At 56.7% G+C, this 48801-nt stretch carries 48 protein-coding genes and 3 pseudogenes (1 of these 51 running past the window's edge); 18 read left to right on the forward strand and 33 right to left on the reverse strand.

Annotated features, from left to right (window positions below):
- From MK208_RS03675 to MK208_RS03685, 3 genes are all read right to left on the reverse strand, one after another.
- On the reverse strand, positions 1 to 179 hold the beginning of the coding sequence (locus MK208_RS03675) for a DMT family transporter (RefSeq protein WP_294113992.1). It extends 715 nt beyond the left edge of the window; the window shows 179 of its 894 coding nt (coding positions 1–179); its start codon is at positions 177 to 179; its stop codon lies beyond the left edge, outside the window.
- Positions 180 to 244: 65 nt separating this feature from the next.
- Positions 245 to 1348, reverse strand: a complete 1104-nt coding sequence (locus MK208_RS03680; protein WP_294113994.1) for a serine hydrolase domain-containing protein — start codon at positions 1346 to 1348, stop codon at positions 245 to 247.
- A gap of 59 nt (positions 1349 to 1407) precedes the next feature.
- A complete protein-coding gene (locus MK208_RS03685) occupies positions 1408 to 1794 on the reverse strand; it encodes a RidA family protein (protein WP_294113995.1) in 387 nt (128 codons plus the stop codon).
- Between the two features lie 199 nt (positions 1795 to 1993).
- Between MK208_RS03685 and MK208_RS03690 the strand changes: the two genes are divergently transcribed.
- Positions 1994 to 2728 carry a GIY-YIG nuclease family protein gene (locus MK208_RS03690; RefSeq protein ID WP_294113998.1) on the forward strand — a complete coding sequence of 245 codons (735 nt, stop codon included), beginning with the start codon at positions 1994 to 1996 and terminating at the stop codon, positions 2726 to 2728.
- 146 nt (positions 2729 to 2874) lie between these two features.
- On the opposite strand, the gene clpX is transcribed toward MK208_RS03690, so the two are convergent.
- Together clpX and MK208_RS03700 are read right to left on the reverse strand one after the other, a co-directional pair.
- A complete protein-coding gene (clpX, locus tag MK208_RS03695) occupies positions 2875 to 4140 on the reverse strand; it encodes an ATP-dependent Clp protease ATP-binding subunit ClpX (RefSeq protein ID WP_294113999.1) in 1266 nt (421 codons plus the stop codon).
- A 135-nt stretch (positions 4141 to 4275) separates the two neighbouring features.
- On the reverse strand, positions 4276 to 4908 hold the full coding sequence (locus MK208_RS03700; RefSeq protein WP_294114001.1) for an ATP-dependent Clp protease proteolytic subunit: 633 nt from the start codon (positions 4906 to 4908) through the stop codon (positions 4276 to 4278).
- Between the two features lie 260 nt (positions 4909 to 5168).
- Here MK208_RS03700 and MK208_RS03705 point away from each other — a divergent pair, with 260 nt between their 5' ends.
- Both MK208_RS03705 and MK208_RS03710 read left to right on the forward strand, forming a co-directional pair.
- Positions 5169 to 5735 (forward strand): hypothetical protein, encoded by a 567-nt coding sequence (locus tag MK208_RS03705; RefSeq protein WP_294114002.1) that lies wholly within the window; start codon positions 5169 to 5171, stop codon positions 5733 to 5735.
- Between the two features lie 527 nt (positions 5736 to 6262).
- On the forward strand, positions 6263 to 6925 hold the full coding sequence (locus MK208_RS03710; RefSeq protein WP_294114003.1) for a DNA-3-methyladenine glycosylase I: 663 nt from the start codon (positions 6263 to 6265) through the stop codon (positions 6923 to 6925).
- A gap of 3 nt (positions 6926 to 6928) precedes the next feature.
- Here the strand turns inward: MK208_RS03710 and MK208_RS03715 are convergent, their stop codons facing one another.
- Complete coding sequence (locus MK208_RS03715; RefSeq protein ID WP_366010421.1) at positions 6929 to 7426, reverse strand: c-type cytochrome; 498 nt, start codon at positions 7424 to 7426, stop codon at positions 6929 to 6931.
- Positions 7427 to 7468: 42 nt separating this feature from the next.
- Between MK208_RS03715 and MK208_RS03720 the strand changes: the two genes are divergently transcribed.
- From MK208_RS03720 to MK208_RS03730, 3 genes are all read left to right on the forward strand, one after another.
- Positions 7469 to 8008: an N-acetyltransferase gene (locus tag MK208_RS03720; protein ID WP_294114006.1), complete on the forward strand. Its 540-nt coding sequence runs from the start codon at positions 7469 to 7471 to the stop codon at positions 8006 to 8008.
- A gap of 102 nt (positions 8009 to 8110) precedes the next feature.
- Positions 8111 to 8737, forward strand: a complete 627-nt coding sequence (locus MK208_RS03725) for a C39 family peptidase (RefSeq protein ID WP_294114007.1) — start codon at positions 8111 to 8113, stop codon at positions 8735 to 8737.
- 10 nt (positions 8738 to 8747) lie between these two features.
- Positions 8748 to 9158, forward strand: a complete 411-nt coding sequence (locus MK208_RS03730; RefSeq protein ID WP_294114009.1) for a PaaI family thioesterase — start codon at positions 8748 to 8750, stop codon at positions 9156 to 9158.
- Here the strand turns inward: MK208_RS03730 and MK208_RS03735 are convergent.
- The 4 genes from MK208_RS03735 to MK208_RS03750 form a co-directional block, all read right to left on the reverse strand.
- Entirely contained in the window at positions 9146 to 10177 is a 1032-nt protein-coding gene (locus MK208_RS03735; RefSeq protein ID WP_294114011.1) for a glutathione S-transferase C-terminal domain-containing protein, read from the reverse strand. The genes MK208_RS03730 and MK208_RS03735 overlap by 13 nt on opposite strands.
- A 189-nt stretch (positions 10178 to 10366) precedes the next feature.
- On the reverse strand, positions 10367 to 11050 hold the full coding sequence (locus MK208_RS03740) for an ABC transporter ATP-binding protein (protein ID WP_294114013.1): 684 nt from the start codon (positions 11048 to 11050) through the stop codon (positions 10367 to 10369).
- A complete protein-coding gene (locus MK208_RS03745; RefSeq protein ID WP_294114015.1) occupies positions 11043 to 12329 on the reverse strand; it encodes a lipoprotein-releasing ABC transporter permease subunit in 1287 nt (428 codons plus the stop codon). Before MK208_RS03745 ends, MK208_RS03740 begins: the two co-directional genes overlap by 8 nt.
- Before the next feature lie 29 nt (positions 12330 to 12358).
- A complete protein-coding gene (locus tag MK208_RS03750) occupies positions 12359 to 12745 on the reverse strand; it encodes a MerR family transcriptional regulator (protein WP_294114017.1) in 387 nt (128 codons plus the stop codon).
- Positions 12746 to 12823: 78 nt separating this feature from the next.
- Between MK208_RS03750 and MK208_RS03755 the strand changes: the two genes are divergently transcribed.
- Positions 12824 to 13234: a hypothetical protein gene (locus MK208_RS03755; protein WP_294114019.1), complete on the forward strand. Its 411-nt coding sequence runs from the start codon at positions 12824 to 12826 to the stop codon at positions 13232 to 13234.
- 61 nt (positions 13235 to 13295) lie between these two features.
- Here MK208_RS03755 and proS read toward each other — a convergent pair whose 3' ends face one another.
- The gene (gene proS / locus MK208_RS03760) at positions 13296 to 14648 is read right to left on the reverse strand and encodes a proline--tRNA ligase (protein WP_294114116.1); all 1353 of its coding nucleotides are present in this window, start codon (positions 14646 to 14648) and stop codon (positions 13296 to 13298) included.
- 371 nt (positions 14649 to 15019) lie between these two features.
- Between proS and MK208_RS03765 the strand changes: the two genes are divergently transcribed.
- The 3 genes and pseudogenes from MK208_RS03765 (at position 15020) to MK208_RS03775 (ending at position 18526) form a co-directional block, all read left to right on the forward strand.
- Positions 15020 to 16681 (forward strand): ATP-binding protein, encoded by a 1662-nt coding sequence (locus tag MK208_RS03765; RefSeq protein ID WP_294114021.1) that lies wholly within the window; start codon positions 15020 to 15022, stop codon positions 16679 to 16681.
- Positions 16682 to 16765: 84 nt separating this feature from the next.
- A pseudogene (locus tag MK208_RS03770) lies at positions 16766 to 17809 on the forward strand (AI-2E family transporter); the annotation flags it as partial.
- A 129-nt stretch (positions 17810 to 17938) separates the two neighbouring features.
- Positions 17939 to 18526 carry a DnaA/Hda family protein gene (locus MK208_RS03775; RefSeq protein ID WP_294114118.1) on the forward strand — a complete coding sequence of 196 codons (588 nt, stop codon included), beginning with the start codon at positions 17939 to 17941 and terminating at the stop codon, positions 18524 to 18526.
- A gap of 29 nt (positions 18527 to 18555) precedes the next feature.
- Here the strand turns inward: MK208_RS03775 and MK208_RS03780 are convergent, their stop codons facing one another.
- Complete coding sequence (locus MK208_RS03780; RefSeq protein ID WP_294114024.1) at positions 18556 to 18948, reverse strand: hypothetical protein; 393 nt, start codon at positions 18946 to 18948, stop codon at positions 18556 to 18558.
- A gap of 248 nt (positions 18949 to 19196) precedes the next feature.
- Here MK208_RS03780 and MK208_RS03785 point away from each other — a divergent pair, with 248 nt between their 5' ends.
- Together MK208_RS03785 and MK208_RS03790 are read left to right on the forward strand one after the other, a co-directional pair.
- Positions 19197 to 21371 carry an RNA degradosome polyphosphate kinase gene (locus MK208_RS03785; protein WP_294114027.1) on the forward strand — a complete coding sequence of 725 codons (2175 nt, stop codon included), beginning with the start codon at positions 19197 to 19199 and terminating at the stop codon, positions 21369 to 21371.
- Between the two features lie 66 nt (positions 21372 to 21437).
- Positions 21438 to 22973 (forward strand): Ppx/GppA family phosphatase, encoded by a 1536-nt coding sequence (locus MK208_RS03790; protein ID WP_294114030.1) that lies wholly within the window; start codon positions 21438 to 21440, stop codon positions 22971 to 22973.
- Positions 22974 to 23067: 94 nt separating this feature from the next.
- Here the strand turns inward: MK208_RS03790 and MK208_RS03795 are convergent, their stop codons facing one another.
- From MK208_RS03795 to MK208_RS03815, 5 genes are read right to left on the reverse strand one after another with little or no spacing between them, the layout of a single operon-like run.
- Positions 23068 to 23439: a hypothetical protein gene (locus tag MK208_RS03795; protein WP_294114033.1), complete on the reverse strand. Its 372-nt coding sequence runs from the start codon at positions 23437 to 23439 to the stop codon at positions 23068 to 23070.
- Between the two features lie 20 nt (positions 23440 to 23459).
- A complete protein-coding gene (locus tag MK208_RS03800; RefSeq protein WP_294114036.1) occupies positions 23460 to 24485 on the reverse strand; it encodes an endonuclease/exonuclease/phosphatase family protein in 1026 nt (341 codons plus the stop codon).
- Positions 24485 to 25162, reverse strand: coding sequence for a molecular chaperone DjiA (locus MK208_RS03805; protein WP_294114037.1), 678 nt, complete (start codon positions 25160 to 25162; stop codon positions 24485 to 24487). Before MK208_RS03805 ends, MK208_RS03800 begins: the two co-directional genes overlap by 1 nt.
- Before the next feature lie 42 nt (positions 25163 to 25204).
- A complete protein-coding gene (locus tag MK208_RS03810; protein ID WP_294114039.1) occupies positions 25205 to 25681 on the reverse strand; it encodes a GNAT family N-acetyltransferase in 477 nt (158 codons plus the stop codon).
- Positions 25678 to 26283, reverse strand: coding sequence for a VOC family protein (locus tag MK208_RS03815; protein WP_294114120.1), 606 nt, complete (start codon positions 26281 to 26283; stop codon positions 25678 to 25680). The genes MK208_RS03810 and MK208_RS03815 overlap by 4 nt, the downstream gene beginning before the upstream one ends.
- A gap of 237 nt (positions 26284 to 26520) precedes the next feature.
- Between MK208_RS03815 and MK208_RS03820 the strand changes: the two genes are divergently transcribed.
- From MK208_RS03820 to MK208_RS03840, 5 genes are read left to right on the forward strand one after another with little or no spacing between them, the layout of a single operon-like run.
- Entirely contained in the window at positions 26521 to 26925 is a 405-nt protein-coding gene (locus tag MK208_RS03820) for a hypothetical protein (protein WP_294114041.1), read from the forward strand.
- A 4-nt stretch (positions 26926 to 26929) separates the two neighbouring features.
- Positions 26930 to 27571: a MotA/TolQ/ExbB proton channel family protein gene (locus tag MK208_RS03825; protein ID WP_294114044.1), complete on the forward strand. Its 642-nt coding sequence runs from the start codon at positions 26930 to 26932 to the stop codon at positions 27569 to 27571.
- Positions 27564 to 27929 (forward strand): biopolymer transporter ExbD, encoded by a 366-nt coding sequence (locus MK208_RS03830; RefSeq protein WP_294114045.1) that lies wholly within the window; start codon positions 27564 to 27566, stop codon positions 27927 to 27929. The genes MK208_RS03825 and MK208_RS03830 overlap by 8 nt, the downstream gene beginning before the upstream one ends.
- Positions 27930 to 27933: 4 nt before the next feature.
- Positions 27934 to 28311 (forward strand): biopolymer transporter ExbD, encoded by a 378-nt coding sequence (locus MK208_RS03835; protein ID WP_294114047.1) that lies wholly within the window; start codon positions 27934 to 27936, stop codon positions 28309 to 28311.
- Positions 28308 to 29393, forward strand: a complete 1086-nt coding sequence (locus MK208_RS03840) for a TonB family protein (RefSeq protein ID WP_294114049.1) — start codon at positions 28308 to 28310, stop codon at positions 29391 to 29393. The genes MK208_RS03835 and MK208_RS03840 overlap by 4 nt, the downstream gene beginning before the upstream one ends.
- 555 nt (positions 29394 to 29948) lie before the next feature.
- On the opposite strand, the gene MK208_RS03845 is transcribed toward MK208_RS03840, so the two are convergent.
- The 16 genes and pseudogenes from MK208_RS03845 to MK208_RS03920 all read right to left on the reverse strand — a co-directional run bounded on the left by MK208_RS03845 (position 29949) and on the right by MK208_RS03920 (position 47642).
- Complete coding sequence (locus tag MK208_RS03845) at positions 29949 to 31253, reverse strand: hypothetical protein (protein ID WP_294114051.1); 1305 nt, start codon at positions 31251 to 31253, stop codon at positions 29949 to 29951.
- A complete protein-coding gene (locus MK208_RS03850; RefSeq protein WP_294114054.1) occupies positions 31250 to 32263 on the reverse strand; it encodes a hypothetical protein in 1014 nt (337 codons plus the stop codon). The genes MK208_RS03845 and MK208_RS03850 overlap by 4 nt, the downstream gene beginning before the upstream one ends.
- Positions 32264 to 32274: 11 nt before the next feature.
- Positions 32275 to 33651, reverse strand: coding sequence for an MBOAT family protein (locus MK208_RS03855; protein WP_294114058.1), 1377 nt, complete (start codon positions 33649 to 33651; stop codon positions 32275 to 32277).
- A gap of 4 nt (positions 33652 to 33655) precedes the next feature.
- On the reverse strand, positions 33656 to 34240 hold the full coding sequence (locus MK208_RS03860; RefSeq protein ID WP_294114059.1) for an alginate O-acetyltransferase AlgF: 585 nt from the start codon (positions 34238 to 34240) through the stop codon (positions 33656 to 33658).
- A 481-nt stretch (positions 34241 to 34721) separates the two neighbouring features.
- Positions 34722 to 35425, reverse strand: a pseudogene (locus MK208_RS03865) (IS6 family transposase).
- Positions 35426 to 35456: 31 nt separating this feature from the next.
- Positions 35457 to 36574: pseudogene (locus tag MK208_RS03870) on the reverse strand (alpha-hydroxy acid oxidase).
- Positions 36574 to 37128 (reverse strand): sulfopyruvate decarboxylase subunit beta, encoded by a 555-nt coding sequence (gene comE / locus MK208_RS03875; protein WP_294114061.1) that lies wholly within the window; start codon positions 37126 to 37128, stop codon positions 36574 to 36576. The pseudogene MK208_RS03870 and the gene comE overlap by 1 nt, the downstream one beginning before the upstream one ends.
- A complete protein-coding gene (locus MK208_RS03880; RefSeq protein ID WP_294114063.1) occupies positions 37125 to 37631 on the reverse strand; it encodes a sulfopyruvate decarboxylase subunit alpha in 507 nt (168 codons plus the stop codon). The genes comE and MK208_RS03880 overlap by 4 nt, the downstream gene beginning before the upstream one ends.
- Positions 37632 to 37658: 27 nt before the next feature.
- Positions 37659 to 38069, reverse strand: a complete 411-nt coding sequence (locus MK208_RS03885; protein ID WP_294114065.1) for a universal stress protein — start codon at positions 38067 to 38069, stop codon at positions 37659 to 37661.
- 27 nt (positions 38070 to 38096) lie between these two features.
- Entirely contained in the window at positions 38097 to 39077 is a 981-nt protein-coding gene (locus tag MK208_RS03890; protein ID WP_294114067.1) for an alcohol dehydrogenase catalytic domain-containing protein, read from the reverse strand.
- A complete protein-coding gene (locus tag MK208_RS03895) occupies positions 39074 to 39838 on the reverse strand; it encodes an SDR family oxidoreductase (RefSeq protein ID WP_294114075.1) in 765 nt (254 codons plus the stop codon). Before MK208_RS03895 ends, MK208_RS03890 begins: the two co-directional genes overlap by 4 nt.
- A complete protein-coding gene (gene hisD / locus MK208_RS03900) occupies positions 39831 to 41138 on the reverse strand; it encodes a histidinol dehydrogenase (RefSeq protein WP_294114077.1) in 1308 nt (435 codons plus the stop codon). Before hisD ends, MK208_RS03895 begins: the two co-directional genes overlap by 8 nt.
- 27 nt (positions 41139 to 41165) lie before the next feature.
- The gene (locus MK208_RS03905; protein ID WP_294114079.1) at positions 41166 to 42212 is read right to left on the reverse strand and encodes a DUF475 domain-containing protein; all 1047 of its coding nucleotides are present in this window, start codon (positions 42210 to 42212) and stop codon (positions 41166 to 41168) included.
- 3 nt (positions 42213 to 42215) lie between these two features.
- Positions 42216 to 44690, reverse strand: a complete 2475-nt coding sequence (locus MK208_RS03910) for a TRAP transporter large permease subunit (RefSeq protein ID WP_294114081.1) — start codon at positions 44688 to 44690, stop codon at positions 42216 to 42218.
- Between the two features lie 117 nt (positions 44691 to 44807).
- The gene (locus tag MK208_RS03915; RefSeq protein ID WP_294114083.1) at positions 44808 to 45902 is read right to left on the reverse strand and encodes a TRAP transporter substrate-binding protein; all 1095 of its coding nucleotides are present in this window, start codon (positions 45900 to 45902) and stop codon (positions 44808 to 44810) included.
- 141 nt (positions 45903 to 46043) lie between these two features.
- On the reverse strand, positions 46044 to 47642 hold the full coding sequence (locus MK208_RS03920; protein WP_294114084.1) for a GMC family oxidoreductase N-terminal domain-containing protein: 1599 nt from the start codon (positions 47640 to 47642) through the stop codon (positions 46044 to 46046).
- Positions 47643 to 47747: 105 nt separating this feature from the next.
- On the opposite strand from MK208_RS03920, the gene MK208_RS03925 reads away from it, so the two are divergent.
- A complete protein-coding gene (locus tag MK208_RS03925) occupies positions 47748 to 48515 on the forward strand; it encodes an IclR family transcriptional regulator (RefSeq protein WP_294114086.1) in 768 nt (255 codons plus the stop codon).
- The last annotated feature ends 286 nt before the right edge of the window (positions 48516 to 48801 follow it).

Genomic DNA, 48801 nt, shown 5'->3' on the forward strand with positions numbered 1-48801 from the left:
CACAGAGCAAACACCATTGCACCGCCGGCCCCAAACAGAACCATCACCTGCGCAATTGGCAAGCTCTGCGCCGCCGCCTTGAGGAAGGCATCCTCCACGGCAAACCCCGCCATGGCCGCAACCATGAACACAGCGCCCAGCCGATTGGCCGCGCGGTCGGTGGCAATATGGGACGTCATGAGGCCCGCTCTCCTGTCGCAAAATCAACCGCAGGTATGGGCGAGCCCCCTGCCGGACACAAGCGCTAGCGTGGTGCTGCGACCAAGGCACGCGCCAGTTTATCTTCCAGCTTGGTTACACGCTGGCCAGTGGCATGATTTGACGCTGTGGCGACCACAAGATTGTGCTTGGGATAGACTGCGAGGACCGCAAACCACCGATTGTTGGACCCATTGTGCCACCGTTTTGGAACCAGCCCCTTCGGCTGTTCAACAATCCAACCCAACCCGTACATCTTGGACACCGGAGCCCAGAGCCGCTGGCAATTTTCCGCCCTCAAAAACTGCGGCGCGTTCCCCTTGCACGCCTGCAAGTGGACCTGCCCCCACCGCGCCAAATCCGCCATGTTGAGGTGGATTGTGCCCGCAGGCCCCATCCAGGCCGGATTGTCTGCCTCGCGTGCCTCAGGGGCCAGCGGCTTTTTTACCCCCATAAGCCCAACATGCCCCAAAGGTGCGTTTGCCGCATCCGGCGCCCCAAAGCCCAACGAGCGCAAGCCCAGTTTGCGGCCAAAGCGCGCTTGAATTTGGTCTTCCCAGGCCTGCCCCGTGACCTCTTCGGCAACCATCCCGGCCAGCACATAACCCAGATTTGAATACCGCATCTTGCCGGCCCGATGTGGCACAGGGTCTTGCCACAGCGCCGACAACACCCGCAGCCGACCCGCAGACGGGGTCTCGGCATGGCGCTGCATCATCTCGCGCAGTGAGGCATTGGCCTTCAGGCCCGCGGTGTGGCTCAACAACTGCTCCAGCGTCAGCGCCGCCCATGTCGGATGCAATGCATACTTGGGCCCGGTCAGATACGTGCCAATGGGCGCAGAAAGCGACACACGCCCCTCTTGCGCCAACTGCATCAGCAACGCGGCCGTGAAACTCTTGCTGATGGAGCCAATATGAAACGGTGCATCTGGCGTCACTGCGCCGGCACCGTTTCGACTGCGCGGCCCTGCAACCATCATGGTCGGCCTGTCATTGTCAAACGCGTATGCTGCCCCAAACGCTTGCTTCGGGGCCGCCTGCGCCGTTCGCGCAAACACATCAGACGCGGAAGCGTCCTGCGCCATGCCCCAATGCGGCCAAATTCCCAGCAAAGCTGCCCCAATCACGGAAGTCCATCGATATACCATAGCGTGTACTTGGGGACAGCTGACAATGGCGTCAAGCCCTGGCCGGGGCTTTCTCCAGTTTAAGACGAAGACACCCGCGCGGTGACTTCGATCTCGATCTTCATCGCCTCTTCCATCAGCTTGGCAATAATCATCGTCGCTGCTGGTTTGGCCTTGGCAAAGACCTCGCTGGTCACCGGCCAGCATTTCTCAAAATCCGCACCATTGGGCAGAATGTAATTCACCCGCACCACGTCATCGAGCGAGCTGCCCGCTTCCTCCAGTGCCTTGCCAATGGTGTTGAGCGTGTTGCGGCATTGATCCGCCACGCTTTCCGGCATGGTCATGGTCTCGTAATCATAGCCAGTGGTGCCCGCCACAAAGACCCAGCCATCGGCCACAACCGCGCGGGAATACCCGATTTTTTCTTCAAACGGCGATCCGGTGGAAATGTGACGGACAGACATACGCAGGCTCCTTGTATTGCATTGCCCAAGACATCCTCCGGTGGTGCCGCGGTGTCAATGGCCGGGATCTCACATCTTCTTAAGCCCCACTTGATTTCGGCGAGCTCTAAGGTTTCCACGTACTCCGAAAACGAGCGGCATTTCTTTACTTACTACATAACGCATTTTAAACGCTCACAAAAATAGGAAAGGTTCGATTGTGGCAACAGAGATTTTGACAGGGCGCTCCCATATTCTCAGAGAGATGAGACCGCTACAACGACAGGTTTCACAGGCCATTGTCTCGGATGTTCTTAACGACAACCCGCCATCGAGCAGGCGCGAGGCTATCGACCGGTACAAGACCCAGCTCGGAGCAGCCGTCTTCTTTGATGATGGCAAAGGGTGGACGGGCGACCTGCGAGAAGCAGCTATTATCTGCTTGATTCATTATGGTTTCAAAAAGGCAAAGGTTGTCCACTTCGACGAGGAAACTGACACCTTAAGCAATTGGAGCAAGAGCAAGGATAAACTGCAAAATGCAGCCGCGCTTGAATACGAGTTCGGCAGCAACGCGCGCCGCGCGAAAATGCTCGACGAACTTTTGGATCAGTGCTCAGTTTTGGGCGAAGGCCGCGAAGCAGTCTATGTCTATACAGACAGCTTGCTAGACACTTTGGACATTCCCTACACAAAAATTGGTAAACACTTGAGCAGTGAGCTTGGGTCAGTCGCCAGTCGAGTACTTGACCAATATGGCACCGCCAATCCAGGCAGACCTGTTTTACGCAACGTGTTTAAGACCGCCGACTCTTCCGCGCTTGAAACTCTTCTTCACAGAGCATTCCAAGAACACCGCGTAAAAGACGGCATTGGTACGGAGTGGTTTTTGGTTGTCCACCACGCGGTTGAAAATGAGTTTTTGTCGCACGTGGCCATGGAAGAAAACCGATAACCGAAACGGCGCGGCTCATAAAGGTTGAGATGCGCCAAAGCTGGCGGCGAAAGCGTATTAGATCAATCTTGGTGCAGCGGCCCCCAAAACAAAAAAGGCGCCCCACCGGGACGCCTTCCTAATCTCTCTCAGCCTGTCACCAGACCTCAACCCGCCTCAGCTGGCTCTTTCTCGCCTTCGCCGTGGATCATCAGCGGAGCAGACTGACTGGTCGCCGCTTCCTCGTTCACAACGACTTCGGTCACGCTCTCCTGACCCGGCAGCTCAAACATCGTGTCGAGCAGGATCTCTTCCAGAATGGACCGCAGGCCACGCGCACCAGTCTTGCGCTCGATCGCCCGGTTGGCAATCGCCTTCAGCGCATCGTCGGTAAAGGTCAGCTGCACATCTTCCAGCTCAAACAAACGCTGATACTGTTTCACCAGCGCGTTTTTCGGCTCGGTCAGAATGATCACCAACGCATCCGCGTCCAGATCTTCCAGCGTCGCCAAAACCGGCAGACGGCCGACAAATTCCGGGATCAGGCCAAATTTCAGCAGGTCTTCCGGCTCCAGGTCCTGGAAGATCTCGCCGACGCCGCGCTCGTCATTGTCGCGCACATCCGCGCCAAAGCCCATCGCCGAGCCTTTGCCACGCTGCGCAATGATCCGGTCCAGCCCCGCAAAGGCGCCACCACAGACAAACAGGATGTTGGTGGTGTCGACCTGCAGGAATTCCTGCTGCGGATGTTTCCGGCCACCTTGCGGCGGCACAGAGGCCACGGTGCCTTCCATCAGCTTGAGCAGCGCTTGCTGCACACCCTCACCGGACACGTCGCGGGTGATGGACGGGTTCTCAGACTTACGGGTGATTTTATCAACTTCGTCGATATAGACGATGCCACGCTGCGCGCGTTCCACGTTATACTCGGACGCCTGCAACAGCTTGAGGATGATGTTTTCCACATCCTCCCCCACATAACCGGCCTCGGTCAGTGTGGTCGCATCCGCCATGGTGAACGGCACATCCAGAATCCGGGCCAGCGTCTGCGCCAGCAAGGTCTTACCGCAACCTGTTGGGCCGATCAGCAGAATGTTTGATTTCGCCAGCTCAATGTCGCCGGTTTTGGCCGCGTGGTTCAGGCGTTTGTAGTGGTTGTGTACCGCCACAGACAGCACGCGTTTCGCGGTGGCCTGGCCAATCACATAGTCGTCCAGCACGTCGCAAATCTCACGCGGTGTTGGCACGCCTTCGGAAGATTTCAGGCCGCTGGCCTTGGTCTCTTCGCGGATGATGTCCATGCACAGCTCAACGCATTCATCACAGATGAACACCGTTGGACCCGCAATAAGCTTGCGCACCTCGTGCTGGCTCTTACCACAGAAGCTGCAGTAAAGCGTGTTCTTGCTGTCACCACCGGACGTGTTCGACATGTCTTACCTTTCAGGCCAAATCTTGCCCCCATTTGGAGAGGGCCACCCATGATCTCAGCCAGCTTAGGCCAGCGTCAAAGTGGGCACAATGCGAAAGTGCCCAGCGGCGTCTTTGTGCCGCCGGGCACTTAATACTTAGCTCTCTTCGTCATCACCTTTGGCGCGGTTTTCGACGATCTCATCGATGAGACCCCACTCCTTGGCCTCTTCCGGGCTCATGAAGTTGTCGCGCTCAAGACCGGCTTCCACCTCTTCATAGGTGCGGCCGGTATGCTTGACATAGATTTCGTTCAGACGCTTTTTCAGCTTCAGCGTCTCTTCGGCGTGGATCATGATGTCCGTCGCCTGACCCTGATAGCCACCGGACGGCTGGTGCACCATCACGCGGCTGTTTGGCAGGGAGAAGCGCATACCGGCCTCACCGGCGGTCAGCAGCAGCGATCCCATAGAGGCCGCCTGACCAATCACCAGCGTGCTCACCTTCGGCTTGATGTACTGCATGGTGTCATAGATCGACAAACCAGAGGTCACCACGCCACCGGGGCTGTTGATGTACATGCTGATCTCTTTGGACGGGTTTTCCGCCTCAAGGTGCAAAAGCTGCGCCACGATCAGGCTGGACATGCCGTCATGCACCGGGCCGTTGAGGAAAATGATGCGCTCTTTGAGCAGGCGCGAGAAAATGTCATACGCGCGCTCGCCCCGGCTGGTCTGTTCGACAACCATGGGCACAAGGGTGTTCATATACGTTTCATAAGGGTCGTTCATATCGCCTGCCTGTTGATCGCGTTGCGGCCCGCCCGTCGGACCCTACCAAGAGAGTCTTAGTATTGGGTCACAGGGGCTGCAAGGGCACCTAATGATTTTTGGGTTAAGGCGAGGTAAAGGCGCAGGGTTTGAGGGGGAGCAAATCTGCGATGTTGCGCCAACAATTGCTTTACTTGACCGACGGAGCGAAAACTTGACGGCTCGCGCCAAAAGGGTAATTCCGAACTGCAAAACATGCTTTGCAACTACAATCAAAGGACATGCCCAAAATGAGACGAACTTTGAAAGTGATTGGATATGGGGCCGGACTGTATCTCGTTTTTCTTGTGCTCGCCTCCGGTTTCTCTGCTCTGTCGACGAATAACAAGAGTTTGGCGTCTCTTGAACGCCGCCTAAATCCTGCTCAGTTCGTGTTCTGGCAACGTGGCGAGTTTTTTAGAAACCCACCGCTATTTAAGTCCGTTATGTCTGATCCCAAAGGCCAACTCTCACAAGATGGCCCAAAGGATGCACCTGACGTAGACATATGGGTTGTTCTTCTTGAAGGTCCGAAAGACATCGCAAATTTCGCCATGGCCAGTCAGCTCGGGCTAAAACCTCAAAAGATAGCTCAGCTTGAGCCAGGCGAAAGTGTCTATTCTCAATCGGTCGCACTGCACGGGAGGCTTCATCCGATACCATTTTTTTTAGTGCGAAAGAGTGTACTGGTGATGGATGCGAAGTACTTGCGGGAAACCTACAAAACTGAGTGCCTTGATGAAATTGTGTATCGGGCCATGATTGATCAAAGAGACAAGGAATTGGATAACCACTGCGAACTATCCTAACACATAGCCAAATCACAGATTTGGCAGCGCCCGAACCGCCCCCACGGGGCGGGCGCTTCGCTTCCCGCCCCTCGGTTCGTGCGCGGTGCCGGCATACACTAGTCTAGGAATAATCGTCGGCAAGCGCCGTTAGTGCTTTCGAAACGCTCGGATCAAGCCAACAATTGCCAAACCTATTGGGATCCAAAGGAGCGCGTACAACAAGTAGAAACCCAAGCCCCACAACGGATAGAGCGCTGCCCCCAAATCAAGGCCCAAGACCTCGCAAGGTTGAGGCCCCTGAGCGGAGATCTTACACCCACCCAAATTTGCCAAAAGCGCGATTAGCAGCCCAAGAAGACATGCAAAAATCGGCCAACAGACTATCGCGATCATAGCTTTTGAGGAGATGTTGCTATCCTCACTAAAACTCATTTCCTTCTCCAAAAAGCATGGGCTATCTCCAGAAAACTAGCTTCCCCAACCCTGTGTTCCTTGCATCTTACGATTGCTTGGCTAACTTTCAACGTAACTGAAAAGGACCCACCATGCGCTGCTTTGACGACCTCTTCGCCATCTCCGCCGAGCGCAAAGGCGGTGCCGACGCGCTCGAAGCCCAACTGACCAAACCCAAATCCGCCGCAGAACTCGCGCAAATCCCGGAGGACCGTTGGCTGGCACAATTCACCAAAGGCGTCTTTCAGGCCGGTTTCAACTGGCAGGTCATCGAAAACAAATGGGACGGCTTTGAGGCCGCCTTCCACGGCTTTGACGTAGACCGCTGCGCCTTCATGCATGACGAAGATATGGACCGCCTGATGTCCAACACCGACATCGTGCGCAACGGTCCCAAAATTCGCACAGTGCTGGAGAACGCCCACTTTATCCAATCCCTGCGCGAGGACGGCGGCGCGGGCAAAGTGCTCGGCGGCTGGGCGTCCACCGACTATGTGAGCCAGCTGGAATTCATGAAAAAAGGCGGCTCCCGCATTGGCGGCGCCACCGGGCAATATGCCCTCCGGTTCTTGGGCAAAGACAGCTTCATCCTGAGCCGCGACGTGGTTGCCCGTCTGATCGCCGAAGGCATCATCGACAAGCACCCCACCTCCAAAGGCGCGATGAAGAAAGTCCAGGAGGCCTTCAACATCTGGATGGACCAATCCGGCCGCAGCCTGACCGAGATCAGCCGCGTTCTGGCGATGAGCCTCTAGGCGCTACTGCTGCACGCTCTGCAAAAAGGCCACCAACTCCACCACCGGCTGCGAGGTCATGATCGGCTGACCTGTGGGCGTCTTGAGCGCCACATCCACACCTTCAAAGAAATCGCCATACACCGGCATCGGGCTGCCATGGCTCACCAGCGGGTCGCGCCCATCAATGCGCTTGATCACCCGCACCAAAGGAAACTGCCCGTCATTTCCTTGACTTAAGGTCAAAAGGTTGTCCGGCTTGATCAGCAAAACTCCCGCCATCGGCCCATTGCCATCCATATCAATGCCATGACAAGTGGCGCAATGCGTCAAGTACAGCGCCGCCCCCTCCTCCACATTGTCCGCAAAACTGGCACCCGCCATCACCGTGATTGCCAGCGCACATAGACCCGTTTTCATCGCAACGTCCTCCTTTGCTACAGCGGACACATGGCCCGCGTTGCTGTCCCCACACCGCCCAGTCTGCCACAGCCGCGCGCCGCCAACCTTGATCCGGATCATAGCGCGTGACACAACCAAGCCACGTGCCAAGGAGCGCCCGCCATGATCTACGCCGAAGACCTCTCGCCCAACGACACCGCCCCAACCCAGCTGTTTGCCGACACTTTCACGGCGTCCGAAGGCGAGGCCGAAGGCGCGCTGATCGGTGATCTCGTCACAAACCTCCTGCAAGACCGCACCACCGACGGCACTCAAGTCTTCACCGCCGCCGACGGCGGCACCCTCGTGGCCGCCGTGCTGTTCTCCCCGATGCCCTATTCCGACGACCCACGTCGCGTGGTGCTGCTCTCCCCGATGGCGGTCACCACCGCGCGCCACGGCGAAGGCATCGGCCAAGCGCTGATCACCCACGCGCTCACCACCCTGCGCGCGCAAGGCGCAGAGGTGGCGATCACCTACGGCAGCCCGGTGTTCTACGGCAAAACCGGCTTTGCGCCCCTGACCGAGGCCATCGCCCCTGCTCCACAGCCGCTCAGCTTCCCGCACGGCTGGATCGGCCAATCCCTCACCGACGCCCCGCTCACGCCCCTGAAAGGCACCCCAAGCTGCGTCGCCGCCCTTAACGACCCTCAATACTGGTAGCCTAACCCAAAGACCTTTCCGCGCCGCATCCCGACAACTCCAATTGACCCAACCACGGTTTCGCGCCACCCTAACCGAGTAGTGTTACAGGGGAGACCGCACATGGGCTGCCGAATAGTTTTCGCCGTCCTTTTGGCACTCAGCGCAAGCTGGGCCAACGCGGAGCTTGGCGCACGCACGGGCGAAATCCTCAAACGAAAACTCCCGCCGCCGACGATCTCTCAATCACTGGTTCTCTTGGACGTCCCACATGTGCGCCAAAAACCATATTACTGTGTTCCCAGTTCCGCGAGCATGATCCTCGGGTACTACGGACGCCCAACATCCCAGACAGAAATCAAGAACCGTGCGGAATCCCACAAGCCAAAAGACAAACAAAATTGGACTTTCACCTATTTTGTGGACTTACAAAAAGGACTGCGCACCTTGGGCCACCGCTGGGATATTCGCAGCTTTCCCAAAACAAACGCAGGCTTCAACAAGGGGCTCGCAGAGATCCAGCGCAGACTAAAAAAGGGCCGCCCCGTTATGATCGACGTCCACCAAGGACCAGGCCATACCTTTGTTTTGATTGGATTTGACGACGCCAAACAGGTTGTATTTATCAGAGACCCGAATATGCCGTCCTCTCGCGCTCGCCAATTGACGTATGATCAAATGCGCAGCAATTGGCACAATCACAGGTTTGGCCCGCACCGGACTGCAGTCTTCTCAAAACCCCCAAAATAAACATCACAACATGCCCCTCACACCAACAGACTCCCAAGCCATGCTTGCCAAAGGCTTCGCGCCTTGGGTGCAGGCGCTGGACCTCACCATCACCGACATCTCGCCAACCGCTGCCACGCTCACTATGCCAATCACCGCGGAGCTCACCCGCATTGGCGACATCATCTCCGGCCAAGCGCTCGCGGCGATGGCGGACACCGCCATGGTGTTTGCCTGCTTCGGCCACCTGGACGCCTTCACGCCGGTCGCCACCACCAATCTCGACACGCAATTTCTGCGCCCAGGCACCGGCGATCTAATCCGCTGTGACGCAGAGATCGTGCGCGCCGGCAAAGCGTTGATCTTCGCCCGTGCCACCATGATCGCCCTGCCCGCGGACAAGGCCGTCGCCACAGCCACGGCAACCTTTTACGCGCCCTGATCCGCCAACTCCGGATGCCGATAGGCCTCCGGGTAAGCCATCGGCTTCACCGGCCCCAAGGGCACAACCCCATTCCAGGACCGACCAAAATAACCCTGACGGCAATGCACCAACGATCCCGCCGCCGCCACGCCATCCATCGCATAGACCCGACACAGCCATCGCCACAGATGTGGATACTCCAAAATCCGCGCGCCGTTCAGCTTCATGCGCACATAATACACCGGGTCATGCCGATAGAGCGTTGGGAACAACCGCAGGTCCGCCTCGGTGAACGCATCCCCTGCCAAAAACGGCCGCCCATCTGACAACAAAACCTCCAACGCCTCTAAAGCCGCAAAGTAGGCTTCAAACGCCTGCGCATAGACGTTTTGGTCAGACGAGAACCCCGCCTTATAGGCACCATTGTTGATCGCCACATAAATCTGCGCGTTGAGCGCATCCACGGTCGCCACCATCTCGGCATCCTCCGGCACCAACCGCACCCGCGCGTCGTCCGCTATGGTACTGTCCAATGCCGCCGCATGGCGGTCCAACATGCGTAAAATCTCCGCGCTTTCGTTGTTCACAATCCGCCCCGAAACCTTGTCATAGAGGATCGGCACCGACTGCTCTTCAGAGCCTTCGCGCTGATAAATCTCCTTGGCCAGCCGCAGCCCCAATCCGGTCCCGGTCTCAACCGTACATTCCGGCAACGTGTCCCCGGTCAGCGTCGCCACCCGACAGGGATCAAACTCCCAGAGATTTGGCCCAACCACATCGTCCTCCCCGGTGCGATTGGGAAAGGCCACATCCATGCTGATACTGCTTTCCAAACCAAGCACAGCCCGCGCCAGCGTCACCCGATGGCACCACGGACAGTTCAACGCCACAAACAGATGGTACCGCCCCGGCTCGGGCGGAAATGCTGAGTCCCCAATCGCATGGCGAAACCCGCTCACCCCGCGCACAAATTCACCTTTGGCACGGCGCTCCGCTGCCCGCGTCTGATCTTCCTGAACCGATGTCTCTTTTGTCATGGGGTCAGCTTGCGCGTCCCACGCGCAGATGCAAGCGCTTTGCCGTTCAGGCAACACCTACGCACCTTGTGGTTACCTTTGATGGCACCACAAAAAACCCACCATCGCGAAACAGTCGCGATACCGACAGAATACCGACGTGACTTTGGCGCGCATTACGGCATTAACACCTTGCGCAACAGGACAGCTTTAGCCGTCCACCAAGACCCCGTTTTCCAGCCGCACCACGCGGTCCATCCGCGCCGCCAGCTCCATATTGTGGGTCGCCACCAAGGCCGCCAATCCGGTCTCTCGCACGAGCGTCATCAGCGCGTCAAACACCTGATCGCTGGTCGCCGGATCAAGGTTGCCCGTCGGCTCATCTGCCAACAAAATCCGTGGCTTATTGGCCAAAGCCCGACAAAACGCCACCCGCTGCTGCTCCCCGCCAGACAGCTCCGCGGGCCGGTGTTTCGCCCGGTGCGCTACGCCCACGGATTCCAGAAGCTCTTCGCCGCGTTTTTCCGCGTCCGGCTTGCTCACCCCATTGGCCATCTGCGGCAACGCGATGTTCTCTAAGGCACTGAATTCCGGCAACAAATGGTGAAACTGGTAAACAAAACCAATGTCCTCCCGCCGCGCTCTGGTGCGCCGCCGATCCGACTTTCCGCTCAGGATTTGCCCGCCAATTTCCACCGCACCGGTGTCGGCTTCATCCAGCAATCCCGCAATGTGCAAAAGCGTCGATTTCCCCGCGCCAGATGGCGCTACAAGCGCCACCATTTCCCCGGCTTTCAGCGCTAATTCCGCCCCACGCAAAACGTGGATCTCGCCCGCTAAGCCTTTGTTATATAACTTCTCTACCCCCTCTAGCTTCAGCACAACTTCATTCATAGCGCAGCGCCTCCACAGGGTTCATCCGCGCCGCTCGACGCGCCGGAAAGATCGTCACCACAAAGGCCAGCCCCAGCGACAGGCTCATGGCCGACATCACATCGCCAAACTCCAACTTCGCTGGCAAACGATAGATGCCCCGGATCGACGGATCCCAAGCCTCGCCACCTAAAAGCACGTTTACAAAGGAAAAAATCGGATCGATGTAGAGCGCAAACAGGCATCCCAGCACCACGCCGAACACCGTGCCCAACACGCCGGTAAAGGCGCCACAGATGAAGAACACCCGCAGCACCGAGCCTTCGGTCAGCCCCATGGTACGCAGAATACCAATGTCACGCCCCTTGTTTTTAACCAACATAATCAGGCCACTAACGATGTTCATTGTGGCGATCAGCACAAGAATGGAGAGGATCACAAACATCACGTTGTCCTCCACTTCCAGCGCATTGAGAAACCCGCCTGACGCCTGTTTCCAAGTCCACACCAGCGCGCGATCCCCGGCGGCCATCATCAAGGGGACAGCCAGCGCCTCAACCTTCTCAGGCTCCGCCACCATGACCTCAATTTCGTCTGCCACACCATCGCGATCAAAGAACAGCTGCGCCTCGGTGAAAGGCAGATAAACCCGTGTGCGATCAATGTCATAGCGCCCAGCAGAGAAGATGTAGACCACCTCGTAACTGCTGATCCGGGGCGAGGTGCCAAAGGCGGTTTTCACCCCATTGGGCGAGATCAACTTGATGCGATCCCCCACCCGCGCCCCCAGCTCCCGCGCCACGCCAGAGCCAATCGCGATACCCTCGTTATAGCGCCCGATGTCGCCATCGCTGGTGCTCGGGTCCGCAATCCGCGGTAGCTCAGCCAAATCCTCCGCCCGCATGCCAAAGACCTCGACACCTGCATTGCGACTGCGCAGGTTGCCCATGACCTGCCCTTTGACCAACGGCGCCGCCCGCGTCACGCCGGGCACATCGCGCAGCTTTGCCGCCATCACGTCAAAGTCCTTGATGGTGCGATCAATCACGCCAGTCTCGGAAATTTCTCCGCTCTGATAGACGGTTACATGCGCGTTGGCCCCCAGAATGGTCCCAACAAATTCAGACCGAAACCCGGCCCGCACCGCCAATGTGGCAATCAGTGCAAACACCGCCAAGGTGATGCCAATGAGGCTGATCCAGGTCATCGTGCTGACCCCGCCCTCAGCTTTGCGCGCGCGCAAATACCGCCAGGCGATCATCCATTCAAAACGGGAAAAAGGGGCTGTGCGACCTGCCATAACTGCTCCGGTTCTTGGTTGGCGCGACCCTATGAGGCCACCCGCTTAGGGTCAAGCGATCCCGGCGCATCCAGTCCCAACGGGCACGCCTTTGCCAGCCGCCGCGCCACCACCGCTCGCAGGTCGCTAAGCTCTTGCATCCGCGCATCAATCTCCGCCAGCTTGCCGCGCAGCAGGGTCTCCACTTCGGCCTGCGACAGCCCACCGCCAAGCCCCTGCACCAAAGCGCCGATCTCCTTAAGCGAAAACCCCAACGCTTGCCCCTGCCGGATCAGCCGCACCATCTCGACCATGCCTTCAGGATAGTCGCGATAGCCGTTTGGCCACCGGTCCGCGTGGATAAGCCCTTGTTTTTCATAATATCGCAGTGTGTCACGGCTCACGCCACTCGCCTCGGCCAACGCCCCGATCCGCATCATTTTTCCCCTTGACCTTGGACTTAACTCCAAGGTTTACAACTCCCCGCATCCAACGCAACTGACAAAGGATGCACCATGTCACCCTCCGCTTTTCACCGCCTGTACCGGATTTCGTCTTGGTATGATCTGCTGATCACCTGGCCCTATATGACACCGATCACGCTGGGCTTGTTCTGGAGCGCCATGAACGGCGCCCATGCCGCCGCCGGTCTTGCGCCGCTGCCGGAACTCAACACCTACGCCATTCTCTTTGCCAACTTCACGGGGTCCGTGGTGATCGTCTGGTCCATTGTGCGTATACGCCTCAATAATCCAAAGCTCGCGCGGTATGATGCCATTGGCCGCTGGCTCTTTTCAGCGTGGATGCTGAACGCACTGCTCAACGGTGCCAGCCCATTGATCTGGGGCTTCCTCGTGATCGAGCTAACCTTTGCCGTGCTCCAATCCCTGCCAGTGCGTAAGCCAGCCCACCCCGTTGCTGCATAATTAAAAAAGGCCCTCGCATAGCGCGGGGCCTTTCCATTTTCACTTAATCTGCCTGCTTGGATCAGAGACCAGTCACACGGTGATCCGCATAGATCTCAATCAGCTTGGCCACAGCCGCTTCTGGCGCCAACTCTTCGCTCTCGCCAGTGCGGCGACAGGTCAGCTCGACCACACCGTTTTTCAACCCACGCGGGCCAACGGTGATGCGCCACGGCAGACCAATCAGATCCATGGTGGCAAACTTGCCGCCCGCACGCTCTTTGCGGTCGTCATACAGCGGCTCCAGCCCCGCAGCGACCAATGCCTTCTCCAGCCCTTCACAGGCCGTGTCCGCCGCTTCATCACCCTGCTTCAGGTTCACGATGCCTGCGTGGAACGGGGTCACACCTTCCGGCCAGATGATGCCGTTGTCGTCGTGATTGGCTTCGATGATCGCACCCAGCAGGCGGCTCACGCCAATGCCGTGGCTGCCCATATGCACGGAGACTTTCTCGCCTTCCGCGGTCTGCACCTGCGCGCCCAGCGCGTCGGAATACTTGGTGCCGAAGTAGAAGATCTGGCCCACTTCGATGCCCCGCGCTGTGCGCCGGCGTTCCTCAGGAACCTCGTTAAACAGCGCCTCGTCGTGGGTCTCATCAGTGCGTGCGTATTTGGTGGTGAACTCCTCCAACACGCCCTGACACTGCTCCACGCTGTCGTAGTCAATCTCGCGATCGCCAAAAGTCAGGTCGGTCACAGCGGAATCGTAAAACACTTCTGACTCACCGGTTTCGGCCAGCACCAGGAACTCGTGGGTATAGTCGCCCCCAATCGGCCCACCATCCGCGCGCATCGGGATCGCCTGAAGCCCCATCCGCTCATAGGTTCGCAGATAGCTCACCAAGTGGCGGTTGTATGCATGCAGCGCGTCTTCTTTGCTCAGATCAAAGTTATAACCGTCTTTCATGTAGAACTCGCGCCCGCGCATCACGCCAAAACGCGGACGGATCTCGTCGCGGAACTTCCACTGAATCTGATACATGGTCAGCGGCAAGTCTTTGTAAGAGCTCACATTGCTGCGGAAAATATCGGTGATCAGCTCTTCTGCAGTTGGCGTGTAGAGCATGTCACGGTCATGACGGTCCTTGATGCGTAGCATCTCTTCGCCGTAAGCGTCATAGCGCCCGCTCTCTTTCCAAAGCTCGGCAGACTGCAACGTCGGCATCTGCATCGGAATGTGGCCCGCACGGATCTGCTCTTCGTGCACAATATTCTCGATCTTGCGCAGCACTTTGAAGCCCAGCGGCAACCAGGAATAAATCCCCGCGCTGGACTGTTTGATCATACCGGCACGCAGCATCAAACGGTGGCTGACAATCTGTGCGTCTGCAGGGGTTTCCTTCAGCACAGGCAGAAAATAGCGGGACAGGCGCATCGGCACTCACTCTCTCGGCTTGGGCTGCTCACGTATGGAACAGCCATCTCAAAACATCTGCCTTGGGCTAGCCCAATCAGGCTGGCGAGGCAAGCCATGCAGCGTCGTCGCAATGGGCTTGGTCTTTCGAGCCGCCCACCAGAAGTTTTACAAACCCACCCGCGGAGCGAAAAAGAATTTACAAAGACACACGATAAATTCGGCCGCTGTTAACGCTTTTGGCTTTTGATCAAACCCGGGAGGGGCGCTCTTTGCATTCGCTTGGGTACTTTTCGTTCCGTGTTTCGGTCAACTGGCAGGCCACGCCACGGTGCAGATTTCGCTGCGATGTCTACTGCCCCCCTTCTGATTGGTAACAAGTGAGCTGGACTATGAACACTTCGGTGGCATCAAGAATTGATCCCAAACCCGCAAATGACGGGCTGTTGACGGACCTCGGGCTTGTCGACGCAGAGTTTGAATCCGCCTTCGACAATCTCACATCGCTTACCCGCACCGTGATGAATGTGCCGGTGGCGTTGGTGTCCATTGTGCAGCCCGGCCGCGACCGCCAGTATTTTAAAAGTCAATTTGGCTTACCGGAACCATGGGCAACCGCCAGGCAAACGCCACTGACTCATTCCTTTTGCCAGCACGTCCGCGCCAGTGACAAGCCACTGGTCGTGGCAAACGCGCGCGAACATCCGGTGCTCAAACACAATGGCGCTGTGGATGCGCTCAACATCATTGCCTACCTCGGCATGCCGATCAGCTTGCCGGACGGCACCTGCATTGGTGCCTTATGCGCCATCGACGACACTCCGCGCGATTGGAGACAAGACGAGCAGCAAAAACTGCACCAGCTGGCACTCTGCGTGAACGAACAGATTGCGCTGAAACACGCGCTTCGCACCGCCGAAATTGCAAAATTCGAGGCCCAGGAAGCTGCCAGCGCGCGCGAGGACTTTCTCGCACATATGGCCCATGAAATCCGCACGCCTCTCAACGGAATCATCGGCTCTATGGACCTGCTCTCGGCAGAACTGGAAGACGCTCCTCTAAGCGACTCTATCCCAGAACTGCTGCAAACCATGGACAGCTCCACGCAAGGATTGCTGCGCACGCTAAACGATTCTCTGGACCTCAGCAAAATCGATGCCGGCAAACTCGATCTGGAAAACCGCCCCTTTGATCTGCGCGCCGCTGTGGTCGACGTGATCGCCCTGCACCGCGCCTCGGCGGAGTGCAAAGGGGTCAAACTGGTGGTCGAAGCCAGTGATACCGAAAATGGCGCACCCCGTCTGGGAGACGAGTTCCGCCTGCGTCAGGTGTTGGGCAACCTGCTGAGCAACGCGGTGAAATTCACCGACAGCGGCACCATTCACGTGTCTTTGGAAGCCAAACCGGACACGATCAGCGCAACGGTCAGGGATTCCGGCTGCGGCATGAGTGCAGAGCAACTGTCTGAAGTCTTCTCGGCTTATTCGCAGGCGGACACCACTGTGGCCCGTCGCAAAGGCGGCACAGGTCTGGGCCTGCCGATTGTGAAACGTTTGGTTACCCTCATGCAGGGGCAAATCGAAGTCGACAGTACCCCTGGGCAAGGCACGACCTTTGCAACTTGGGTGCCGATGCCCGTGGCAAACGCGCTTGACGAAAAAGACCTGCGACACGCCAAAATGGCCAATGCCTTTGCGGGTCAGCGCGCCCTTGTCGCCGACGACAGCTCGGTGAATCGCATGGTGCTGTCCCGTATGCTCGAAAGCATGGGGGCAGAGGTTGTTTGTGCCTCCGATGGTAACACGGCTCTTCAGGCCGCTTTGTCTGAGAGCTTTGACGCCCTGTTTATCGACATCCGCATGCCTGGTTTGACCGGCGACCAGATAGCCCGCTCTTTGCGCGGCAGGGACGACGGCGCGGCCCAGCCCAAAATGGTCGCTGTCACCGCCAATGTCTTCCCGGAGCATATTGCCAGCTATCTGGATGCGGGCTTTGACCACTGTCTGGCCAAGCCGATCCGGCGCGCGGATCTCTGCGCATTGACCACACGCTAACACGCCAACGACGTCAAAGGCTTGCAACCCTTGCCCGCTTGCGCGATCACTGTGCGCAACGCGACAGACCGGAGTGCAGCGCTTATGGCCCTTCCCGCCCACAAACAGTTTCAGTTCTGGGGAATTTTTGTAGTTGTCTTTGCCGTGGTGCTTTGGGCGCTTGGCGATGTCTTGCTGCCCTTTGTATTGGGCGGCGCCATCGCCTACTTCCTCGATCCGCTGGCCGACAAGCTGGAAGCCAAAGGCCTGTCCCGCGCTGCCTCGACAACCGTTATCACACTCTTCGGCGTGTTGATCTTTGTGATCGGCATCCTTGCCATCATCCCGTCCCTGATCCAGCAAACCGAAGAGTTGGTGAAAACTCTACCAGAGGCCTTTGCGCAGCTCCGTGTCTTTGTCGCAGAACGCTTTCCAAGCTTGTTGCAGCAAGACTCCATGATGCATCAGTCGCTGCAGAAAGTCGGCGACTTCTTGCAAGACCGCGGAGGAGACTTCCTGCAATCAGCACTCAGCTCGGCAGCTTCGCTGATCAATGTTGTTGTCCTGCTGGTGATTGTGCCCGTGGTGGCCTTCTACCTCCTTTTGGATTGGGACCGTATGGTCGCCGAAGTTGACAAACTCCTGCCCCGCGACCACGCCCCCACAATCCGTCGCCTGGCAAAAGACATCGACAAAACCCTGGCAAGCTTTGTGCGCGGCATGGGCACCGTTTGTCTGATCCTGGGCACATACTATGCTGTGGCTTTGATCATCGTTGGGCTGAACTTTGGTCTTGTTGTGGGGTTCATCGCTGGTCTTGTGACCTTCATCCCTTACCTTGGTGCCCTGATTGGTGGCGTATTGGCGATCGGCCTCGCGCTTTTCCAATTTTGGGGAGACTGGCTGCAAATCGGCCTCGTTGCGGCGATTTTTGCCACCGGCCAAATGATCGAAGGGAATGTTCTCACCCCTAAGCTTGTTGGCAAATCCGTCGGCCTGCATCCCGTCTGGCTGCTGTTGGCCTTATCGGTTTTTGGCGCGCTGTTTGGCTTTGTCGGCATGTTGGTTGCTGTGCCTGTTGCCGCAGCGCTCGGAGTGCTTGCACGTTTTGTCACCGGACAATACATGTCTTCCACGCTCTACAAAGGGCGCAGCGAGACCGACCAAGCAAGCGCACAGGACGCCGAAAAAATCCAAATGGCTGAGCAGCTGAACTTCGACCTGCCCGTCCGGGCAGCCCTTGGGCGTGATGATTTCTTTGTCAGCCCGACCAACGCCATGGCGCTTGGTCTGGTCGATCTGTGGCCCAACTGGGCCGGTGGAAAACTGGTGCTCTCCGGCCCGGCTGGTGCAGGGAAAACCCATCTGACCCAGGTCTGGGCCGCCCTAGCAAACGCCCAAGTTGTGGCGGCCGCCGACCTCACTAAAGACGATGTGCCTGCTTTGGCAAAAACGCCAGTCGCGGTGGAAGACGTGCATCTGATTGCCGACAATCCGGACGCACAAACCGCCTTATTCCACCTGCACAACCTGACCCTGGCCGAAGGCAACACGCTCCTCCTCACCGGCGTGGGCGCACCACTGCAATGGGGATTGACCCTGCCGGACCTGCTGTCGCGCATGCAGGGCACCACCGTCGCTACATTGGACCAACCCGACGACGTGCTGCTGATGGCCGTGATGGCCAAACAATTTGGCGACCGTCAGCTGATGCCCACACCCGATGTGCTGAGCTATATCGCCAAACACATGGACCGCAGTTTTGCCAACGTCGCCCATGTTGTCGAAGCGCTGGATCAACTGTCGCTCAGCGAAAAACGCCCCATCACCAAAGCGCTTGCCAAACGGGTTCTGGAACACTCTTAAGGCTACAGCACTGGATGAACACAAGGCGTTCAGTAATAGTTTCCGTCGCGGCCCTTGATTGGTTTTCCAGTCGCCAGCTTGAAAATGGTGTTGGCGGCAAAAAACCATCCGGCAATAGCCGCAAGCAGCCAACCGCCTAGAAAAACGGTTTCAAACCCGGCGCCAAATGAACCAAGAAACGCTGTCGCCGCCATAAAGATGCCCGCTGACCAAGCGATGATCCATCCACAGATGAATATGAGGGTAAAGGCGCGCTGACCGTTCATTGCAATACGCTCTGACGGTTCCTCCGAAGTGTCTTGTGATGATTGAATTGGGGAATGGGAAAATCGATCGTTTTCGGAATTGGGTGACTGCTTAGATCGACGGCCGATCCAAAATGCGACTGCAGCAATAACAAAAACAAAAAACAGATTTTCCATTCGTACCTTTCTAATCTCAATTCTACCCCCTCTATGTATGCAGTTGCATACCGAATTTCCAGTAGAGGTCGGAACTTAGTGACTTAAAAATAGTCTGCTAAACACGCGCTTGGCGCACTTGTCGATTAGCCCTGGCTAAATCCGTTTCCGACACACCGCGACACCCTGCCCCGCGCAGCTCTCTGGACCCTCCGCACATTCCCGCCTAAAGTCATCTTCTCGTTACCTGCCAATGGCATGAGAGTGACATGACCCAAGCTGACTTTTTGAAATCCGATTTCCCCGAACCCGTCGCATTGCCTGATCTGGACCGCAACGGCCCGGACCGTTTCTTCAACCGCGAACTGAGCTGGCTCAGCTTTAACTGGCGTGTGCTGGAGGAAAGCGAAAACCCACGCGTGCCTCTGCTGGAGCGCCTGCGGTTCCTGTCGATCTCTGCCACCAACCTCGACGAATTCTACACCGTCCGCGTGGCCGGTCTGCGCGAGCTGGTCCGCGAAGGGCACAACAATCCGGCGCAGGATGGCCTGTCGCCGGCCGAACAACTGGTCCTGATCAACGCCGACGCTCGCAACCTCCTGCAAGAACAGCAACGCATGTTCAACAGCCTGCGTGACGAGCTCAAAGCGCAAGACATCCACATCCTGCAACGCGACGCGCTCACCGACGAAGATCGCGACTTCCTCGCAGACGTCTTCATGAATCGCGTGTTCCCGATGTTGTCGCCGCTGGCCATCGACCCGGCGCACCCCTTCCCGTTCATTCCCAACACCGGCTTCTCTCTGGCGCTGCAACTGGAACGCAAGAAAAACAAGCGCAGCCTCAAGGCGCTCCTGCCGATCCCCCACCAAATCGACCGCTTTGTCTTCCTGCCCTCCCCGGACGGCACCCTACGAGCCCTGCCTCTCGAAGAGCTTTTGATCCTGCATCTGGACAGCGTCTTCCCCGGCTACAAAGCCAAAGGCCACTGCGCCTTCCGCGTATTACGCGACAGCGATCTGGAGGTCGAAGACGAAGCCGAAGACCTCGTGCGTGAATTTGAAGTGGCGCTGAAACGTCGCCGTCGGGGCGAAGTGGTGCGCCTGAAAATCACATCTGACGCGCCATCCAGCCTGAAAAAACTGATCATGGAAGAGCTCGAAGTCACCGGCGACGAAGTGGTCGACATCGACGGTATGATTGGCTTGGCTGACCTCAAGGAAATGGTTGTGGACACCCGTCCTGACCTGCTGTGGCCGTCATTTGCGCCACGTGTGCCAGAGCGTGTACAGGACTTTGACGGCGATATGTTTGCCGCCATCCAGCAGAAAGACATGCTGCTGCACCACCCCTATGAGACCTTCGACATGGTGGTGCGCTTCCTGCAACAGGCCGCACGTGATCCCAATGTGGTTGCGATCAAACAGACGCTGTATCGCACCTCCAAAAACTCCCCCATCGTGGAGGCGCTTTGTGAGGCAGCCGAAGACGGCAAATCCGTCACCGCGCTGGTGGAGCTGAAAGCCCGTTTTGACGAAGCCGCCAACATTCGCCAATCCCGCCGACTGGAACGCGCAGGCGCGCACGTAGTGTATGGCTTCTTGGATCTGAAGACCCACGCCAAAATCTCCACAGTTGTGCGCCGCGAAGGCGACAAACTGGTGACCTACACCCATTACGGCACCGGAAATTATCACCCGATCACCGCCAAGATTTACACCGACGTCAGCCTCTTCACCTGTGACGCCGCCTTGGGGCGAGACGCCAACCGCGTTTTCAACTACCTCTCCGGCTATGTGGAACCCGACACGCTCGAAAACCTTGCGATCTCGCCTATCACGCTGAAACCCAAACTTCTGGAGCTGATCGAACAGGAAGCTAAAAACGCCCGCTCCGGCAAACCCGCAGCGATCTGGGCCAAGATGAACTCGCTGGTTGAGGCAGAGGTCATCGACGCGCTTTACACCGCCTCCGAGGCGGGTGTGAAAATCTCCCTGATTGTGCGCGGCATCTGTTGCCTCCGTCCCGGCATCAAAGGCCTGTCTGAAAACATCCGCGTGAAATCCGTGGTCGGACGTTTCCTCGAACACTCACGCCTGGTTTGTTTTGCCAATGGGCAGGACCTGCCGAACAAAAAGGCGCGGGTCTTCATGTCCTCCGCTGACTGGATGGGCCGCAACCTCAACCGCCGCGTAGAAACGCTGGTAGAGGTCAAAAACGCCACTGTAAAAGCGCAGATCATGTCGCAGGTCATGGCCGCCAATATGGCCGATGTGGCGCAAAGTTGGGTGATGAACGCCGATGGAAGCTTTGACCGCACACCGGTGCCCGAAGGTGAATTTGCCTTCAACTGCCACCGTTTCTTCATGGAGAACCCTTCACTCTCGGGTCGCGGTTCTGCAGGCGCTTCTGATGTGCCCAAATTGACCCATACGGATGATTGACCCAACGCTTCTCGTGGCGCAAAATTGCGTCGCGATACCAAACTGTTCCTGACGTAAGACGACCCCATGCCCCACGACCCGCAGCAGGACCACAGCCTGTTTGAACGCCCGATCTTTGAAGACCTCGAGGCCCGCGCCCTGTCGCGCGTGGGCGTGGTGGATGTGGGCTCCAACTCGGTTCGTTTGGTGGTGTTTGACGGTGCCGCTCGCAGCCCGGCCTATTTCTACAACGAGAAAATCATGTGTGCCTTGGGCGCCGGCATCGCTGAAACCGGCATGCTCAACCCCACCGGCCGCGAACGCGCGTTGGCTGCGCTGTCTCGTTTCGCGCGCCTGGCCGACTCCATGCGCCTCAATGGATTGACCGCAGTCGCCACTGCCGCCGTGCGTGAAGCCACCGATGGCCCGGATTTCTGCGCCGAGGTGCTGGCAAAAACCGGCGTGCATATCCACGTGATCGATGGCGCCGAGGAAGCGCGTTTGTCTGCACAAGGCGTGCTCACTGGTTGGCCCGGCGCGTATGGCCTGATCTGCGACATCGGCGGCGCCTCCATGGAGCTGGCTGAAATCAACGACGGACTCGTCGGCAAACGCGTCACCTCTTCGCTTGGCCCGCTCAAACTGCGCGATGTGAAGGGTGGCAAAAAAGGGCGACGCGACTTCATCAACAACACCTTGGATGACCTCTACCAACAGATGGGACACCAGCGAAATCGCCTGTTCCTTGTCGGCGGCTCCTGGCGCGCCATCGCCCGTATCGACATGGAACGCCGTGGCTACCCCTTAAAAGTACTGCACGAATACCGCATGACCGCCACTTCGGTGCGTGACACTGCGCGCTACATTCAGGAACACGACCCGGATGAGTTGCGCGCCCGCTGTGGCGTGTCCAGCTCTCGTATGGCGCTGGTGCCGCTGGCGATCGAAGTCCTCAAAGGCGTGCTGCGCCGCTTCAAACCCCATGACATCGCCATCAGTTCTTATGGCATCCGCGAAGGCGTGCTGTATGAGCAAATGCCGGACCGTATCCGCGAACGCGACCCGCTGATCGAAGCCTGCCGCTTTATGGAAGCCAAAGACGCCCGAATTCCGGGCTTTGGCAAGTCGCTCTATAAGTTCATCTTCCCGATCTTCAAATCCGCCAGGCCGGAACAACTGCGCCTGATCAAAGCCGCCTGTTACCTGCATGACGTCAGCTGGCGTGCCCATCCGGACTATCGCGCCGAAACCGTGTTTGACAGCACCACCCGAGCCAATCTCGGCGGTCTCAAACATGCCGAACGGGTGTTCCTGGGCCTGTCCCTGCTGCACCGCTACCGCAACAAATCCGAAGGCACCCGGTTTGAGGACCTAGCGCAACTGCTCAGCGACAAGGAGCGCCATCAAGCCGAAGTGATCGGCAAGGCCATGCGCTTTGGCGCGATGTTGTGGCAGCAGGATCGTGACAACATGGGCACGCTGAAATACCACCCGAAAAAGGCCGAGCTGCACCTCAAATTACCCGCCAGCACGGGCCCGCTTTATGGCGAAGTGGCCGAAGCCCGTTTCAACGCGCTGGCCAATGCCCTTGGCGCAACCAGCAGCGTACGCCTGAAAGACTAACGCTCGGACGTGGACCTCGGGTGGCTTCTTCTAACCCCAAATATCCTGGGGGAGTCACACCTGTGTGACGGGGGCAAAGCCCCCTATGGCCGTTTCACAGCTCGATGCCACCAGTGGCCTCATCCTCCCGAGACTCCCCCATCTCTTCCGGTGTTTTCTTGCGCATAATTATGTCACCATTGGGCAGCATTTCCGGCGCGTGATAACTGCTCCAGTCCTCCACCTTGGAAAACACCGCACCAAGCTTTGGCCCCATCTCTTCCAGAAAGCCCTGCAATCCCGGACCAATCTCTTCCATCATTGCCGTGAACCCGTCCAGGGTTGGCGCGATCTCGTCTTGCAGCCCTTGTAAAAACAGCTCCATCCCCTCAGCCATTAAACTGCGGCCACTGTCTTGTTCAGCAGAGGCTCCACCGGCAGACAGACACAGCCCAACCCCCAGAACGCAGGCTTTCAAAGTTTTCATGGGGCACCCTCCCAAACAGCTCAAATATCGATGTCCAAAACCACCGGAAAGTGGTCTGACGCCGTCAACAACGCATCGCGTAGCTCCGGCACATCCCAGCATGTATGATCTTCAAACGGATGCCAAATCCGCCAGCGTGGGTTTGCCGATCGCAGTTTTTCCGAGACCATGATGTAGTCCAAAAGCGCATTCAGATAGCGCCCCTCGCGTTCGATGTGAAACCGCGCCGTGGTCGGCTGCGCCGCCAACTTATGGCGCAGCGCCATTTCCGCGTGCGGATCATACATGCGCGGGCTGCTGTTGCTGCCCAGCAAAATCTCAACGGATGACCGCCCAAACAGATCCTCAAACGCATCCAGCCCCGGACCATCATTCAGATCACCCAGCAGGATCACATCCTCTCCCGCGGCAAGTTCCTCCTCGATCCGCCGCCGCAGCCAAATCGCCTGCGCCAGTTGCTTACGCCGGTTGGCGATGGAGAGTTTCATCACCTCATCACGGTTGCGCGCGCCATGGGGCGCCTTGGATTTCAGATGCGCCCCGATCAGCCGCAGCCTGCGCCCACTTGCAGTGGTCACATCCAGCTCCAACGGCGGCTTGGAAAACACCACCAAATCCTCTTTGGCATCCACATCCAGATCCAACCGCAACGTGCCATCAAACCGGGGCGCGCCATTGGCGCCCTCCTGCCCGGTCGGCACGCCGCGCGGATCATGCACTGGCGTGAGCGCTTCCGGGTCATACAGCAACGCGATTTCCTGCTGTGTGGTATTGGCAAATCCCAAAACCGCTTTGTGTGCCCGCAATTCAAAAGCTGCGGCAAACCGCTCCAGCGCCAAAACCGTATCACGCTTGCTGCCTTGATCCGGCGCTTCAACCACCATCACCGCATCCGCATCCAAGGCGGTAAACACCGTGCCCACAGCCTCGATCTGCTGCGCCCGTGTCACGCCCTGACGGCCTGACCAGCCGTCATCCATAAGCAACTGATTTTGATCATCAAACAGGCTTGAGAACCACTCCACGTTATACGTGGCAATCCGCATCACGCCGCCTCGTTGATCTGATCCCAGGCACGGTTGATATCAATCATGCGTTTCTCGGCAATCTTGACCGCCTCTTCCGGCACGCCGCGCGCAATCATCGCGTCCGGATGGGTTTCCCGCACCAAGCGCCGCCACTCCTTGCGGATCTCTTCCATAGGCATGTCCGGCGTCACGCCCAGAACCGTGTAAGGGTCCGCCTCCGCATCCGGCACAAACCGCGCCCGCATGGCTTTGAACGCATGATCCTCAACCCCAAGGATTTCCGCCACCCGCGCGAGGAAGGCATCCTCATTGGGGTGATATTCTCCATCTGCCACCGCGATGTGAAACAAACCCTCCATCAGGTCATCCGGCCGCCCATGCACCGCACCGAACATGCCTTTGATGCGCGTGGCATATTCTTCAAAACCGGCAACATCCTGCCGCGCCATGTTAAAGACCTTGGCCGCATTGGCTTCGTCTTTTTGGGCGATTTGGAACACTTCGCGAAAGGCCGTGACTTCATCACGTGTCACCAACCCATCAGCTTTTGCCATTTTTGCACCCAGCGCGATCACGGCGATGGTGAACGCAACCGAGCGCTCCGGCGGCGCGCGCAGGTGGTCAAACACCGTGGAGAGCGACTCGCCCTGACTGAGTGCGGACAAGGCTTGGGATATGCGGGACCAAATCGACATGGCGCCACCTTAGCGGTTCTTTGCGGAATGGCTAGTGCTGCATCACAGCAATTTCTGCAACAGAACCAAGTCCATCCAGCGGCCAAACTTGCGCCCCACCTGAGGCATTCGCGCAACCTCGACAAAGCCCATTGCCTTGTGAAAAGCAATGCCACCGCCGTTTTCCCCACCGACACCGGCCACCAACACATGCACGCCCCGTGCCCTGGCTTCGACTTCCAGCTTTGCCATCAAAGCCCGCCCAACACCCTGGCTGCGAGCTGCTTCGGCCAAATAGATCGTGTGCTCCATGGTCCGGGCATAGCCCGGTCCGCCACGAAATGGCCCAAAGGTCGCAAACCCTACAGCAGCACCTGCGTCTTCTGCCACTAGGAAAACCGCCTCAGTCGCGATTGCTGCTTTGATCGCCCCAAGCTCTTTCTCGATGGTGTTGAACGTGCTGACCCCATCGCGAATTTCGCGGTTCCAAATCGCCGCTATCGCCTCGGCGTCCGCCGCAGTGGCATCTCGCAGGATCACCGCAAAACCCGTTGTCCGTGTGGCGTGTCAAACGTGGCCTGCAACGCAGGGTCCCCCTTCACAAACACCACCCGCGGATCGCTCATCCCAACATGCGCGGCCAAATCCTCATGTTCTGGATGCGCCACCTCCAGCCGCGCCAAAGCCATGCCGGATGGTGCCAGAATTTCCGCAGGCGTCACCGCCACATCCCACTGGATCAGCGCCGGAAAGCGGTTGTCGAACGGCAACACACCGCTGGCCGGCACAGCCATGCGCCAACGCAAATCGCCACGCGTCAGGTGCACCACTTTGCCCGCATCCACATCCAGCCGCGCCAGTTCCGCATCCATGTGATCGGTGCGGCAAATCCAATTCCCCAACCGCGGCGCGCCGTGCAACCGGTCCAAGTCAAACCAGCGCGGATAAGGCAAGTCGCCCGCTGCCGGATTGGCTGCAATCGCTTCCAGGTAAATGCCGTCCGCCAACCCAATCAACTGATTGTGTGTGCCGAAATGCGCATGTTCACCACCTGGCCCCATTTCAACGCCCAGCGCCTCTTCCACATGAGCCACCGCCTCAGCCAGCGTTTCCCCAGCCACCGCCAAATGATCCAACGTCAACATATCGCGCCTCCCTTTTGTCGGCACCAAAACCGAAAGGGCAGTGAAGCACAACGCAAAATGCCCTTACAGTTCCCCATCTCCGAGCAACAACCTGCCAAGACAATTATCCCTATCTTCCGCTTACGTATCCGCTAGGGTATCACCGGTCGCAGTCACCGGACCACATCAGCCAATTCAGAGCCGCGCGTCCGCAGTATAAGGAATGTTATGTCCGTCTTTTTGCGTAGCGTCGGAATGGCTATAGTCGCCACCGTAGTGGGCAGCCCTGCGTTGTCCCAGGAAATCGCCCCCAAGCGTCTATCTCTGGAGCTTAACGCGGTTCAGGATGTTCAGGGCGCGTGCCGGTTCACCTTTGTGGCCAACAACACCACCGGCAACGCCATAGACAAGGCCGTGTTTGAAACCGTGATCTTTGACACCTATGGCGCAGTGGTGCGCCTGTCCTTGTTTGATTTCCGCGACTTGCCGGCCGATAGGCCGCGTGTGCGCCAGTTTGACGTACCCGCCACAGCCTGTGATGGAATTGGTCAAACCCTGATCAATGGAACAAACACCTGCACCGTCAATGGTGCCCAAAGTGACATTTGCAGCGACGGGCTCACGCTCAGCAGCCGTATCACCATAAAACTACTGGGATAACAAAATGACTGGTTTGCGCGATGTGGTGGCCCTTGGCGGGCCAGTAGTGGCAATTCTCTTGGTGATGTCCGTGCTAACCGTTGCGGTCACTATCTACAAACTCTGGCAATTTGCCGCCTCCGGCGTTGGTCGACACAAGGTCCTGTCTGATGCGCTCGCCGCCTGGGACGCTGGCGATCCTCAAGCCGCCCAAACGCGGCTGGCCCAAAGCCGAAGCTATCTGGCACCGTTCATCCGAACCGCGCTGGAAACGCCTCCCTCCCAAGCGCTGAGCGACCGGCTGGATGCAGAGGCTGGTCTCGCCCTTGCTCGCCTGGAACGTGGCTTTCGCCTGCTGGACACCATTGCCCAGCTTGCGCCGCTTCTTGGCCTATTTGGCACCGTCTTGGGCATGATCGAAGCCTTTCAAAATCTGCAGACCGCAGGCGCTGCAGTGGACCCATCCTTGCTCGCTGGCGGCATCTGGGTGGCACTGGTCACAACTGCTGTGGGACTGGCAGTGGCCATGCCAACCTCTATGATCCTGTCCTGGCTGGAAAGCCGCACATCCCGCGAACGCGTCTTTGCCGACAAAGCTCTGCGCACCGTCCTGATGCCTCATGACCTCCGCCAGCCCACCCCGGTTGCGGCTCGGGACCATGCGTAACCTCGCGCCCTTTGTCCGCCGACCATTGGCTCTCACGCCGTTGATCGACGTGATCTTTCTGCTGTTGTTGTTCTTCATGCTGACTTCGACCTTTTCAACATTTGGCGAAATCGAACTCAGTAACGCCCGCAAAGGCAGCGGCACCGTGGACAGCGCACAACAACGCTACTTTGTCCAACTGGGCCCGGACCAGCTGACCCTCAACGGACAGCCCACAACAATGGACGACCTGCTTGCCGCGCTTGACCCCGGCCAAGTTCTGGTCAGCCTGAATGACGCCACGACCGCGCAGCGGCTGGTGGACCTGCTGCAGGGCCTGCGGTCGCGTGATGACCTGAACGTGTTGGTACTGGAGTGAGACGATGATCCGGCAGATCAATATTCGCAAAAAACGCGACTCCACCATTCCGCTCATCAACATTGTCTTTTTGATGTTGGTGTTCTTCCTGATTGCCGGAACTGTCGCCGCCCCGCTCGATCCCGATCTGAACCTGGTACAAACTCAGGATCTTGAAGGCCGAGAGCCGCCAGACGCCCTGGTCTTACATGTCAATGGCCGCCTCACTTTTCGCGGGCAACAAACGACGCCAGAGGCTTACGTGGCCGACAACGGCAGCGGCCCAACCCGTATTGTCCCGGATCGCGACGTCGCCGCGCAACGGCTGATGGCGGTGACAGGTGCTTTGCGCCGTGCCGGTGCGACCTCCGTGATCCTGGTGACGGAACGAGCCCTGCAGTGATCCGCCGCTCCCTTCTAATCGCAGCCATCGCGCTGCTGGTGTCCTTGGGACTACACCTGACCGGTCTTGGCTTTGTGGTGCGCATCGAACGAACCAGCCCTCCGTCAGAAGTGCGCAGCGACATGGTGGCGCTTGGTAACAGCTTTGAAGACATCGCCGACCAATTGGAGGCACCCGAAGAGCCAGACCCATTGCCGGAGCCAGAACAGCCGGAAACGGTCGCGCCAGTCCAGCCCCCAACCGAGGCCGACGTGCCTGACACCGAGGTGCTTGTCGCTTCCGAAAATCCGCAAGATACCTACGCACCGGATACCGGCACGGCTCAAATTGTCGAACCGGTCCCCCTGGCAGGTACCCAAGGCGATTTTGCGCCCGAACCGGACATCACCGAACCGACTTCGGCACCGGATGACGTGACGCCTGTACCGCCGCAAAACGACACGCCAGCTTCGCTCGGCACAGACACAGAACTTCAGGAAACCGAAACACCTGAACCGGCACCAAGCCCCGAAACCGAAATCGAGCCGCCCGTCGCTTCGGAGCAAGAGGTCATCGCGTCCCTGCCGGAAAGCCTCACACCTATCGTACCGGTCACGCCGCTCCCTGAGCCAGAAATCACTGCAGAGCCGGAAGAAAACACGTCGGAGAGCGACCCTCAGCCCCTTTTCCCCGGCCTCCGAAACGGTTTTGACAACCTGCGCAACCCGTCTCAAACCCTTGAATCGCCTTTGGAAACCTTCCGCAGAGAAGGCGCGCAAGCTTCTGTCGGTGGCTTTGGCATCCAATCCGGTTCCGCCGCAAACTCCCGCGGCCCCGGCAATTCAGACACAACCAACTATGCAGGCCGCGTGCTGGTCCACCTCAACCGCACCCGTCCCGTTCATGTCAAAGCCAAAGGCTTTGCCCGCGTGTATTTCGAAATCAATCCGGACGGATCGCTCAACTGGGTAGAGATTATCGATAGCTCCGGCAACTCAGACATCAACCGTGCCGCCCGCGCCCAAATCCAAAGCGCCGTCCCTTTCCCGATCCCTCCTAATGGTACAAGTCGCGCGCTGTCCTTCATGTACAGCTCGCGCTAGGCACCTATCCGGCCAAGATTTCGCTCACGTTTTGGGAAAAGCCTAAGTGGCGGAGGAGGTGTCCGACTAATTAATCACGCAAATAACTATATTATCGTGATTTTCTATATGTCATACCCCCCATACCACATATAGCACCACATACTGATCTACTTCCATCACTCAAACACATTCGCATTCTCATATGATAATACACGAGCCGGCCCTCTCAACTCACCGCGGTCTCCCAACTGTAGACATTGGTGCAACACGGCCGCGCATCAATGGCGCCGTTCGCTGGATGTGCAAGTTCAGCCTTGTGTGCGATGTCTGTTAAGCGGGTAGCTGCAGGAATGTACGGGAAACATAGCGAATGACTGCTTTCCGCCCAAAGCCGTCATTGCTAAGTTGAAAACCAACGGCCGGTTTGTTTGTCAAAGCAAATCCTGAATTGCGAAACCGTTTACTGAAGGTCGCATAGTTCCGTAGCATGATGAGCTTGTGGGCAGCCGAAAACAATGGATTGAGAAACAGTCAAATCCCGAGAAGTTTAGTGCCTTGGCATAGACGACAGGGCTAAAAAACAGCGACATCTTTGATACTGGCACCTTTGATTGGAGTGACCACAATCTCTACAGGGGTTCTGTTTCCGTAGTGGGATAGGCTGCTTCTTAAGCTAGATGAACGCATGTTGACAGGAACGGAGTTGCGGCGCCCAAGATAGACTTTGGCCGTTGATCCATTGTCGAAGCGCACCTCTAGGTTAAAACTCTGTTTTGCGATGTCCTCAGCCTCTATTTCGATCCCGGAAGTCGCGGTGCCTTCTGCAAGTTTGACAAGGGTTGCTTGAGGCTGTTTTTGTAATTCTGCGGCTTTGATTGGTGCGCGGCTTTCGCTGATGGCGCCCAGCAATTGGCGCAAGAAGGATTGCGAGTTGAAGCTTTCGGTATAGGGCAGCTCCCAGACCACCAGATCGTGATCTTTGCGATCCAATGCGCCGGACATCACATAGGCCTCAATGGCACCAATCGGGCCTCCGCCTGACACGGAGAAGTTCTCGACATCAGCATCAAAGGCGCGGGCCAACGCGTCCGCGACCCTATAGTGATCTCGTTTGTAGCGATTGGAAAAACTGCTTCCAAGCAAGGCAATTGCGGGGTCGTCCACGTGCGTTTCCAATAGGTCGCCATTTCGAGACAGATTGAAAGTTTCCGACGTTTCTGCGGGCAAGGTTATTCCACAAGCTTTGTGTACAACTTCGGCAAGGGATCCTTCTTCCTGTATCGCGCCCGAGGCCTCAAGTTCCCGGAAAGCTAGGTTTCCATCATTGGCAAAGAGATCAGGTGCATGTGTGTTCACGGTGCGTGCGAGAGCAGTGGCGCTCACGGCACTTCCCACAGCTGTCCAATGCGTGTCGCGCCGAAAATAGAAACGGTCCCTGATGTCGGGGTCGGCCAGAGCCACATTTGACAGGTTAGGAACAATGGCGCCTGTGCTTGCGAGCTGCGCGATCATCTTATCAAAAGAAGAGCGCGCGTCTGCCACGCTGTAAAGGTGCTGTCCCATAGCTGCATCAAGATTGTCTTGCCCGGAGATGACGGGCCGCGGCGGCGCGATGAGAATGGCTAGTGGCACGTTTCGGGACGCGAATTCTTCAACGATGGCTTGGACCAATTTGAGCGAGGAAGACTTCATGTCGTAGCGGTTTTTCAACTGGTCCTGCGTGAAAATCCAGCCACTAGCTTGATCGCTGTAGATTGGGGCAATTTTTGCGTACTTCTTGGGAAGGGCTTCTCGGTTGAGAAGGTTTTCGCAATAGGGAGCGGATTGCGCGGCAGAGCCTACAACAAGGCTCGCGATCAGTGGGATGTGAAATTTCATGGGAGCTGTCTCCGGCTGGTCAAAAAGCGTTCAGGGATCTCCCAGACAACGATGGACGGGAGAGACGAAAGGTTGGAGCGCTCCTCCAGGAACGCATCCATAGGTTTGAAAGGGCCTTGCCCAACGCGGCTGAGATTGAGAACGTCAGCCTGCAGGGCCTGTTTCAGGAAGCCTTCGAAGTGGAACTCGGCCTTGGCCGAGTAACTCGTGCCTATCAGGGCGACAGGGATATCGGAGGCGCCAAACAATCCTCCGGATGAGGTCACGTTGGTTTCGAACGTATTGATGAACTCGGCCGCGGGGCCCACTCGATCCCGATAGCGACCGGTCGCGACAAACCGCAGCAAGTCGCCGTCAAACGGTGCCGCGCCTTTTGCAACGGTCGTCACCTGCGCCTCCGGCAGCGTTAAATCTCCCAGAGACGTGGCGATGGTTGCCGCGGCGCGTTGCGCGCCTTCCGGGCTCCAGTGCGTGTCTGTGCGCATGAAGCTGCCTTCGAACCGAAGGGCTTCGCGCAGATCAATCTCGATTATCCCGGCTTTCCGGATTGTGGCAAGGGCCGCATCATAGCGAGTCTCAAGACCTTCAGATCGCCCTCGCTTGAGCCGGTTTGCGTGCATGCGCGCCTTGTCAGGTATGATCACAGGGATCAGCGTTATGCTGTCCGCCGCCAACGCGTCGGCGACCTGCGCCAACTCGGTTGCAAGATCGCGGGGGCTGTCCGGCTCGGAAAATTCCTCGGCGGTGAAAAGCCAGCCGCCACTGCCAGAAACCGCTCCGGTAGCGGGTTCACGAAAGAACACCCATTTGGCCGCAGACCACAGCGCAACCGCGCTTTCCTGGGCGGGGACAGAGGTCTCAAAACGGTCCTCATAGCCTCTTTGATAGGTGCCGTTTGCCCATCCCCTTGAAGGGTCGCCCGCATCGGTGTGCGAAAACGCCGTGACCGAGAGGCCTGCCAGAAGCGCGGCGATCCCGAGTGTGCAAAGGCTGTCCAACGAAGCTTGCATAGGATTGCTCCCTAAAACTGAAAGTAGAGGAAAGGGCTGTTGGTGCGCGCCTGCAGAGCGACGAAACAGAGGATCGACAGCAGGGCGGATTGCAGCCCTGGTGAGAGTGTTCGACTGGGAAGCGCCAGACGCGGACCGATGGAGATAGCGGCCCCTATCAGCAGAAAACACAGTTCCGTTGTGGTGGTGAGCGTGATCAACTCCGGTCGCATTGCAATGCCATGTGCGCCAACCATGCCAGCGTACATCGCTCCGGCGTCAGCCAGCGTCTCCGCGCGGAACACAACCCAGCCAAGAATGACGTACGCCATCGTCAGCGGCCACGCAACGGCCCTTGGCCACACCGTTTCTTGGTGTTTTGCCCCCAAGGCGCGCTCAATTGCCATAAGGCTGCCATGCCAGATGCCCCAGACCACAAAGGTCCAATTGGCGCCGTGCCATACCCCCCCCAGAACCATGGTTAAAAGCAGGTTGCGATACGTCTTGACCTTGCCGCGCCGGTTGCCACCCAAGGGAACATAGAGGTAATCACGCAACCAACTGGACAGGCTGATGTGCCAGCGACGCCAGAACTCGGTGATCGATCGGCTGACATAGGGCGCGTTGAAGTTTTCCGGGAAGTGGAACCCAATCATAAGGCCCAAGCCAATCGCCATGGCCGAATAGCCTGCGAAGTCAAAAAGCAATTGGATGGAGTACGCTGCGGCGCCGAGCCAGGCTTCCGCCATTGTCGGGGCGGGCAAAGCGAACATCCTGTCTGCGAGGGGAGCGACGCTATCCGCCACAAGTAGCTTCATAGCCAGCCCTTGCAGAAACCTGCGAAGGCCTTTGGAGAAAAGCGAAAGCGTGGGAGCGCGGTGCGCAAACTGATGCGCGAGGTCCTTGTAGCGCAGCACCGGTCCGGCGATCAGCTGCGGGAACAATGATGAGAACGCGAGGAAATCCGAGAGCTTCCTTGCGGCAGGCGCATCGCCACGCGCCACATCAATCACATAGCTGATGGATTGAAACGCCAAGAAAGACAGCCCAATCGGCAGGATGATCTCCGGTACAATCAGGACCTCCCCACCCAATGCCGTATTGAGGTTGCCGAGCAGAAAGGTTGTGTATTTGAACCAACAGAGGACGGCGAGATTAAAGGTAACCCCAAGCCGGACCGCCCATGTCTTGGTTCTGGGGCTAATGGTTCTTGATGCAACGTGGCCCGCAAGGTAGCTGCCACCGGCTATGGCGTAGAGCACGACAAGGGCATCGGCGCGCCACCAGGCATAAAACAACGTTGAGGCCAGCAGGATTAGCCAGTTTCTAAGAGCTTTCGGCAGCGCATAATAGGCGGCCAAAAAGCACGGCAAGAAACCGAACACGAAGATGGGGGTCGAGAAAACCATTCCGTCACCCCTCGATGTTTGGACCGAACCGGTTCTCTATGAGGTCGGCTCCGTCGGGGCGTGCCACAAACGTGATGTTCTGTCCTCTTCGCAGTTGAACATCAAAACTGCCCAGAACGGCCCCTGAAGAGGTCACAACCAAAAGTGTGGCGGCAACAGGATTTACGGTTCTGCCACCGGCGCTGTTGATGTCAGTGGTGCCGATAACGTCGATGTTTTGATCTGACAGAACAAGCCGCGCGCGCTCATCGGAAAGGTTTAGCAGGGTCAAAAGTACTTGTGATCTGTCCCCTCGATCTGGCTCTCGAATGACATGGACATTGCCTGTAGCATCAACGGCTGCCGTGTAAAACGACCCTGCACGCCCGCCGTCAGTCAGAGCGGCGGAGATTGGAAAAAAGACGTCCCCGGGATTTTTAGGCATTTGGATGCCCAGTACTCTCGGCGCGGTTTCTTCCTCAATCCATCGAACAAATACCGCGTCCTCGGGCGGTGGATCGTCGTAGAGTTCATTGTCGCCCGCCCAGACAGTATCTGGCGACATTGAAACTGCAAAAATTACAGACACTGCAAATTTTGATCGGTGCATCGACCTACTCCCTTTGAAACAGGAGTATCGAAACGTCGAGGCCTATAGGGCTAGCGAAAGGATAATCGTCTGTCGCCAAAGGATATCAGGTTCTCCTTTGGGAACTGAGCCGGCAAAATATACTGTGCGAGCTAGGCGTGGCGCCTAGAAGTGCCGCAGTTTTTGTCTGAAATCGAAAGTAAACAGCTGCCAAGGGCCAATCCAGGACATCCGCAGACGCGATTCTCACACTTTGCGGACGTTCAGACGGGGCGCAGCGAAAGCCTTTTCTCCGCCCTTCTAACGGCTTCCGCTGTCGGCCCATAGCGGACTTTCGACAGCTTGCGTGCGAACGTCCGCAACATTCATTCGAGAGCAATCCATCGCGCCGTCTTGAAACCCACATAAGGACCAATGACCATTCCCGAATTTCTCGGGATTGGTCTAATTGGCGCTGTCAGACCAACTCGACCTCGCGTCAGGTGAGACAGCATCACTGTCCTTATCCCGCGCGGAGACTGCGCCACTCAGACAGAGAGTCTGTACGGTTAAGTTTGAATTTTGATCTGGAGTGGAGGCTGCGCTCCGAATTGAAAACGTTGTAGACTGAAGCATGAACGGCGGCGAATTTTTGCAGACTTCGCATGCGTCTGAAACACAACATTGCCCGTCCCCTTCGTCGAAAAGGCAGGTGCGAACTCTCAACTCAGTAGTTTAGCCAACGGCTCGTTTTCTGTTTGTGGGCGTTGCCGAGTTCCTTCATCGCAGCCCCGTACGGCCTCAATCTGTCAGTCACGATCACTTCCGGTTGACCATGCTTGCGCATTGCTTTTCTTAGGAATTTTAGCGCAGCCTTCTTGTCTCGCTTCCTCGTGACATAGCTTCCGAGCACCTCGCCTTCGCGGTCAACAGCACACCAAAGGTCATGCCGCTCACTGTTTTTCTTCACGAAAACCTCATTCAGTTCCAACGCCAGCGGATAGATTTCGGTCCACGGATATGGTGTTTGCTGACCTCAGAAGCGAACGAAGGCCCTAACCGATGCCACCAGTATCGCACTGCTTCAAGGTTTACATCTACACAGCATTTTTGCAGGAGATCCTCTATATTGCGAAACAAGCGCGGGAAACGGACGTAAAATATCACTGCCAGGCGGATAATCCCTGGACTGGTTTTGAAGTAGAGAAACGGAGGTTTCTTGGACATGTCCGGACGTTGGGTCAGCAACTTGTTCTCTTCAACTACGGTTTCCTTTCACAGTACTGTCACGCTCCAAACCGGACAAACCGACCATTGCCATAGCAATGCTCAATTCCTCTTCCAGCACTTTCCACATTTGAAAAAGGCCCGCTTCTCCATTTGCTGCAATGGCAAATTGAAGGATGCGCCCGACAAAAACGAAGTCCGCCCCCGAAACTATCGCCCTGAGAATGTCGCTGCCAGACCTGATGCCGCTATCCAAGAAAATTGCGTAGTCGCCTCCCAATTTAGACCGGAAATTGGGAACGACCTCGATCGGCGAAGGGCCACAATCAAACTGGCGCGCGCCGTGGTTGGAAACTTGCACCGCATCTACCCCGCGTTCCTTCAACCAAATAGCGTCTTGAACATCCAGGACACCCTTTACGACTAGTTTACCGTGCCACCTTTCCCGTAGTTCCGACAACGTATCCCAAGTCGCTTTGGCCCGGCTTTCCGTTCGGTCAAAGTCAAACCCGTCCTTCCTGAAGTTTGCCAAATCTGGCCGCCCTGACCTCAAAGTTCTGAGTGACCAAGAAGGATGCAGCGCGAAATCCACAAATTGCCGGGGCCCAATCCTGAAAGGCATCTTAAATCCATGGCGCAACTCCCTTAACCGCCGCCCGACCTCCGGTACGTCAACAGTCAGGACAAGCGTTTGATACGCTGCGCTTTTTGCCCGGTCGACCAACCGAAATGTCCCCTCTCCGTCGCCGCTGAAGTAGAGTTGAAACCAGGCATGCCCTTCAGCGGCCTCAATTATCTCCTCCATAGGGGTCGAAGCCACAGTGGAAACGCCAACAGGAACTTTGTACTTGGCCGCAAGTCTCGCAAGCATCAGATCGGCTCCGGGCGCAGACAGATTGCACATCCCCATCGGCGCAATTCCAAAGGGTACACCCGCCTTCGCGCCAAACACTTCCGTTGCAAGTGAGCGCGTGCTGACATCTCGCAAGATCCGTGGCGTTAAACTCACCGCGTCCAATGCGTGGCGGTTTCTCAACGCTCCCGCTTCGTTGCCAGCCGCGCATCGATGTAGTCAAAGATCATTCTGGGCAGACGACGCTTGGCCATCTGCCGAGCATCCTCTGCCGAATGGATCTCCTTTTGGAGCATCAACCAGCCACGGCTTTCATGAAACGGTCACGGATGACAACAGGATCCATTGAAATAACAGGCATTTTAGCATTCCCACTATCGCACTTTACAACCATCACAGTGGCGACACCGTCCTCTATGGCTTTCTGCAAGGCCTCGCCTGTGTCGACGTCCTGAACCTCGACCACATTGTCGCAACCGGCGGCCCTCGCCATACCTGCAAGGTCTGTTTTCATGCCTGTATACGTCGGCTGGTCTCCGGTTGAGCCATAGGAACCATTGTCGATGATCATCAGGATGTAGTTGCTCGGTGCATTGTTCCCAATAGTCGGCAAAGTACCGAGATTGGTCAAAACGGATCCGTCGCCATCAATAACGATGACAGGTTTTGGCTGCGCGAGCGCGAGCCCTAAACCAATCGAGGAAGCGAGTCCCATGGTTCCGAGCATGTAAAAGTTTGTCGGTTGATCGTCGATGGCATGCAGCTCTTGTGAAGGAATCCCGATATTACAGACCACAAGTTTGTCACGAAGGATCGGCGCGATGTCTTTTAGAATTTCGGAACGGATCATTGGTCGCCATAGCCTCCCCAGAAGTTCGCGTCAGTCAAGATTGCCACGGGTTTGTTGCACATGAAGGTGTATTTCAGGATATTGTCGAACTCTTCGACGTCCCGTTGCCAATGGAAATGGTACGTTGGGATGTTCAACTGCGCCAAAAGCGCTTTGGTGTGCACCGCCATTTCAACCTGGCAAGCCACGGGCTCACGCAGCTCGCCGCGATAAGAAATGATCATTGGAAGCGGCATCCTATAATACTGAATGAGCGTGGCCAGCGTGTTAATGGTGACGCCAATTGCAGTGTTTTGCATGATGATTGCAGGACGTTTCCCACCCATCCAGGCCCCTGCGCAAAGTCCCATTCCTTCATCTTCCTTGTTTGAGGGAATATGAAAAATGTCGTCCCGCTGGTCGACTTCTTCGATCACGCCGGCGAGTTGCTTGCAGGGCACCGTGGTGACAAACCGAATGTCGTTGGCAACGAGATCATCTGCGATTTTCTTGTCTATATTCAATGTATTCCTCCTGATAGGCGATTGGCTTCAGCTGTCGCGATGAACATGCACAGCGCAGGGGGCATGGCGGACGACGCGCGCAGCGGTTGAGCCAATGAGGTAATCAACCAAACCCGGTTTGTGAGATCCAATGACGATGCAGTCATGGCCATGTTTTTTGGCATATTCGATGATTGCAAGATGCGCTTGTCCCCGCGTGATCTCGGCGCGCACACCTTCCATGCCGGCAACCTTCTGGTTTAGGATTTGGCGCGCTCGTACAAAACCTCGCTCGACCGTTTCCTCACCGATGTAAACACTTACAGACCCCTTTGGCACCTCGTAAACGTGCAGAGCTGTGATCTGCCCTTTCTCGCTGCAGAGGGCGCGAGAGATTTCCAGCGTTTGAGCTGATATTCCGTGATCGAGTGCCAAAGGCACGAGAATACTGTCATACATGTCTTGCTCCTTTCAGGCTCGAACTGCTTATGCCCATGGATCGAGAACGATCTTGGGTGCGGCAACGCGCCCCGCGTGAATATCTTTAAAGGCTCTTGCGCCTTCAGAAAGGGCGCGTGTTGCGAACCAGTCGAGCGGCCCGAGCCTTCCGTCAAACAGTGCCAAAGCTGCGTCAGAAAAACTCTTTGCCGTGTACGTGTAGCTGCCGATGAAGGTGATCTCTTGCAGCGTCATACGCCGAACGTCTAACCCATCAGCACTGTCCCCAAGACCGACATGGACAATAACACCCCCGGGCTCCACCCATTTTGTGGCCGATGCCCGTGTCACTCCATACCCAACCGCATCGATGACAATTGGCGCAGTGTGCTCGGGCGTATTACTGACTTTCAAGCCGCATCGTTCCTCCAGAAATTTGCGTCGCAAAGGGTTGGGTTCAGTGATTTCAATGTCTTCAACGCCCATTGCCTTCAAGGCCAGTGCTGCCGCGAGCCCGATGGCGCCTCCACCGATGACCAAAGCACTCCGTATCACATCCGGATGGATGCTTCCCAAAGCCAATGTCGCCGAATGCCAACTTACCGCTAAGGGTTCGCAAAGCGCGGCTTTTTCCAAAGGAACTGCATCAGGAACCTCGATCAAGTTTTGACTCGGAATGGAAACAAACTGCGCAAAAGCCCCTTCGCGCGGCGGCATCGAGACGATTTGCCGATCAGGACACAGGTTTTCTCTGCCAGAACTGCAATAGTGGCAGGCCCCACATGTCACCAAAGGGTTGATCGTCACACGCCGCCCTTTCCAGGCGCCCTCCTCTACCACACCCGCCGCTTCGTGCCCCAGGATCAGAGGCGCTGGTCGCCGATCGTCGTGCCCGAAGTAGGCGTGCATATCAGAGCCACAAATTCCAACCGACTGAACACGGACGAGTTGTTCGCCGTTTACAGGAACCGGCCTTTCAACATCTCGAAGGGTAAGCGTTTCAACACCCTCATAAACCAGAGCCTTCATTTTGCCGTGAACCCCCCGTCGACCATGAGAACTTGACCGGTCACAAAGCTGGACGCCTCGGAGCACAAGAACAGTAGAGGGCCGTCGATGTCCTCCAAACGTCCATTACGCCCCACGCAAGTTTGGTTCGCGTTACGCTCTGCCCTTTCGGGATCGTGAAACACCGCCTGGGTCAATTCTGTCGGAAAGAAGCCGGGGCCAATGGCATTTGCCGTGATGCCAAATTTTGACCAAGCTTCCGCCATGGCTCGCGTCAATTGCGCCACGCCAGCCTTGCTCGCGCCATAAGCGATGCCGCCTGGAAATGCCCTTGTGGTCTGCAATGACGCAAAATTTACAATGCGCCCCCAGGCCTTCGCTTTCATCGGCCCGACGAGAGCTTGCGACAGAAAAAACGGCGCAGACAGATTCAGTTCTAACGTTTTATCCCACCCTTCGCGGGTGACATCGTCCGCCTCCTGTCTCGTGTTCACCCCTGCGGCGTGAACAACAATGTCTGGGGACCCGAAGGGCGCTTCTAGTTCCTTAGTGAGCACCGCCAACTGGTTTTGATCTGTAACGTCAGAAACGATAAATGACCCCCTCTCAGGGCTGAGGTTAGCGACAAGTTCCTGAAGTTCCTGCTCTCGCCTTGCCACCGCAACAACGCATGCTCCAGCCGCGCACAAGGTTTGCGTGGCGCGGCGCCCCAAGCCAGAACTCGCGCCTGTCACAACAGCCACACGGCCAGTAAGGTCAAAGAGATCTCTAGGATCAGCCATTCGCGGTTAAATCAAAGGTTTCATCTGGGAAGTACTTAGCGAGCCGGACATCAGCAGCGCGTGCATGGCCTTCCATGCCTTCCAATCGCGATATCCGCGCTGTGGCTTCGGCAACTTGCTTGGACCCCTCACGCGTTGCCCGCTGCCACGTGACGATTTTCATGTACTTGTGAACGCTCAGTCCGCCAGTGTAGCTCGCCGCTCCTGATGTAGGGAGAACATGGTTCGTGCCCGCGGCCTTGTCTCCATAAGACACGGTTGTTTCCTCGCCCAAGAACAGCGATCCATAGCAATGGAGGCGATCTAGCCACCAATCGAGGTCATCAGCCTGAACCGTCAGATGCTCCGGCGCATACTCGTCCGATGTGGCCGCCATCTCTTCGCGATCAGAGCAGACAATCACTTCGGCATAGTCGCGCCATGCGGCCTCTGCGTTCTCGCGATTCAATTCCGGAAGGTCTGCGATCAAGCCCGGAACACGTGACAGAACGTCTTCGGCCAATGGGCGATGATCGGTTACTAGCCAAACGGGCGAGTTATATCCGTGTTCCGCCTGACTGACGAGATCGGTTGCCACGATGTGAGGATCAGCACCCTTGTCCGCCAGGATAAGGCTGTCGGTCGGGCCAGCAATCATGTCGATGCCAACGCGGCCATAGAGAGTGCGTTTGGCTTCTGCAACGAACTGGTTGCCAGGCCCGACAATGATGTTTGCCCTTGGTTGCCCAAACAGGCCAAATGCCATGGAAGCTATGCCCTGAACCCCACCAATTGCCATAATTTTGTCTGCACCGCAGACATGCGCAGCATATACGATTGCAGGAAAAATACCCACGCCTGGCTGGGGCGCTGAACACACAGTGATGTGCTCACACCCGGCAACCTTTGCCGTGGTGACCGTCATGATAGCACTGGCAATGTGACGATAGCGGCCTGCGGGCACGTAACACCCAGCGGCAGAAACCGGGATCGCTTTTTGCCCTGCGAGTAGCCCTGGATTGATCTCAAACTGCACATCCGCAACTGTGGACTTCTGAACTTCCGCAAAACGACGAACATTGTCGTGTGCAAAGAGAATGTCGTCTTTGAGCTTCTGCGGAACCATCGCGCAGGCAGCGTCAATTTCGTCCTGCGTTAGCTGCACATTCCCATCATATTTGTCGAACTTTGCGGCATACTCCAAAGCGGCTTCTTCGCCTCTCGCCTCGATGTCGGCAAGAATTGTCGCAACCGTTTTAGCCGTTTCGCCTGCGTCGGAACGGGAAGTAAGAGTGGCCTTTTTCAAATAGATACGAGACATTTTGAAGTCCTATGAATGAGAGGAAACTCAAGCTTCGCGCTTGTTGTGAAGAATGGAAGCGAAGAAGGCCAAGCTGATAAGCGCAATGCCGATGCCGCCAGTTATCAGTTCATGCACGTGCACGATCGATTGCAAAAACATCACGATGGACAGCGCAAAGATCGAATAGAACGCACCGTGCTCCAGATATCGGAACTCTGCCAGGGTGCCGCGTTCGACCAGCATAATTGTCATCGAGCGCACGTACATCGCGCCAATACCCAGACCAATTGCGATGAGCAGGATGTTTGTCGTCAGCGCAAAGGCGCCAATCACACCATCGAAAGAGAAGCTCGCGTCAAGCACTTCAAGGTATAGAAACGCACCCAGTCCCCCCTTGGCGCCGATCTCAGTCGTTTTGCCAGCAATATTGTCGAGATAGGTACCGAGGCCATCTACCAGAGTGAAAACAAGCAAGCCCATAACCGCTGCAGAAAGGAACGGAGCCAATTCCTGAACAGGCAAAGAGCGGGAAATCACAACCACGACGAGGAGTACGAAGGCAATCTCGAAACCACGGATCGATCCCCAAAGCCGCAGGCGTTTTTCCAAAGCGACCACCCAATCAACCGACTTGTCTTCGTCGATAAAGAATTTGAGGGCCACCATCATCAGGAAGGTCCCGCCAAAGGCCGAAATTGGACCATGCGCATGCCCGATAATTCTGGAGTATTCGTCTGGATCAGACAGCGCGAGATGCATGGCCGCAAACGGGTTTATCCAGGCAAAAATCGCGACAATCGCCAATGGAAACACGATCCGCATTCCAAACACGGCGATCAAAATGCCCCATGTCAGGAAGCGACGCTGCCAGACTGGCGTCATTTCCACCAGCTTGTTTGCATTCACAATTGCGTTGTCAAAAGACAAGGCGATTTCGAGGGCGGCAAGCACAGTCCCAACTAGGAGAAACGAAATGACTCCCCCCCAAGTCCCTTCTGTCGCCCAGCCCAACCATCCGCTGAGTCCGAGACCAATAACGGTCGTGATCAAAGGCCACTTCAAGTAAGACAAAGAACTACGTGGTGTACTCATTCGTTAGTTTCCTGACATAAAGGCCGGCAGCCAAAGCACCAGCTGCGGAAAGATGAACAGAAGGATCAGGCCAAAGAGCTGGACAAGCATGAACTGCATCATGCCAAGGTAGATGTCCTTGAGGTCCCAGTTGGGCACCACGCCCTTTAGGAAGTAGGCCGAAAGGGCGACTGGTGGTGACAACCAAGCGGTTTGAAGGTTAACGGCAACCAGAATGCCGAACCAGACCATCAGATCGTAGCGCTCCAAGCCGTAGACATCCAATGCCTGAACGGTGGGAAGCAAAATTGGGACCACGATCAAAACGATGGGAACCCACTCCAACGGCCAGCCCAACAAGAAGATCAAAGCCATCACAAGGAGAAGGATCAGATAAGGCGACATTTCCAAACCAAGAAGGAGCTCGGTCATCATCTTTGGTGTTCCGAGTGCACTGAATTGCGCACCAAAGAAATTTGAGGCTGCCACGAGGAACATGATCAACACAGTGATCTCTAAGGCCTTGACCAGGCTGTCAAAGAAACTCGGGATGGTGAACTTGCGATACGCCAACGAGAGTAGAATGGCCCCGAAAGCACCCATGGCCGCTGCTTCGGCAGGCGTTGCCAACCCCAATAGGATCGAGCCCAACGCAAATGAAATCAATATCGTCGGAGGCATCAAGCCTGCAAAAAACTCATCCCAAAGTTCCGAGAAATAGAAGCCACCGTCAGCCTCCGCGCTGTAAATCGGCCTCGCAAGGAATGCCAAAAGAAGCGTGAACACAGCAAAAATGGTGGACCAAATAGGCAAACCGCCATCGTCACCCATGTTGGCTACGATCATGTAGAAATGGAATAGCACAGCGATTGGCAGAACCATTCGCAAGACATTGAGACGTCTGTATGCCGCATATGCCACGGCCACAGCCAAGGCCAACGCAATCAGGCCTCCAAACGGCATGACAGATCCAAAGGCACCTCCCAAGCTCAGCCCGAAAACGCGACAGACGGTCAGGATGCCGAGACAGATAAGCGCCACTTCAGCGCCGTAAAACTTGGACGTATCCGGCTGATCTTCTTCTGGCAAAACCGGCCCCAACTCAGGGTTCAACCAGCAACGACCCAAAGTGTAGACCAGATACAGTGACGCCAAAATTGCGCCAGGAATGAATGCGCCGCGGAACAGGTCAAGCGTGGAGACTTCCAATACCGGGCCCATCACAATCAACATGATTGATGGCGGAATGAGAATGCCGAGGGTTCCCCCTGCAGTGATCGTCCCCGCCGCAAGTTGTACGTTGTAACCCGAGCGGCTCATTGTCGCCCCGGCCATAATGCCAAGCAAGGTAACAGAGGCGCCGACGATCCCCGTTGCGGCTGCAAAAATCGTAGACACGATCAGCACAGCTATAAAAAGTGCGCCTCGCACCCGTGCCATGATCATTTGGATCGAAGCGAACAATCGCTCCATTAACCCGGCGGCCTCCATGACAATGCCCATCAGGACAAACAACGGAACCGCCATCAGCTGATCATTTAGCATGGTCGAGTTTGTATTGAGGGTGAGCAACAGCGTGGTCAGCTTGAAATTCGAGCCCCAAATCCCAAACACAAATCCTAGGAAAATGAGGGTGAAGGAGATCGGAAACCCGATGAAGATCACAAACAGCATCGCGCCCAGCATGATCAAACCGATTGTGGGTTTGGAGAGTCCTGGTCGTGCCTTCATAACATCCGTAAACCACTCGCCGCCCGGCACCGCGCCCGGCAAAAACACAGCGAGGACAAGCCAGATCAGGCCGATCAAATAGAGTGGCAACAATCGAACAAACCAGCGCTCACGGTCTTTGCCCATTTTGTGAAAGGCCCGAAAGATTTCCGGAATACCTTGCAGGAGCAGCAAGAATGCCCCGACCGGCATTGCTGTCCGTGCGGGCCATAAGAGCGGTCCCCAGGCACTGTCGATCTGCATCGTCTCGCCTTTTGAAAAGGCCAGCCACCAAAACTGAGACGCAACGATGGTGAAGAAGATCATCGACGGGATGAAGAACAACAGATACAGCGTCGCGTCGACTGTCGCCTGGGTCTTGTCCGTCCAGTTTCGATAGAGGAAGTCCGCGCGAATATGGACGCCGCGCATCAAACCATATCCTGCCGCAGCCATAAAAAGCATGCCCGCAATCATGCGGCTGGTATCATAAACCCAAAGCGTCGGCCCTAGACCCAATGAACGTGCCAGATCTTCAAACCCCGCGTTTTGCAGGATTGAAAAGGAATTCCGCATAAAAACTTCGTACACAACAACCGCGATCAACGGCACCATCATCAAGGCGATGATCTGGCCAGCGCGGTAGTTGATGCGGTCAATAACGGCGGTGATTGGGCGTTGCCAGGGCGTCATGTCTTCCGGCGTTTCACCGGGAGCTTCAGCACGCCTTTCCGCAATCAGTTCGTCTGCAATTTCGAGCTCATCGGGGTTCACCTCCTCTGCAGCCATGCCGTTGTCTCCCTTGTCCCGTTCAGCGCCCAATTTTCGGGTCTTCAGTTTTGAAAAGGACGCCTGTCCTCATCAAAACTGAAGCGCGGGGCCAGCGTGGCCCCGCACGTTATTAAGTTACTTCAACGTTGCTGCATGGGCTCGACCGAGCCCCGCGTTTGACGTCTGAGCGCCAGCCCAGAAGGGAACCGCAATGTCTGCGAAGTCTTTCTGGGATTGCCACACTTCAGCAAAGAACTCATTTTCATCGGCAGCTGCTTGCAGCGCATTCTTGGCTGCAGCCATGTACTCGGTGAAGTAGTCAGCCGGAGTGTCTTCCAAAATCACACCATGGTTCTCGGTCAAGTCCTTCAGGGCCTTGCCGTTCTCATAGATCCGGTACGACAACGATTTGGACAGAGAGGCGTTCGCGGCAACTTCCAGCGCTTTCTTCTCGGTGTCACTCAGGCTGTTGTAGAAGTCGAGGTTCACATACATGTCGGCATTCACAGTAACCTGGTGCAGACCCTGCAAGTAGTAATGCTTCAAGACTTTCTGGAAACCAAACACGCTGTCAGGTTTCGGGCAGCACCATTCGGCTGCGTCGATGGTACCCTTTTCCAGCGCTGGCAGGATGTCTCCGCCGCCCATAGCAACCGCGGGAACACCAATGTCGGCGTAGGCTGCGCCAACCATCCCTGGAGGGGCACGGAACCGCATTTGCCGGAAATCATCCATAGACTCGATGGGTTTGGGGAACCAACCCAAAGCCTCTGGGCCTACCGGCTGCAGCATGAAGCCTTTCACGTTCACGCCCATTTCAACCCAAAGCTGATCATAGAGTTCTTTTCCGCCGCCGTATTGGAACCAACTGAGAAACGCGATGTTGTCCAAGCCAACACCTGCACCCGCCACCGGCGCGCCAAACAGGTTTGCTGCAACGTGTTTGCCGCCCCAATAGTGGGTCCAAGCAAAACCTCCTTCCACGAGGCCCGCGTCAACAGCATCCATAATGTCGCGCGGCCCAACGACCGCGCCCGCAGGCAAAACTTCGATCGTCAACGAGCCATTTGTCAAAGCCGCGACGTCCTTACCAAATTCGTTCAGCATATGGACTTCGTCAGCGGTGTTAGGCAGCACTGATTGAATACGTAGCACCTTTTCTGCCATTGCAGCTGACGCCATGAGCGCCAGCGCAGCGGCACTGGCTGCTACCTGCTTAAGTTTGAACATTTTTAGTCCTCCCTTGAGAAAAGCCCTCTGTATCTTTTTGATTTGTCTCAGGGCTGAAGGCGGTGCCCCGGAGTTTTTGGGGTCATTCTGATGACCCATGTTCCGCACGCGAAAGCGGCAACCTGGTTGTTGTGCCTGGCGTCATTTTGCATCCTCCAGCACAAGGTCTGCGGCTTTCTCTCCAATCATTATGCAAGGCGCATTGGTGTTCCCACTCACGATCTGGGGCATGATCGACGCATCGGCGACTCGAAGCCCATCGATCCCCCTCACACGCAAACGCGGGTCAACAACGGCCCGATCATCGTTGCCCATTTTACAGGTTCCTGTGGGATGATAGATCGTGACCGATGTTTGCCGAGCCCAATCAAGCGTCGCTTGCTCATCATCTAGAGCCACTCCAGGACCTGGCGCGTGCTCCTCTGAGACGTGAGATTTTAGCGGGGCCGTTTGCGAGATTTTCCTCGCGATCTGAATGCCCTTCACAATCGTTTTACAGTCCAGGTCCGTGGCCAGGTAGTTTGGATGAATCTCGGGGTGATCTTCCATTTTTGCAGAGCGCAAAGAAAGGTGGCCCGCGCTTTCGGGGCGCAATTGAAGAACCGAAGCTGTGAAGGCGGAGAACTTATGAGGGCCATCCGCAGGTTTGTCCGCACTCCAGGGTTGGATGTGGAACTGTATGTCCGGGGTCTCAAGATGGTCCTCAGTCTTTAAAAACCCCGCTCCAAGGCTGGCAGCCATCGTCATGGGACCACGCTGTGTCAGCGCATATTGAAGCGCCATCAGGCCTTGCTTGAAGATGCTGTTGGCTTCTGTGTTGATCGTGCTGAGATTGGTTTTGAAGACAGGCCGCGCCTGTAGATGGTCCTGCAAGTTTTTTCCAACGCCCGTCAGCGCGGCGCGCACTTCTATGCCGTGGGGTGACAATTCCTCAGGATCGCCGACGCCAGACAACATCAAAATCTGAGGAGACCCTATGGCGCCGGCGCTCAGGATCACCTCTTTGCGTGCCCGCACGTTTTCCCTAGCACCATGGCGTTTGACACGAACGCCTATAGCCCTGTGATGCTCAATCAGGACCTTTTCTGCCTGCGCATTCGTAAGAATGGTAAGGTTCTTGCGGTCTTTGATCGGTTTCAGATACGCGACGGCGGCAGAACATCGACGGCCGCCTTTCATGGTCAGCTGGAAGTATCCAACCCCCTCTTGATCCTCACCATTGTAGTCTGCCGTACGCTTGTACCCGGCCGCCTCAGCCGCATCGAGCCACACATCCACCACTGTGCGGGTCAATCGCGACTCTTGTACCGAAAGCGGACCTTCCGCCCCGCGCACACCGCTCTCATCTGCCCCCTGCCAAGTTTCGGCCCGTTTGAACAGAGGTAGCACATCTTCCCAAGACCACCCGAAGCACCCCTGTTGCGCCCAGTGGTCATAATCCTGAGGTTGACCGCGTACGTAAAGCAACCCGTTGATGGAACTCGATCCACCAAGAACCCGGCCTCTGGGCCATGAAATGGCGCGGCCAGAAATCCCATCGTCCGGCTCGGTGACATACATCCAGTCCGACTTCGGATTGCCCATTGTTCGGAAATATCCAACCGGAATGTGGATCCATGGATTTCTGTCCGCAGGTCCCGCTTCGATCAAAGCAACAGAGTATCGTTCGTCCGCCGACAATCGGTTTGCCAACGCACAGCCCGCAGACCCAGCTCCAACGATTACAAAGTCGAACTCCATTTCACCTCAAAACTCAAAAATTGAGACTTTTGATCTCGTTTTTCATAAATATTGACGCTACAATGATTCGCGAAAAATGCACTATTGTTTTTTGAAGAGGGCTTCATGTCGCCGACTGATCGGATTCCAACCAATTTGCGCACACTTCTGATTTTGGAGGTTTTGGGAAAAAGCGATCATGCGTTGACAGCGACGGAGATCAACGAACAGCTCGGGCTCCCAAAACAAACGGTTCACAGGCTATGCGTGACTCTTGAGGAAAACGGATTTCTGACACGCCCCGGCAAATCGAAGAGCTATCAGGTGGCCCGTCGCCTGCGAGACTTGGGATCAGGCCTACTACACAACTCAAGAGACCACGTTGCGCGCCATCAAATCCTCACCGACGTGGCACGACAAATTGGCGAAACGGTCAATTACGCCGTGCCAGGAAACTCAGGGATGCACTATCTGGACCGCGTGGAGACAGATTGGCCGTTCCGAATTCAACTGCCAATCGGGTCCAGCGTTCCCTTTCATTGCACTGCAAGTGGCAAAGCATTCCTGGCGAGCCTCGCCCCCAAAAAGCGCGAAGCTTTGGTCTCCTCACTGAACCTCAAAGCGATGACCCAACACACGCTTGTCGATCCGCTAAAGCTCCTGACTCAACTCGCCGCCATCAGGAAACAAGGGTACTCTCTTGACCAGGAAGAGTTCCTAGACGGTATGGTTGCAATTGCGGTTCCGGTCTTCGATCCAAACAGTCGTTTCTTTGCCGCTTTGGCCTATCACGGCCCGGCACAACGGATGTCCCTGAAGGACGCAGTGGAACGTAAACACATATTGCATGATGCTGCAGTTCGGCTAAGCACCGTTTTGTTCCAAGAAGACTGAATTGGTTTCAAGGTATAGGATGTCAAATCTTGGACAGGTCAAATTCAACATTTCTGCTCAAGACCCTAACGTACTGAGGTTTGCTTTGAGGACACTCAACAGTCAATCAAACGACCATCGGCTGCCGCAAAATCTCCTCCCCAAACGAGACAGTACAATTTTCTTACTGAACTAAACGCATTGGTTAGTTCAACTTTTGAGTATGGCGAAGGTTAGCGCGATGCTTAGTGTCTGACACGCTGGACTTGGCTTTGCAGGCGTCAGGGTGCGATCAGGTCCACGTTGT

It is taken from the genome of Shimia sp., from assembly GCF_022448905.1.
GTDB lineage: Bacteria > Pseudomonadota > Alphaproteobacteria > Rhodobacterales > Rhodobacteraceae > Shimia.

What these genes read in the sequence shown, in the direction of transcription:
- MK208_RS03680 (WP_294113994.1), bottom strand. Translation starts at nt 1,348, where the DNA reads ATGGTATATCGATGGACTTCCGTGATTGGGGCAGCTTTGCTGGGAATT.
- MK208_RS03685 (WP_294113995.1), bottom strand. Translation starts at nt 1,794, where the DNA reads ATGTCTGTCCGTCACATTTCCACCGGATCGCCGTTTGAAGAAAAAATC.
- clpX (WP_294113999.1), bottom strand. Translation starts at nt 4,140, where the DNA reads ATGTCGAACACGTCCGGTGGTGACAGCAAGAACACGCTTTACTGCAGC.
- MK208_RS03700 (WP_294114001.1), bottom strand. Translation starts at nt 4,908, where the DNA reads ATGAACGACCCTTATGAAACGTATATGAACACCCTTGTGCCCATGGTT.
- MK208_RS03705 (WP_294114002.1), top strand. Translation starts at nt 5,169, where the DNA reads ATGCCCAAAATGAGACGAACTTTGAAAGTGATTGGATATGGGGCCGGA.
- MK208_RS03710 (WP_294114003.1), top strand. Translation starts at nt 6,263, where the DNA reads ATGCGCTGCTTTGACGACCTCTTCGCCATCTCCGCCGAGCGCAAAGGC.
- MK208_RS03715 (WP_366010421.1), bottom strand. Translation starts at nt 7,426, where the DNA reads ATGATCCGGATCAAGGTTGGCGGCGCGCGGCTGTGGCAGACTGGGCGG.
- MK208_RS03720 (WP_294114006.1), top strand. Translation starts at nt 7,469, where the DNA reads ATGATCTACGCCGAAGACCTCTCGCCCAACGACACCGCCCCAACCCAG.
- MK208_RS03725 (WP_294114007.1), top strand. Translation starts at nt 8,111, where the DNA reads ATGGGCTGCCGAATAGTTTTCGCCGTCCTTTTGGCACTCAGCGCAAGC.
- MK208_RS03730 (WP_294114009.1), top strand. Translation starts at nt 8,748, where the DNA reads ATGCCCCTCACACCAACAGACTCCCAAGCCATGCTTGCCAAAGGCTTC.
- MK208_RS03735 (WP_294114011.1), bottom strand. Translation starts at nt 10,177, where the DNA reads ATGACAAAAGAGACATCGGTTCAGGAAGATCAGACGCGGGCAGCGGAG.
- MK208_RS03740 (WP_294114013.1), bottom strand. Translation starts at nt 11,050, where the DNA reads ATGAATGAAGTTGTGCTGAAGCTAGAGGGGGTAGAGAAGTTATATAAC.
- MK208_RS03745 (WP_294114015.1), bottom strand. Translation starts at nt 12,329, where the DNA reads ATGGCAGGTCGCACAGCCCCTTTTTCCCGTTTTGAATGGATGATCGCC.
- MK208_RS03750 (WP_294114017.1), bottom strand. Translation starts at nt 12,745, where the DNA reads ATGCGGATCGGGGCGTTGGCCGAGGCGAGTGGCGTGAGCCGTGACACA.
- MK208_RS03755 (WP_294114019.1), top strand. Translation starts at nt 12,824, where the DNA reads ATGTCACCCTCCGCTTTTCACCGCCTGTACCGGATTTCGTCTTGGTAT.
- proS (WP_294114116.1), bottom strand. Translation starts at nt 14,648, where the DNA reads ATGCGCCTGTCCCGCTATTTTCTGCCTGTGCTGAAGGAAACCCCTGCA.
- MK208_RS03765 (WP_294114021.1), top strand. Translation starts at nt 15,020, where the DNA reads ATGAACACTTCGGTGGCATCAAGAATTGATCCCAAACCCGCAAATGAC.
- MK208_RS03775 (WP_294114118.1), top strand. Translation starts at nt 17,939, where the DNA reads ATGGCGCTTGGTCTGGTCGATCTGTGGCCCAACTGGGCCGGTGGAAAA.
- MK208_RS03780 (WP_294114024.1), bottom strand. Translation starts at nt 18,948, where the DNA reads ATGGAAAATCTGTTTTTTGTTTTTGTTATTGCTGCAGTCGCATTTTGG.
- MK208_RS03785 (WP_294114027.1), top strand. Translation starts at nt 19,197, where the DNA reads ATGACCCAAGCTGACTTTTTGAAATCCGATTTCCCCGAACCCGTCGCA.
- MK208_RS03790 (WP_294114030.1), top strand. Translation starts at nt 21,438, where the DNA reads ATGCCCCACGACCCGCAGCAGGACCACAGCCTGTTTGAACGCCCGATC.
- MK208_RS03795 (WP_294114033.1), bottom strand. Translation starts at nt 23,439, where the DNA reads ATGAAAACTTTGAAAGCCTGCGTTCTGGGGGTTGGGCTGTGTCTGTCT.
- MK208_RS03800 (WP_294114036.1), bottom strand. Translation starts at nt 24,485, where the DNA reads ATGCGGATTGCCACGTATAACGTGGAGTGGTTCTCAAGCCTGTTTGAT.
- MK208_RS03805 (WP_294114037.1), bottom strand. Translation starts at nt 25,162, where the DNA reads ATGTCGATTTGGTCCCGCATATCCCAAGCCTTGTCCGCACTCAGTCAG.
- MK208_RS03820 (WP_294114041.1), top strand. Translation starts at nt 26,521, where the DNA reads ATGGCTATAGTCGCCACCGTAGTGGGCAGCCCTGCGTTGTCCCAGGAA.
- MK208_RS03825 (WP_294114044.1), top strand. Translation starts at nt 26,930, where the DNA reads ATGACTGGTTTGCGCGATGTGGTGGCCCTTGGCGGGCCAGTAGTGGCA.
- MK208_RS03830 (WP_294114045.1), top strand. Translation starts at nt 27,564, where the DNA reads ATGCGTAACCTCGCGCCCTTTGTCCGCCGACCATTGGCTCTCACGCCG.
- MK208_RS03835 (WP_294114047.1), top strand. Translation starts at nt 27,934, where the DNA reads ATGATCCGGCAGATCAATATTCGCAAAAAACGCGACTCCACCATTCCG.
- MK208_RS03845 (WP_294114051.1), bottom strand. Translation starts at nt 31,253, where the DNA reads ATGAAATTTCACATCCCACTGATCGCGAGCCTTGTTGTAGGCTCTGCC.
- MK208_RS03850 (WP_294114054.1), bottom strand. Translation starts at nt 32,263, where the DNA reads ATGCAAGCTTCGTTGGACAGCCTTTGCACACTCGGGATCGCCGCGCTT.
- MK208_RS03855 (WP_294114058.1), bottom strand. Translation starts at nt 33,651, where the DNA reads ATGGTTTTCTCGACCCCCATCTTCGTGTTCGGTTTCTTGCCGTGCTTT.
- MK208_RS03860 (WP_294114059.1), bottom strand. Translation starts at nt 34,240, where the DNA reads ATGCACCGATCAAAATTTGCAGTGTCTGTAATTTTTGCAGTTTCAATG.
- comE (WP_294114061.1), bottom strand. Translation starts at nt 37,128, where the DNA reads ATGATCCGTTCCGAAATTCTAAAAGACATCGCGCCGATCCTTCGTGAC.
- MK208_RS03885 (WP_294114065.1), bottom strand. Translation starts at nt 38,069, where the DNA reads ATGTATGACAGTATTCTCGTGCCTTTGGCACTCGATCACGGAATATCA.
- MK208_RS03890 (WP_294114067.1), bottom strand. Translation starts at nt 39,077, where the DNA reads ATGAAGGCTCTGGTTTATGAGGGTGTTGAAACGCTTACCCTTCGAGAT.
- MK208_RS03895 (WP_294114075.1), bottom strand. Translation starts at nt 39,838, where the DNA reads ATGGCTGATCCTAGAGATCTCTTTGACCTTACTGGCCGTGTGGCTGTT.
- hisD (WP_294114077.1), bottom strand. Translation starts at nt 41,138, where the DNA reads ATGTCTCGTATCTATTTGAAAAAGGCCACTCTTACTTCCCGTTCCGAC.
- MK208_RS03905 (WP_294114079.1), bottom strand. Translation starts at nt 42,212, where the DNA reads ATGAGTACACCACGTAGTTCTTTGTCTTACTTGAAGTGGCCTTTGATC.
- MK208_RS03910 (WP_294114081.1), bottom strand. Translation starts at nt 44,690, where the DNA reads ATGGCTGCAGAGGAGGTGAACCCCGATGAGCTCGAAATTGCAGACGAA.
- MK208_RS03915 (WP_294114083.1), bottom strand. Translation starts at nt 45,902, where the DNA reads ATGTTCAAACTTAAGCAGGTAGCAGCCAGTGCCGCTGCGCTGGCGCTC.
- MK208_RS03920 (WP_294114084.1), bottom strand. Translation starts at nt 47,642, where the DNA reads ATGGAGTTCGACTTTGTAATCGTTGGAGCTGGGTCTGCGGGCTGTGCG.
- MK208_RS03925 (WP_294114086.1), top strand. Translation starts at nt 47,748, where the DNA reads ATGTCGCCGACTGATCGGATTCCAACCAATTTGCGCACACTTCTGATT.